Annotated in this window: 53 protein-coding genes (2 of these 53 only partly in view); 33 read left to right on the top strand and 20 right to left on the bottom strand. The window is 61.0% G+C overall.

The annotated features are described in order from the left end of the window. Together LVD10_RS01490 and LVD10_RS01485 are read left to right on the top strand one after the other, a co-directional pair. On the top strand, positions 1–45 hold the end of the coding sequence (locus LVD10_RS01490) for a DUF547 domain-containing protein (protein WP_237061499.1). It extends 750 nt beyond the left edge of the window; only the last 45 of its 795 coding nucleotides appear in the window; the start codon falls outside the window, past its left edge; the stop codon is at positions 43–45. Between the two features lie 48 nt (positions 46–93). Then, positions 94–2430, top strand: a complete 2337-nt coding sequence (locus LVD10_RS01485) for a TonB-dependent receptor (RefSeq protein ID WP_237061498.1) — start codon at positions 94–96, stop codon at positions 2428–2430. A gap of 4 nt (positions 2431–2434) precedes the next feature. Here LVD10_RS01485 and LVD10_RS01480 read toward each other — a convergent pair whose 3' ends face one another. From LVD10_RS01480 to LVD10_RS01470, 3 genes are all read right to left on the bottom strand, one after another. Continuing rightward, complete coding sequence (locus tag LVD10_RS01480; RefSeq protein ID WP_237061497.1) at positions 2435–2932, bottom strand: nucleoside deaminase; 498 nt, start codon at positions 2930–2932, stop codon at positions 2435–2437. Between the two features lie 156 nt (positions 2933–3088). Next, positions 3089–3685 carry an FMN-dependent NADH-azoreductase gene (locus LVD10_RS01475; protein ID WP_237061496.1) on the bottom strand — a complete coding sequence of 199 codons (597 nt, stop codon included), beginning with the start codon at positions 3683–3685 and terminating at the stop codon, positions 3089–3091. Positions 3686–3829: 144 nt separating this feature from the next. Further along, the gene (locus LVD10_RS01470) at positions 3830–4681 is read right to left on the bottom strand and encodes a mechanosensitive ion channel family protein (protein WP_232942549.1); all 852 of its coding nucleotides are present in this window, start codon (positions 4679–4681) and stop codon (positions 3830–3832) included. Between the two features lie 258 nt (positions 4682–4939). Here LVD10_RS01470 and LVD10_RS01465 point away from each other — a divergent pair, with 258 nt between their 5' ends. The 6 genes from LVD10_RS01465 (at position 4940) to LVD10_RS01440 (ending at position 11635) form a co-directional block, all read left to right on the top strand. After that, on the top strand, positions 4940–5857 hold the full coding sequence (locus LVD10_RS01465; RefSeq protein ID WP_237061495.1) for a pirin family protein: 918 nt from the start codon (positions 4940–4942) through the stop codon (positions 5855–5857). A 175-nt stretch (positions 5858–6032) separates the two neighbouring features. After that, positions 6033–6773 (top strand): ZIP family metal transporter, encoded by a 741-nt coding sequence (locus LVD10_RS01460; protein WP_232942546.1) that lies wholly within the window; start codon positions 6033–6035, stop codon positions 6771–6773. Between the two features lie 85 nt (positions 6774–6858). Next, positions 6859–7356, top strand: coding sequence for a hypothetical protein (locus LVD10_RS01455; protein ID WP_232942544.1), 498 nt, complete (start codon positions 6859–6861; stop codon positions 7354–7356). Between the two features lie 95 nt (positions 7357–7451). Beyond that, positions 7452–8456 (top strand): glutaminase A, encoded by a 1005-nt coding sequence (gene glsA / locus LVD10_RS01450; protein WP_232942542.1) that lies wholly within the window; start codon positions 7452–7454, stop codon positions 8454–8456. Positions 8457–8510: 54 nt separating this feature from the next. Further along, positions 8511–10151, top strand: a complete 1641-nt coding sequence (locus LVD10_RS01445) for an acetolactate synthase large subunit (RefSeq protein WP_237061493.1) — start codon at positions 8511–8513, stop codon at positions 10149–10151. 50 nt (positions 10152–10201) lie between these two features. Then, positions 10202–11635, top strand: a complete 1434-nt coding sequence (locus LVD10_RS01440; RefSeq protein ID WP_237061491.1) for an aldehyde dehydrogenase family protein — start codon at positions 10202–10204, stop codon at positions 11633–11635. A 38-nt stretch (positions 11636–11673) separates the two neighbouring features. Here the strand turns inward: LVD10_RS01440 and fghA are convergent, their stop codons facing one another. Both fghA and LVD10_RS01430 read right to left on the bottom strand, forming a co-directional pair. Further along, a complete protein-coding gene (fghA, locus tag LVD10_RS01435; protein WP_237061489.1) occupies positions 11674–12546 on the bottom strand; it encodes an S-formylglutathione hydrolase in 873 nt (290 codons plus the stop codon). Between the two features lie 13 nt (positions 12547–12559). Beyond that, the gene (locus LVD10_RS01430) at positions 12560–13687 is read right to left on the bottom strand and encodes an S-(hydroxymethyl)glutathione dehydrogenase/class III alcohol dehydrogenase (protein WP_237061487.1); all 1128 of its coding nucleotides are present in this window, start codon (positions 13685–13687) and stop codon (positions 12560–12562) included. 144 nt (positions 13688–13831) lie between these two features. Here LVD10_RS01430 and LVD10_RS01425 point away from each other — a divergent pair, with 144 nt between their 5' ends. Beyond that, entirely contained in the window at positions 13832–14701 is an 870-nt protein-coding gene (locus LVD10_RS01425; protein WP_232942533.1) for a LysR family transcriptional regulator, read from the top strand. Positions 14702–14744: 43 nt separating this feature from the next. On the opposite strand, the gene LVD10_RS01420 is transcribed toward LVD10_RS01425, so the two are convergent. Continuing rightward, entirely contained in the window at positions 14745–15758 is a 1014-nt protein-coding gene (locus tag LVD10_RS01420) for a zinc-dependent alcohol dehydrogenase family protein (protein WP_237061485.1), read from the bottom strand. 351 nt (positions 15759–16109) lie between these two features. Further along, positions 16110–16601 (bottom strand): hypothetical protein, encoded by a 492-nt coding sequence (locus LVD10_RS01415; RefSeq protein WP_237061481.1) that lies wholly within the window; start codon positions 16599–16601, stop codon positions 16110–16112. Positions 16602–16835: 234 nt separating this feature from the next. On the opposite strand from LVD10_RS01415, the gene atpD reads away from it, so the two are divergent. The 8 genes from atpD to LVD10_RS01375 are packed head-to-tail and all read left to right on the top strand — an operon-like array spanning position 16836 to position 23046. Next, on the top strand, positions 16836–18242 hold the full coding sequence (gene atpD, locus LVD10_RS01410) for a F0F1 ATP synthase subunit beta (RefSeq protein WP_369413270.1): 1407 nt from the start codon (positions 16836–16838) through the stop codon (positions 18240–18242). Continuing rightward, on the top strand, positions 18239–18649 hold the full coding sequence (locus LVD10_RS01405) for a F0F1 ATP synthase subunit delta/epsilon (protein WP_237061480.1): 411 nt from the start codon (positions 18239–18241) through the stop codon (positions 18647–18649). Before atpD ends, LVD10_RS01405 begins: the two co-directional genes overlap by 4 nt. 6 nt (positions 18650–18655) lie before the next feature. Beyond that, positions 18656–18934: an AtpZ/AtpI family protein gene (locus tag LVD10_RS01400; RefSeq protein ID WP_232942523.1), complete on the top strand. Its 279-nt coding sequence runs from the start codon at positions 18656–18658 to the stop codon at positions 18932–18934. Further along, the gene (locus tag LVD10_RS01395) at positions 18935–19633 is read left to right on the top strand and encodes a F0F1 ATP synthase subunit A (RefSeq protein ID WP_232942521.1); all 699 of its coding nucleotides are present in this window, start codon (positions 18935–18937) and stop codon (positions 19631–19633) included. After that, complete coding sequence (locus tag LVD10_RS01390) at positions 19626–19901, top strand: ATP synthase subunit C-like protein (RefSeq protein ID WP_232942519.1); 276 nt, start codon at positions 19626–19628, stop codon at positions 19899–19901. Before LVD10_RS01395 ends, LVD10_RS01390 begins: the two co-directional genes overlap by 8 nt. 15 nt (positions 19902–19916) lie before the next feature. Then, on the top strand, positions 19917–20666 hold the full coding sequence (locus LVD10_RS01385; protein WP_237061479.1) for a F0F1 ATP synthase subunit delta: 750 nt from the start codon (positions 19917–19919) through the stop codon (positions 20664–20666). Further along, positions 20663–22138: a F0F1 ATP synthase subunit alpha gene (locus LVD10_RS01380; RefSeq protein ID WP_237061477.1), complete on the top strand. Its 1476-nt coding sequence runs from the start codon at positions 20663–20665 to the stop codon at positions 22136–22138. Before LVD10_RS01385 ends, LVD10_RS01380 begins: the two co-directional genes overlap by 4 nt. Next, positions 22135–23046 carry a F0F1 ATP synthase subunit gamma gene (locus tag LVD10_RS01375; protein WP_237061476.1) on the top strand — a complete coding sequence of 304 codons (912 nt, stop codon included), beginning with the start codon at positions 22135–22137 and terminating at the stop codon, positions 23044–23046. Before LVD10_RS01380 ends, LVD10_RS01375 begins: the two co-directional genes overlap by 4 nt. Before the next feature lie 73 nt (positions 23047–23119). Here the strand turns inward: LVD10_RS01375 and LVD10_RS01370 are convergent, their stop codons facing one another. Next, positions 23120–24238, bottom strand: a complete 1119-nt coding sequence (locus LVD10_RS01370) for a glutaredoxin family protein (protein ID WP_237061475.1) — start codon at positions 24236–24238, stop codon at positions 23120–23122. A 261-nt stretch (positions 24239–24499) separates the two neighbouring features. Between LVD10_RS01370 and LVD10_RS01365 the strand changes: the two genes are divergently transcribed. Further along, positions 24500–27166 (top strand): cation-translocating P-type ATPase, encoded by a 2667-nt coding sequence (locus LVD10_RS01365; protein WP_237061474.1) that lies wholly within the window; start codon positions 24500–24502, stop codon positions 27164–27166. Between the two features lie 233 nt (positions 27167–27399). Here the strand turns inward: LVD10_RS01365 and ppsA are convergent, their stop codons facing one another. Both ppsA and LVD10_RS01355 read right to left on the bottom strand, forming a co-directional pair. Beyond that, complete coding sequence (gene ppsA / locus LVD10_RS01360; RefSeq protein ID WP_237061473.1) at positions 27400–29820, bottom strand: phosphoenolpyruvate synthase; 2421 nt, start codon at positions 29818–29820, stop codon at positions 27400–27402. A gap of 137 nt (positions 29821–29957) precedes the next feature. Next, entirely contained in the window at positions 29958–30509 is a 552-nt protein-coding gene (locus tag LVD10_RS01355; RefSeq protein WP_232942506.1) for a GNAT family N-acetyltransferase, read from the bottom strand. 133 nt (positions 30510–30642) lie between these two features. Between LVD10_RS01355 and LVD10_RS01350 the strand changes: the two genes are divergently transcribed. The 14 genes from LVD10_RS01350 (at position 30643) to LVD10_RS01285 (ending at position 42377) form a co-directional block, all read left to right on the top strand. Beyond that, positions 30643–31779, top strand: coding sequence for a 4Fe-4S dicluster domain-containing protein (locus tag LVD10_RS01350; protein ID WP_237061472.1), 1137 nt, complete (start codon positions 30643–30645; stop codon positions 31777–31779). Beyond that, on the top strand, positions 31779–32261 hold the full coding sequence (locus LVD10_RS01345; RefSeq protein WP_232942502.1) for a cyclic nucleotide-binding domain-containing protein: 483 nt from the start codon (positions 31779–31781) through the stop codon (positions 32259–32261). The genes LVD10_RS01350 and LVD10_RS01345 overlap by 1 nt, the downstream gene beginning before the upstream one ends. After that, positions 32258–33064 carry an FAD/NAD(P)-binding protein gene (locus tag LVD10_RS01340; RefSeq protein WP_237061470.1) on the top strand — a complete coding sequence of 269 codons (807 nt, stop codon included), beginning with the start codon at positions 32258–32260 and terminating at the stop codon, positions 33062–33064. Before LVD10_RS01345 ends, LVD10_RS01340 begins: the two co-directional genes overlap by 4 nt. A gap of 40 nt (positions 33065–33104) precedes the next feature. After that, a complete protein-coding gene (locus LVD10_RS01335; protein WP_237061469.1) occupies positions 33105–33929 on the top strand; it encodes an NADH-quinone oxidoreductase subunit B family protein in 825 nt (274 codons plus the stop codon). Then, complete coding sequence (locus LVD10_RS01330; RefSeq protein WP_237061468.1) at positions 33916–35247, top strand: Ni/Fe hydrogenase subunit alpha; 1332 nt, start codon at positions 33916–33918, stop codon at positions 35245–35247. The genes LVD10_RS01335 and LVD10_RS01330 overlap by 14 nt, the downstream gene beginning before the upstream one ends. Further along, entirely contained in the window at positions 35244–35726 is a 483-nt protein-coding gene (locus LVD10_RS01325; RefSeq protein ID WP_237061467.1) for a hydrogenase maturation protease, read from the top strand. The genes LVD10_RS01330 and LVD10_RS01325 overlap by 4 nt, the downstream gene beginning before the upstream one ends. After that, entirely contained in the window at positions 35726–35998 is a 273-nt protein-coding gene (locus LVD10_RS01320; protein WP_232942493.1) for a hydrogenase/urease maturation nickel metallochaperone HypA, read from the top strand. The genes LVD10_RS01325 and LVD10_RS01320 overlap by 1 nt, the downstream gene beginning before the upstream one ends. Continuing rightward, the gene (gene hypF / locus LVD10_RS01315; RefSeq protein ID WP_237061466.1) at positions 35988–38312 is read left to right on the top strand and encodes a carbamoyltransferase HypF; all 2325 of its coding nucleotides are present in this window, start codon (positions 35988–35990) and stop codon (positions 38310–38312) included. Before LVD10_RS01320 ends, hypF begins: the two co-directional genes overlap by 11 nt. After that, positions 38303–38542 (top strand): HypC/HybG/HupF family hydrogenase formation chaperone, encoded by a 240-nt coding sequence (locus LVD10_RS01310; RefSeq protein WP_232942489.1) that lies wholly within the window; start codon positions 38303–38305, stop codon positions 38540–38542. Before hypF ends, LVD10_RS01310 begins: the two co-directional genes overlap by 10 nt. Continuing rightward, positions 38539–39618 (top strand): hydrogenase formation protein HypD, encoded by a 1080-nt coding sequence (hypD, locus tag LVD10_RS01305; RefSeq protein ID WP_237061465.1) that lies wholly within the window; start codon positions 38539–38541, stop codon positions 39616–39618. Before LVD10_RS01310 ends, hypD begins: the two co-directional genes overlap by 4 nt. A 13-nt stretch (positions 39619–39631) precedes the next feature. Continuing rightward, the gene (gene hypE / locus LVD10_RS01300; protein ID WP_237061464.1) at positions 39632–40669 is read left to right on the top strand and encodes a hydrogenase expression/formation protein HypE; all 1038 of its coding nucleotides are present in this window, start codon (positions 39632–39634) and stop codon (positions 40667–40669) included. A 116-nt stretch (positions 40670–40785) separates the two neighbouring features. Beyond that, the gene (locus tag LVD10_RS01295; RefSeq protein ID WP_232942483.1) at positions 40786–41052 is read left to right on the top strand and encodes a hypothetical protein; all 267 of its coding nucleotides are present in this window, start codon (positions 40786–40788) and stop codon (positions 41050–41052) included. A 143-nt stretch (positions 41053–41195) separates the two neighbouring features. Continuing rightward, positions 41196–41840 (top strand): lysophospholipid acyltransferase family protein, encoded by a 645-nt coding sequence (locus LVD10_RS01290; RefSeq protein WP_237061460.1) that lies wholly within the window; start codon positions 41196–41198, stop codon positions 41838–41840. Positions 41841–42056: 216 nt separating this feature from the next. Further along, entirely contained in the window at positions 42057–42377 is a 321-nt protein-coding gene (locus LVD10_RS01285) for a YidH family protein (protein ID WP_237061458.1), read from the top strand. A gap of 18 nt (positions 42378–42395) precedes the next feature. Here LVD10_RS01285 and LVD10_RS01280 read toward each other — a convergent pair whose 3' ends face one another. The 7 genes from LVD10_RS01280 to LVD10_RS01250 form a co-directional block, all read right to left on the bottom strand. Next, entirely contained in the window at positions 42396–44720 is a 2325-nt protein-coding gene (locus LVD10_RS01280) for an FdhF/YdeP family oxidoreductase (RefSeq protein ID WP_237061456.1), read from the bottom strand. Beyond that, on the bottom strand, positions 44717–45580 hold the full coding sequence (gene fdhD, locus LVD10_RS01275; RefSeq protein ID WP_237061455.1) for a formate dehydrogenase accessory sulfurtransferase FdhD: 864 nt from the start codon (positions 45578–45580) through the stop codon (positions 44717–44719). The genes LVD10_RS01280 and fdhD overlap by 4 nt, the downstream gene beginning before the upstream one ends. Before the next feature lie 248 nt (positions 45581–45828). Then, positions 45829–46824, bottom strand: a complete 996-nt coding sequence (locus LVD10_RS01270; protein ID WP_232942473.1) for a hydrolase — start codon at positions 46822–46824, stop codon at positions 45829–45831. A gap of 49 nt (positions 46825–46873) precedes the next feature. Then, on the bottom strand, positions 46874–47512 hold the full coding sequence (locus LVD10_RS01265; protein ID WP_237061454.1) for a DUF411 domain-containing protein: 639 nt from the start codon (positions 47510–47512) through the stop codon (positions 46874–46876). Beyond that, positions 47484–48452: an L-histidine N(alpha)-methyltransferase gene (gene egtD / locus LVD10_RS01260; RefSeq protein WP_237061453.1), complete on the bottom strand. Its 969-nt coding sequence runs from the start codon at positions 48450–48452 to the stop codon at positions 47484–47486. The genes LVD10_RS01265 and egtD overlap by 29 nt, the downstream gene beginning before the upstream one ends. Beyond that, positions 48449–49756 carry an ergothioneine biosynthesis protein EgtB gene (gene egtB, locus LVD10_RS01255; RefSeq protein WP_237061451.1) on the bottom strand — a complete coding sequence of 436 codons (1308 nt, stop codon included), beginning with the start codon at positions 49754–49756 and terminating at the stop codon, positions 48449–48451. Before egtB ends, egtD begins: the two co-directional genes overlap by 4 nt. A gap of 164 nt (positions 49757–49920) precedes the next feature. Beyond that, positions 49921–52491, bottom strand: coding sequence for a TonB-dependent receptor (locus tag LVD10_RS01250; protein ID WP_232942465.1), 2571 nt, complete (start codon positions 52489–52491; stop codon positions 49921–49923). Positions 52492–52782: 291 nt separating this feature from the next. On the opposite strand from LVD10_RS01250, the gene LVD10_RS01245 reads away from it, so the two are divergent. After that, the gene (locus LVD10_RS01245; protein ID WP_237061448.1) at positions 52783–55137 is read left to right on the top strand and encodes a penicillin acylase family protein; all 2355 of its coding nucleotides are present in this window, start codon (positions 52783–52785) and stop codon (positions 55135–55137) included. 23 nt (positions 55138–55160) lie between these two features. Here the strand turns inward: LVD10_RS01245 and LVD10_RS01240 are convergent, their stop codons facing one another. From LVD10_RS01240 to serS, 3 genes are all read right to left on the bottom strand, one after another. After that, the gene (locus LVD10_RS01240) at positions 55161–55424 is read right to left on the bottom strand and encodes a hypothetical protein (protein ID WP_232942461.1); all 264 of its coding nucleotides are present in this window, start codon (positions 55422–55424) and stop codon (positions 55161–55163) included. 158 nt (positions 55425–55582) lie between these two features. Further along, positions 55583–56962 (bottom strand): siroheme synthase CysG, encoded by a 1380-nt coding sequence (gene cysG, locus LVD10_RS01235; RefSeq protein ID WP_232942459.1) that lies wholly within the window; start codon positions 56960–56962, stop codon positions 55583–55585. Positions 56963–57010: 48 nt separating this feature from the next. Then, positions 57011–57671 carry the 3' portion of a serine--tRNA ligase gene (gene serS / locus LVD10_RS01230; RefSeq protein WP_237061446.1) on the bottom strand. Its footprint extends 617 nt past the window's final position, so 661 of the gene's 1278 nt are visible here — the last part of the coding sequence; its start codon lies beyond the right edge, outside the window; it ends in the stop codon at positions 57011–57013.

Below are 57671 nucleotides of genomic sequence, written 5' to 3'. Positions count from 1 at the left end.
TATCTCGAATACGAGTGGCGCCTGAACGATAACAACCGCCGGTGACACACAAGACAACCAGACAGAATTCTGGATAACCAACAGAGGCCAGGAATGACCGACATTACCTTCCGCAAAAAACCCATCGCGTTCTCCGTGTTGCTGCTTGCCGCCGCCCCGGCCATCGCCCAGGAGGGAGAGCCGGAACTGGTGGAGGTAGTAGGCAGCCAGGATGACCCGGCCCGTGCGGGAATTGCGGACAATACCGTCAGCGATGCCTTCGGTTCCGGCCTTACCAGCGAGGATATCGCGCGCTCGGTCACCCCTATCGACGCGTGGCTGCTGGAGGCGGTGGCGGTGGAAGACCTGCGCGATCTCCAGCGCGTCACGCCGAATACCTACGGCGCAACCGGTTTTGGTGCGCCCAGCCTGCCAACACTGCGGGGCCAGCTGGGTGAGGTCTTTGAAGCCGGCATGCGTCGGCAGGTGGGTAACAACGGCCTGGGAATTCCCCTCTCATTCAATGCCGTAGGCCAAGTGGACGTGGTGCGCGGCACACCCTCTGTGATCCTCGGAAGCACCCAGCGCACCGGTGGTTTCGTCAACCTGCAGCCCAAGCGTCCGGACCTAAATGATTCCGGCGGCACTGTACAGGTTCGCGGCGGCGAATGGGATCGCTACCGCAGCCAGCTGGATTACTCCCAGGTACTGGAGCAGGACCGCTCGGCGGTACGGGCCAGTTATGAGCACCGCGACGAGGGCAGCTTCTACGATTACGCCGGGATGGACAGTGACAACCTGTTCCTCGCTTATCGCCTCAGTCCCGACAGCAGCAGTGAGTGGAATGTATCGCTGGAATACTACGACGTCGAGTGGACCGACAACGCCGGTATCAACCGCCCCACGCAGCAGCTGATCGATGACGGCCTCTACGTCCAGGGACAGGGCGTGCGGCCCGATGGCTCCACTGTTCCCGGCGCCGGCGCAATCGTAAGTCCCGCCGGCCTGGTGGAGATAGACCGCAGTACCGTGCTCACCGATCCACTGGATATCAATGGCGCCGAGACCCTGTTACTGCATTCCGTCTATCAACGTGAACTGGGAGACGGGCTGGCCTTGATTAACCGTACCTATTACGAGCACCTGGAACGGGAGGAGATAGCGCAGAACAGTTTTGTCGAGATTATCGACGGGGCAGATACCCTGGAGAACCGGACAGAACTCCACTTCGGTGATACGGTCGCCGGTATCGGCCTGCGCTACAACGATGTGCTGGGCTACAGCCAGTTCACCACCGAGGCGGACCTGCCCATCGACCTCACCGGGCCACTGGAAAACCGCCGCATCCCGCTGACCGATGCGCAGAAGGCCCGGCTAGTGGAGCTGCGGCCCGGTGTGTTCGTGTCACCCGGCGGCCAGTACGACCTCGACGGAGACGGGGCGGGCGACTTCAACCTGTCCGACACCACCGATTCCAGCAGCCTGCAGACCGGCCTGTTTGTGCAGCATCGCCAGGATCTTACCGAACGGCTCTGGATCACAGTCGGGCTGCGCGGCGACTACTACGATGTGGAGGCGCGGGACCCGCTGGCCCCGGCAGGAGTGCAGCGTGCCAGTGACGATTACAGCGACTGGCTGAAGTCCGGCAGCGCCAGCCTTCACTACCGCCCCCTGGAAGCCTTCACCGGCTATGCCACGCTTGCCTACCAGGAGTCCACGTCCAACAGCCTGGGGGGCGGCAATGTACTGTCTGGTAACAACACCATCAGTCCACTGAACTTTGCCACTGAAAACACGCTGTATGAGGTGGGCCTGAAGTACCAGCCCGATGGGAGCCCATGGTATGCCGATGCGGCATTGTTCGACCAGACCCGCAGCCTGCGCAACCGCGACGGCAGTAACTCGGGGATTCGCACGCAGGGACTCGAGATGCAGCTCTTCTACCGGGGCGAGAAACTCTGGGCCAGTGCCGGCGCCAGCTACCTGGAGGCAAATTTTGACAATTCCGCTGCATTCCAGGACTCGCAGCAGGTGCTGGATGCCTTCGACGATTCACGCCCGGATATTGTGGCGGGAACCGGGCTGGGGGCGCCCAACTTTGCCGGCTTCGCCCCAGCGGATGCCCGCCTGCAGGGCCTGCCGGAATGGACAGCATCCGCAGCTGCGGGCTACCGGTTAAACGAGGCATGGTCTCTCGGCGGCTCCGCGGTATTTTCCGGTAGCTACCCGCTGGATTACCTGCAGACCGTGGAGATACCTGCGCAGTTCACCCTCAACGGCAATATCGAGTACCGCTTTAACCAGCAGAACACTGCCGTGCGGCTGGATATTTTCAACCTGACTGACGAGGAGAACTGGGCTCCGGTATTCGAGGGGGGCTATTTCGGTTCCACGCTGGTATTCCCGGAATTACCCCGGCATATCGATCTGGCGTTAACGCACCGCTTCTGAGGCGTCAGGACCTTTCCTGCAGCGCACTCCAGCTGGTGTAGGGATCCGGGCCGTGGTCGAGCGGGATATGGATCATCCTGAGGGTACGCTGCCCGGCGGGCCGCGCCAGCTCGGCATAAATATCTGCGGTCGAGAGACCGTGGGCCTCGCCGTCTTCCTGGGACAGGGCGTAATAGGCGCGCTTCACCCCGCACAGGTACATGGCCGCCAGGCACATGGGGCAGGGATGTCCACTTGCGTACATCACCGTGCCGTCCAGCCGTGGGGCACCCGCAGCGGTGGTGGCCGCACGGATCGCCTCTAATTCCGCGTGAGCGGTGGGGTCGCTGTTTTCGTGGATGGTATTCACGCCCTCGGCAATCACCCGCCCGTCGTGGACGAGCACAGCGCCAAATGGCCGCCCGCCCGACTCCCTTACATTGGCGTCTGCCAGGGCCACGGCCCGCTCGAGGTATTGCCGGTGGTGCTTTTCTGCTGAGTTGTTGTCGGGATCTAATCGCATGCCGGCTGCCTCCTGCCATTCCCAAAACCTAGTGGAACTGGCGGTGAGTAGTGGGGGCCGGGAATATAGAGCGCGAATCAGTGAGGGGGAGTCGCGGCGGTTGCGAGGTGGGGCCGGCGGTGCCCGATCAGGCCCCGCCGGTCGTCGTTAATGGTATCAGGCCGCGAGTTCAGTAATACGCTCGCGCGCCGCATTCAGAGCCCCATCCCTTGAGTCATCCCCCATGGCCAGGCCCTCGGCGTGGACGAACTCCACGTCCTCAATACCGATAAAGCCCAGGAACTGACGAAGATAGGCTGTCTGCGCGTGATCCTGACCGTAAACGCCACCGCGGGTAATAAACACCACCGCTTTCTTGCCTTTCAGCAGGCCCTCCGGTCCGTTGGCGGTATAGCGGAAGGTGATACCGGCCCGGGCGATATGGTCGAAATAGGCGCTCAGGGTCGAGGGCACGCTGAAGTTGTACATAGGTACGCCCAGCACCAGTATATCGGCCTCCTGCACTTCACCGATCAGCTGGTCCGAATAAGCAGCTACGTCGCTCTGGGCGTCATTGCGCTCTTCGGGTGCGGTGGTGAAAGCGCCGAAGCGCGCCTGGTCCAGGTGGGGCACCGGCTCATCGGCCAGGTTGCGCTCTGTAACGGTAGCGCCGGAGTGCTCCTGCAGCCACTTGTCGGCATAGGCGTCCACCAGCTGGGAAGACTGGCCATCATTGTTGAACAGGCTGGCTTTGATTTTCAGTAAACGGGTCATTGCTTGTACCTCCATCGGAGTGCTGCGTTTGATGGAGGCATTTAAACACTCAGGAATTCGACAGAAAATCGCAAAATTCAGGTAGAAGACACCTACTTTTTAGAATGAACCCCGAGCCTGCCGGTGGCCGCTGGCTTGCAGGGATCAGGCCTCGCCAGACTCCCCGGTCGCCAGCTGGTTCTGGGGCCCGCTGTACCAGAAGTTATAAAGGTCCTCGGTCACATTCTGCTCGATATCGTGCGCCTCTTCCCGGGGGCAGAACAGGGTGATGGTGACAACATCATGGCCGAACTCGTTGGTGGTAAAACTGATCTTGGGGTCCGTCCCCACCAGCTCGACGCCAGTGCGATGCTCAATCATCTGGCAGTAGCGGGCCGCCACCTCGTGGAAGGCCTCGCTGTGCTCGCGGATGCGCTCCAGCAGGAATTCCTTGGCGGCAAAAGGGTTGCCTCCCTTGTTCTCGCGCACGATCGAGAACGAGTGCTCGATATACCGGCGCATAAAATTGAGGTTCTTCACTGGCTTGGTGAAAAACACATTGTTGGGGATATACAGGGTGATACCCGTATAGCCACTGCCCAGCCCGTGGGGATCGATCTCCAGCAAGGTCGTGCTCAGCCAGTCGCTGTCGATGACCTCACCAAACTGGTCACCAACCTTGACCCAGTCGCCCACCTGGAACGATCGCATGCTGGCCTGGTAAATCTTGCCCACCAGGCTCTGCACCACCTCCCGCAGGGCGATGACGATCGCCACGGAGAAGGCGGCGATGGACAGGGCAAATTCCCGCAACTCCGATACCCAGACCGCAACCAGCCCGAGGACGATCAGGAGATTACTGAGATTATGGACAGTGTTGATGCGGCGACGGCGATCCTGTTTTGCCCAGCGTTTCTGGCGGGCAAATACAAAACCCAGCAGGAACCGCAGCATCAGGATTGCGACAATAACGAGTATTGACAGCAATAATTTGTTTTCTAGCAGTTGCTGTAGCATTGATACCCCATCTTCACTACAGGTTGGTCATCTCTGGTGAGCGGGCATATTAATGCTTTGCATGCCACAAGGACAGACGATGACTCTAAAAAGGATAGACTCTGGCTTTCAGGGACTATCGATCCTTTCGAACCTTGAGTTCGATAGATTGCGAAGCAGATGCGGCTCCGTCCCCGCATAATGCATATGTCCCGGGCAGCCGGGGAACGGAATCAAATAACCAGGATTCATCGACAGCAGCAGAGCAGGGGAACAACCGTGAGCAATCTGACCAGGACCGCGGAGCAGGAGTGCGATTTCGTTGTGGGTTGCGGCGCCATCGCCGAAATTATCGAGCCAAAATCGCGGGAGCTCGGTGGTTTTTCCGTACGGCGCGCACTGCCCAGCCGCGAACAGCAAATGGTGGGGCCGTGGATTTTCTTTGACCATATGGGCCCGGCTGACTTTGCTGCGGGGCAGGGAATCAATGTCAGGCCGCACCCGCATATCGGTATCTGTACCGTCACCTACCTGTTCGAGGGGGAGATCCTGCACCGGGATTCCCTGGGCAGCCTGCAACCGATCAGGCCCGGGGACATCAACCTGATGGTCGCCGGCAGTGGCATTGTCCACTCGGAGCGGGAGCGCGACGAAGTGCGCAGCCTGTCCCACCGCCTGCACGGGCTGCAACTCTGGCTGGCCCTGCCCAAGGGACAGGAGGAGATTGCCCCCGAGTTCCATCATTACCCGTCACAGAAGATCCCCGCCATTACCGTGGACGAGGTGCCGGTCCGCGTGATCATGGGCAGCGCCTATGGTGTCGAATCCCCGGTAAAGACCTATGCGGAAACCCTTTATGTCGAGGCACACCTGCAGGCCGGCCAGCGGATCACCCTGCCGGATGTCGAGGAAAGGGCCGTCTATGTGGCCGCCGGAAAGCTCAATGCGCGCGATATGGAGATACCGGAATTCAGCATGGCGGTCTTCCGCCAGGAGTCCGGCGTGGAACTCGTGGCTGCCGAGGAGAGTCGCATTGCGATTATCGGTGGCGAGCCATTCGACCGGCGCCATATTGTCTGGAACTTTGTATCCAGCAGGGCTGAACGGATCGACCAGGCTGTGAATGACTGGAAACAGGGCAATTTCGCCAGGGTCCCCGGTGATGAGGAAGAGTACATACCCTTCCCGGATAAGTAGCCACCCGGGCGCACGGTACGCCCGCAGCCACCCACGGGGCTGATAGCAATTTAACGAAAGCTGCCCCCGGAATAAGCTGGCGACTCAGGGGGAGGACCTATCCTTGCGGGGGATATGGACCAGGGAACAACCGCTATGGCAAGGCATCCTGCAACCCCGGCGACCCATGAGTGCAATGACTGAACTCCCCTGGATCCTGGGGGGCGGACTGCTGATGAGTGGCATCGCCATGTCCGGTGCCATCAGCCTGCTGATGCGCGAAGCCACCCTGGAGAGGATCCTGTTGCCGCTGGTGTCCCTGGCGGCGGCAACCCTACTGGGTGGGGCCTTCTTCCACATGCTGCCCGAGGGGCTGGCATCTGTTCGACCGCTCAATGCGGGGCTCTGGGTCCTGGTTGGTTTCAGTACGTTCCTCCTGCTTGAACAGTTACTCAGCTGGCACCACTCCCATGGCACCCACTCCAACAGCCGGGAGCCGGTCACCTACCTGATCCTGCTCGGGGACGGGATCCATAACTTTATCGGCGGGCTGGCGGTTGCCAGCACCTTCCTGATTGATGCGCGCGCAGGTATTGCCGCCTGGCTTGCCGCTGCGGCACACGAGGTGCCCCAGGAGCTTGGGGATTTTGGAGTGCTGGTACACGGTGGCTGGTCGCGCCGCCGGGCGCTGGCCTGGAACTTTATCTCCGGCCTGACATTTCCCCTGGGCGCATTACTGGCTTACCTGTTGTCGCGCCACTTTGACCTGGGCACACTGGTCCTGTTCGGGGCTGGCAGCTTTATCTACATCTCCGCCTCGGACCTGATCCCGGAAATCAAGCATCGCGGGGGCGCCGGCGCCGCGGCGGTCCATTTCGGTTTCTTTGCCCTTGGGCTGCTGCTGATGTTCGCCCTGGCACGCTATGTTGCACACTGACCTTTAGCCGGGGGGTCCCGGGCATGGTGTCGGCCCCTTGCTAAACTACGGATAGCACGAACACCCGAACACAACGGTACAGCCGATGGCTCACTCATTGCTTGGACAGTCGCGCGACCCGGTCTGCGGTGCCACGGTGCCGGAGGGGGCTCACAGCTGGCAACACCGGCATATCAAGTATTCTTTCTGCTCCGAGCACTGCCGTTCCCGCTTCCAGCGCTGGCCACACCTGTATGTGGGTGAGGCCACCTTCGGGCTGGCGGAGAAACAGCTCGGTACCGCTGTGTTCAAGGCCCACAGGATCAGGCTGACGAAAAAGCTCAATGCAGAGGCCCGTGACCGGGTGATGGCGTCAGTTCAGTCACTCAAGGGTATCGACGGTCTCTGGATTAAAGGGGAAGAGGTGCTTGTCCGCTATGACCTGATGCAGGTTTCGCTGAGCGATATTGAGGAGGCGATCATCGCCGAGACCGGGAAGCTGCGTAACCATATCCCAGACAGGATAGAGCGCGCGCTGATTCACTACAGTGAGGAGTGCGAGCTGGATAACCTCTCGCACCTGCCCAGCCACTATCGTCCCTGAGTCCTGCTGCGGCTGCGGCTGCGAGACAGGGCGCTCCCTGGTCTAGACTGGTCCGGCAGCCGCATCCCGATTTGCCAGGCACCGGACCCCTCGCCATGCACGAACCCCTACCGCCAGAGGCCCAGGAAAAGACCTCGATTATTTCCACCGGCAGCCTCCCGGCCGCCGGCACGGTAGCGGCCATGCTACACGATGCCTATGAGCTGTACCGGGTTGGCGACGAGGGCAGGGTGGCGGATTACATCCCGGTGCTGGCAGAGGTGCCGCGGGACCTGTTTGGCGCGTGCATCACCAGCGTCGATGGCACCCAGCATGCAGAAGGTGATGCGGATCACTCTTTCACGATTCAGAGCGTGTCCAAACCCTTTGTGTTCGCCCTGGTATGCCAGGCCATAGGCGTGGAGGAGGCCCGCAGGAAGATTGGCGTCAACGCTACCGGCATGCCCTACGATTCCGTGATCGCCCTGGAACTCAGCCCCGATCGCCTTACCAATACCATGGTCAATGCCGGTGCCATTGCCACCACCAGCCTGGCGCCGGGTAAGACCGCGGAGGAAAAATGGCGCTTTGTGCTAGACGGTCTGTCCCGCTTCGCGGGTCGCCGACTGGAAATTAATGAAACTGCCTACAACTCGGAGATGGCGACCAACCAGCGCAATCGCGGCGTCGCTAAATTGCTCGAGGGATATGAGCGGATGTACTGCGACGCCATGGAGGCAACGGATGTCTACACACGACAGTGTTCTATCAATGTCACGACCCGGGACCTGGCAGTAATGAGTGCCACACTGGCCGGCGGCGGTGTGAACCCGCTGTCCGGTGAGCGCGTCGTGGGTACCGCTGTATCCAAGCGGGTGCTGGCGGTATTGGCAACCGCCGGGCTGTATGAACTGACTGGTGATTGGCTCTACGAGACCGGGCTGCCCGGCAAGAGCGGTGTCAGCGGGGGGCTGATTACGGTGATCCCCGGGAAGGGCGGCCTGGCCACCTTTTCCCCGCCCCTGGATGACGCCGGTAACAGTATCAAGGGGCTCCAGGTGACCCGCTACCTCTCCGAGCGCATGGCGCTCAACCTGTTCGCATCCAAGCCGCGACAATGATATATCTGTAAGGCAGAGCGATAAGTAGTCACAAGAGTAACAGGATAGACGTCAATGAAAGCATCCGATTTGTTTGTACGCGCACTGGAAGCCGAGGGCGTTGAATATGTATTCGCCATCCCGGGCGAGGAGAACCTCGATTTACTGGAGTCCCTCCGCGGTTCGAAGATCGAGCTCATTATCACGCGCCATGAGCAGGCTGCGGGCTTTATGGCTGCAACCTATGGCCGGCTGACCGGCAGATCCGCTGTGTGCCTGTCTACACTCGGTCCCGGCGCCACCAACCTGGTGACAGCCGCCGCCTATGCCCAGCTGGGCGCCATGCCCATGGTGATGGTTACCGGACAGAAACCCATCAAGAGCTCCAAGCAGGGTCAATTCCAGATTATCGATATCGTCGACATGATGCAGCCCCTGACCAAGTTCACGCGCACCATCGTCAGTGGTGACAATGTGCCTGCCCATGTGCGGGAGGCTTTCCGCCAGGCGCAGGAGGAGCGCCCCGGCGCGACGCACCTGGAGTTGCCCGAGGATATTGCCCACGAGCATTCCACCATGCCGGTACTGGAGCCCAGCTATACCCGCCGGCCCATTGCCGAAGAAAAAGCGATCCGCCAGGCAGCGGAGGCGATCACCGCCGCGCGCAGACCGCTGTTACTGATTGGTGCGGGGGGCAACCGCAAGTTGACCGCCAAAATGTTGCGGGAGTTCGTCGAAAAACTGGGCATTCCCGCGGTTACCACCCAGATGGGCAAGGGTGTGATCGACGAGTCGGGTCCGCACTTTATCGGTAACACCGCACTTTCCGATCACGATTTTGTGCACCGGGCCATCGACCAGGCCGACCTGATTATCAATGTCGGCCACGATGTGGTGGAGAAACCGCCATTCTTTATGCGCCCCGGCGGTGCCGAGGTGGTGCACATCAACTTCAACTCAGCCCAGGTGGACCCGGTGTATTTCCCGCAGATCGAGGTGGTAGGCGATATCGCCAACAGCCTGTGGCAGCTGAAAGAGCGACTGGAACCCCAGGATCACTGGAGTTTTTCCGACGCACACCGGATTCGTGATGCGCTGCAGAAACATATTCACGATGGTTGTGGCGATGACAGCTTCCCGATCAAGCCGCAACGCCTGGTGAAGGAAATCCGCGATGTCATGCCGGAGGACGGCATCCTTGCCCTTGATAACGGCATGTACAAGATCTGGTTCGCGCGTAACTATCCTGCGCACTCCCCCAATTCCGTATTGCTGGACAACGCCCTGGCCACCATGGGTGCCGGCCTGCCATCGGCCATGGCGGCCAAGCTGGTCTTCCCGGACCGCAAGGTGATGGCCATCTGTGGTGACGGCGGCTTCATGATGAACTCCCAGGAACTGGAGACTGCCGTACGGCTCAAGCAGGACCTGATCATCCTGCTGTTGCGCGACGATGGTTACGGCATGATCAAGTGGAAGCAGAAGCAGATGGACTTCCACGATTTCGGGCTGGATTTCGGCAACCCGGATTTCGTTGCTTACGCGGAGGCCTACGGGGCCAGGGGCCATCGCATCAAGGCCACCGCCGAACTCAAGCCACTGATCCGGAAGTGCTGCCAGGAGGGCGGTGTGCACCTGATCGACGTGCAGGTCGATTACGCGGACAACGATCGCATACTCAACCGCGAAATTCGTGAGCTGTCCGGCAAGCTGTGATTAATGGCCAGCCCGGCTGGGCCACCTGACAATACCAGAAGGAGAGCGGCATGCTCCGGGAATCCTATCCTTATTACCTGGCCAATGAGGCGGTGGCGGCCAACACCGACCTGGAAGTGCTCGATAAATATTCCGGGGATGTGGCCACCCGGGTGGCGCTGGCAGCGACAGAAACCATCGATAGGGCCATCGACTGGGCGGTGAAAGCCGAGAAACCGATGGCCGCAATGGCACCGTACGAGCGCCAGGCGGTACTCAACCACTGTGTCACACGTTTTAAGGAGCGCTATGACGAGCTGGCCGAGGCACTTTGCATCGAGGCCGGCAAACCCATCGGGGATGCCCGCGGCGAGGTTACGCGGCTGATCGACACCTTTCGGGTAGCCGCAGAGGAGTCGGTACGTATCGATGGCGAAGTCATCAACCTGGAAATATCTCCCCGTGCCAGGGGCTATCGCGGTTTTGTCAAGCGTGTACCGGTGGGGGCCTGTTCGTTTATCTCGCCATTTAACTTCCCGTTGAACCTGGCCGCCCACAAGGTGGCGCCGGCGATCGCCGCCGGCTGCCCGTTTGTGCTCAAGCCCGCGAGTCGCACGCCGGTGGGCGCGCTGATTATTGCCGAGGTCCTGGCGGAGACGGACCTGCCAAAGGGAGCCTTCTCGGTGCTGCCCTGTCACCGGGAGGGCGCCGACCTCTTTACCGTGGATGATCGTTTCAAACTGCTCAGTTTTACCGGGTCACCGGCCGTCGGCTGGGACCTCAAAGCCCGTGCTGGACGCAAGAAAGTGGTGCTGGAACTGGGGGGCAACGCGGCCTGTGTAGTGGATGCGGATACCGACCTGGACGACGCGGTGGAGCGCCTGGTTTTCGGTGCCTTTTACCAGTCCGGCCAGAGCTGTATCGGTGTGCAGAGGATATACGGGCACAGCAGTATTTATGCAGAGCTGAAGCGACGGCTGGTCGAACGCACGCGGCAGCTGGTCAAGGGGGACCCGCACGACGAGGAAACCTTTATCGGCCCGATGATTTCCGAAGGGGAAGCCACGCGACTGCACAACTGGATCCGGGAAGGGGTAGAGCAGGGTGGAACACTGCTGTGCGGTGGCGAGCGGGACGGGGCCATGCTGGACCCGACCCTGCTGGAGAATGTGCCCCGGGGCTGCGCAGTGGTAGAGGAAGAAGCCTTTGGCCCAGTGGCTGTCCTCGAGTCTTTCGAAGACTTCGACGACGTGTTGGCGCGGGTCAATGACAGCGCCTTTGGCCTGCAGGCAGGCATATTTACCCGCGACCTCTACCGGGCGCAGAAAGCATGGGACCAGCTCGAGGTGGGTGGCGTGATTATCGGTGATGTCCCCAGCTGGCGGGTCGACAATATGCCCTATGGCGGGGTCAAGGACTCCGGCCTGGGCCGCGAGGGCATTCGCTGGGCGATTGCCGACATGACCGAGGAGCGCCTACTGGCGATTCGTACACCGGCGGGGTAGCACCAGCCAGCCTACCGGCCAGTTGGTGCCAGCGGTTGTCAGCTCCAGCTACCCGGTGCAGGTGCCTGGAGTCCCAGATGCCGTGCATGGAACTGCAGGTGCTCGCCAATAAAACTGGCAATAAAAAAGTAGCTGTGGTCATAACCATCATGGCGCCGTAATTGCAGCGGGTAGTTTCTGACCAGCGCTGCCATCTGCAGTGCTTCCGGCTTCAGTTGTTCTGACAGGAAGTTGTCGGCTTGACCCTGGTCCACCAGTGCCGGTACCTGTGCCTCGTTCGCAAAACTACGCATCAGCAGGCTCGCATCGTAGGCTTCCCAACCCGCGGTGTCCTCTCCCAGGTAAGCCGTAAATGCCTTCCTGCCCCAGGTACTGTCGACCGGGTTGGCAATGGGGCTGAATGCAGACACTGAATGGAACCGCCGGGGGTTGCGCAGCGCCAGCACCAGGGCGCCGTGGCCACCCATGGAGTGGCCGCTGATGGACCGCTTGTCATTTACGGGAAACATTTCTTCGACCAGGGCCGGTAGCTCATCGAGTACGTAGTCGTACATGTGGTAGTGACGGCTCCAGGGATCGCGGCTGGCATTGACATAGAACCCCGCGCCCTGGCCCAGGTCGTAACCCTCGTCGTCGGCTACCGCCTCGCCTCGCGGACTGGTGTCCGGCGCCACCAGCGCCATGCCCAGCCTTGCGGCAATCTGCTGGGCGGCGGCTTTCTGCATGAAATTCTCATCCGTGCAGGTCAGGCCGGATAACCAGTAGAGCACCGGCACCCGCTGGCCATCTGCCGCCTGCGGCGGCAGGTAGATGGCAAAGCGCATATCGCAGTTGAGTACATCGGAGCGGTGGCGGTATTGCTTGTGCCAGCCGCCAAAGCTCTTGTTACTGCTCAGGTTTTCAAAGGTCATGGGAAGGCCCCGGTCAGTGATCGAAATGGATCACGGAGCGAATGCTTTCGCCGCTGTGCATCAGGTGGAAGGCCTCGTTGATGGCCTCCAATCCCATGGTGTGGGTGATAAAATCGTTCAGCTTGAACTCTCCGGCCAGGTAGCGCTCCACGTACTCGGGTAGTTCGGAACGTCCCTTGACCCCGCCGAAAGCGGTGCCTTTCCAGACCCGGCCGGTGACCAGCTGGAACGGACGGGTGGAGATTTCCTGGCCGGCCCCGGCCACACCGATGATGACCGATTCACCCCAGCCCTTGTGGCAGCATTCCAGCGCGGACCGCATCACGTCGACATTGCCAATACACTCGAAGGAATAGTCCACGCCCCCATCGGTCAGCTCGACGATCACTTCCTGGATCGGCTTGTCGTAGTGCTTCGGGTTGATGCAGTCGGTGGCACCCAGCTGGCGGGCCAGGTCGAATTTGCCCTCATTGATGTCGATGGCAATGATACGCCCGGCCCGGGCCATGGTGGCGCCGATCACTGCCGACAGGCCGATACCGCCGAGGCCAAAGATGGCGACGGTCGCTCCCTCCTCGACTTTTGCGGTATTCATTACCGCGCCCATACCGGTGGTGACACCACAGCCCAGCAGGCAGACTTCTTCCAGTGGTGCCGCCTTGTCCACCTTGGCCAGCGATATTTCCGGCAGCACCGTGTACTCGGAGAAGGTTGAGCAACCCATGTAATGGTAAATCGGCTCTCCATCCTTGTAGAAACGGGTGGTGCCGTCCGGCATCAGCCCCTTGCCCTGGGTTTCGCGGATCTTGCCGCACAGGTTGGTCTTGCCGGACAGGCAGAATTTACATTCGCCGCATTCCGGTGTGTACAGAGGGATCACATGGTCGCCTACTGCCAGGCTGGTCACGCCTTCACCCACAGATTCCACAATACCGCCTCCCTCATGGCCGAGAACGGCCGGGAAAATACCTTCCGGGTCGTCACCGGACAGGGTAAAGGCATCGGTGTGGCACACCCCGGAGGCAACCACACGGATGCGGACCTCGCCGGCCTGCGGTGGCATCACATCAATTTCCTCCACCGATAGCGGTTGTCCCGCGCCCCAGGCCACGGCGGCCCTGGCTTTGATGGTCCCGGTCATAAGGCTCTCCTCGGTAATAGGGCGGCGGTATGCCGCGATATGGCGGGCAGTCTAACTGTTTCCATTCGGGCTATAATCGGCGATTTTGGTAAATCATATTTACCAGGTGGTAATAATTGTGGCGAAGTATTGATGGGGCAAGCAATGCGCGAGTGGGAAGGAGTCAGTGAATTTGTCGCAGTGGCCGAGGCCGGCAGCTTTACCGGCGCCGCCCGCAGGCTGGGGATCTCCACCGCCCAGGTCAGTCGGCAGGTCAGCGCCCTCGAGTCCAGGCTGTCGACCAAACTGCTGTATCGCACCACGCGCAAGGTGTCGGTGACAGAGGTGGGGCAGGTGTACTACCAGCATTGCCGCCAGGTTCTCGACGGCCTTGAGGAGGCTGAGCGGGCTGTAAGCGACCTGCAGCAGGTGCCACGGGGCCGGCTCAGGCTGACCGCCCCCGTCACCTACGGCGAGACCACACTGGCGCCACTGGTAAATGATTTTGCCCTCCGCTACCCGGAGCTGGAAGTGGATATGCAGCTGACCAACCAGAAGCTGGACCTGGTGGCGGAGGGCTACGATCTCGCCATCCGCCTGGGCAAGCTGGACGACTCGAGCATGATGGCGCGGCGACTGGGATCCCGCACGTTGTATGTCTGCGCCTCCCCCGCTTACCTGGCCGCCCACGGCGAACCCCACAGCCTGTCGGAGCTGGGGCAACACAACTGCCTGCCGGGGACCCTCGAATACTGGCGCTTCCGGGAGCAGGGGCGATCGAGGGATATCCGGGTGAGTGGCAGTATCCGCTGCAACAGTGGACAGGCTCTGGTAGATGCGGCGCTGAAGGGGATCGGTCTCGTGCAATTGCCGGACTACTACGTCGACGAACACTTGCGTTCAGGCCGCCTCATTTCCCTGCTGGAGCACTACCGGGAGGAGGATGACGGTATCTGGGGCGTCTACCCCCACAACCGTCACCTGTCGCCCAAGGTGAGCATGTTGCTGGACTACCTGGGCGAGTTTATCGGTTAGCCCGGAACATGGCATCGGCTCTGCAGGGGGGGCCGCACCGGCATCACCACTCTACACAGATCTTGCCAAAGTGCGCGCCGCTCTCCTCATAGCGGAAAGCGTCACCCAGCTCCTCGAACGGGAAAGTGCGGTCAATTACCGGGCGGATTCCTGTCTGGTTGAGCGCGGCCACATACTCCTGCTGGTTACGGCGGCTGCCCACGACCAACCCCTGTAGCCGAGCCTGCTTGGCCATCAGCATCGCGGTGGGCACCTCGCCGGATGTGCCGGTCAATACACCGATCAGGGCGATATGCCCGCCGATACGGACTGCCTTGATGGACTGTTCAAGGGTGCCGGGCCCCCCGACCTCTACGATGTGGTCCACACCCCGGCCGTCGGTGAGTTCCAGTACTTTTTTGCCCCAGTTTTCCTCACGCTTGTAGTTGATGGTGTGACCGGCGCCCATGTCGCTGACGCGCTCCAGTTTCTCGTCGGAAGACGAAGTGGCGATAACCCTGGCGCCCATGGCCCTGGCGATTTGCAGGGCGGCAATGGACACGCCCCCGGTTCCCAGTGTCAGTACCGTGTCACCCGCCTTGAGTCCCCCATCGACAACCAGTGCACGCCATGCGGTAAGCCCGGCGGTGGTAATGGTTGCCGCCTCTGTGTGGCTCCACCCGCGGGGTGCATGGGTAAAGGCACTCTGCGGGCGCACCGCGTGACTCGCGGCAAAGCCATCGATGCCATCCCCGGGGGTACCGGCGAAGCTGCCAACGCCCAGCCCTGCAAGCCCATCGGGCCACTGCGGAAAGAAACAGGAGACAACCTGGTCACCGGGACTGAATTCGGTGACGCCCTCGCCGACAGCCTCCACAGTACCTGCGCCGTCGGACATCAGTACCCGGCCGTCTTCCGTGGCAATCTGCCCGGCAGCTACCAGGTAATCGTGGAAATTGAGAGACGTGGCATGCAGTGCGACCCGGATTTCTCCCGGGCCGGGTTCGCCCGGGTCCGGCCTCTCCGTGATTTCGAGCCGGTCGAGCCCGCCGGGTGCCTTTACAACAAATGTCTTCATTTTTTCCTCCTTTCATCGGTGTCGGCCAGGGCCGTATATGCCCGCCACGGGCGGCAAGCAATACGGCCCAGTCGCTACTTTCCCGCAGTAACTCCCTCACCCAGTGCACTGTACCTTGAAGTTCGGGGTTAAGGTGGCGGTCACGCATTTCCCGCCTCACTATATTGAGAAGTTCCTGCGCATACTGGCTGTCGAGATCAAACGCGCGCCGGTCATGGGCACCACATTCGAACAGTCATAGCAAGCCGGAAAGCGCCACATAAAAGGGTGACACCTTTACCAGGCTACACCAGGGTCCGCCGGCGGCTAAGGCCCCGGACTGACCGGCTGGCCTGCCCATCAGCAGGTTAATCAATAACGCCTGGAGCACTCCGGTGCGCCGCTTAGCGCAAAGAGTGACCAGGTGGTAATCCTCCAGGCGCCACCCAGTTTCGCAAGGCTAAAGATATTGCAGAAATCGTCCACTCGGGGCTTTGTTTCGTGGGGACGGCGAAAGGCGACAAGAATCGCGGCAGTTCCATCATCGCCGACCGACAGTGTCTCTATTACATGCCTGGTGAAGGGGTGGGAAGTAACATGAAACTTTTCACGGAAAACATTCAACATCACCGCGCTAATTTCCGGGCTATCACTCAGCCCGGGCATCTCGCCCACGTAAAAAACCGGTGCTCCGGCGAAGTACTCATCAGCTACTCTGGCTGGCGCGAGGCTGCTGTCAGAGAAATCCTCCATAAACTCACTGATAAAGGTCTCCACGGCCTGTTTCTCTTCTGGCTCGGCGCTCACCGCCAGTGGTGTCAATAGCAGGAGCAGTATCTTCCCGATCGAACTAACGGTTTTCATGGTAACGGCCCATTCGGATTGCTCCGGAGAAGCTTGACAGAATTATCAATTGAAGGGCCTGAAAGCTGCGCATTTGGCTGCCAATATACCGGGATGTGCAGCTATGCTGGGGGCAAGGCTTACGGGCAGACAGGCGCCCGGTGCTGCAATGATTTGCCTTCCCTGTCGATAAGTCGCTCGCGCACCCCTGGTGTTTCTATCCTGTGGGGAGCAGATTCGGCGAGTAGGAGAACTGTGGATCAGTTAAGTCCTGATGAGTGCAGCGTCACCCCGGCAGCCCAAATCGGTGTCATTACCGAGGTACACGGCCCGGTGGTGGTGATCCGTTGCCAGCGGCTCCCGCCTTTGCGCAGGGCATTGAAGGCTTTTGTCGATGGTGAGACTTACCTGTTTGAAGTCCACCAGCACCTGGACCAGCATCACGCGCGGGCCATTACCCTGCACCGCACCGGCGGGCTGTGCCGGGGCAGGCCGGTTTACGATACCGGCGCGCCATTGCACGTCCCGGTTTCCATCGATTGCCTTGGACGCCTGTTGAATATTTTTGGTGAACCGCTCGACGGCGCGCCTGCGCTTGAAACGGATGAATATCGGAATATTCATACGCCACCGACTGCCCTGTGGGATGCGGTCGATACCGGTGACATCCTCCAGACCGGTATCAAGGTGATCGATCTTTTGTGCCCCTTCGTGCGCGGCGGCAAGACAGGGCTGTTCGGCGGTGCTGGTGTAGGCAAGACCGTGCTGGTGATGGAGTTCATGCACGCCGTGGCCGCTCTCCATAGCGGCGTCTCTGTATTCGCTGGTGTGGGAGAGCGGATTCGCGAGGGGCACGAGCTATGGCACGAGATGCGCGAGGCGGGGGTTATGGACCAGACCCTGATGTGCTTTGGCCAGATGGACGAGTCGCCGGGGGTGCGCTTTCGCATCGGCCTGTCGGCGCTTACCTACGCCGAGTACCTGCGCGATTCCGTGGCCAGGGAAGTACTGTTCGTAATGGACAATATCTTCCGCTTCGTACAGGCCGGCAGTGAGATTTCCAGCCTGCTTGGCCGGATGCCGGCCACGGTCGGCTACCAGCCCACCCTGATCAGTGAGGTGGCCGAGCTCCAGGAGCGCATACTCTCCACCCGCTCAGGGGCGATTACCGCGGTAGAGGCAGTCTATGTGCCCGCCGACGATATGACCGACCCGGCGGTGGACGCGATCCTGGGCCACCTGGACTCTGCGGTTGTGCTATCCCGGGCGCAGGCGGGGAAGGGGATCTACCCGGCTGTGGAGCCGCTGCAGTCCGCCAGCCGCGCGATGGACCGCCAGACTGTCGGCGACCACCATTATGCAGTGGCCGAGGGAGTGCGCGAACAACTGGCACGCTACCGGGAGCTGGAGGACATTATCGCCATGTTGGGTATCGAGGAGCTGTCCCGGCAGGATCGACGGATTGTGCTGCGTGCCCGCAAACTGCAACGCTACCTGACCCAACCCTTTAACGTCATCGCCTCCCACACGGGTATCGCAGGCGTCTCTGTCCCCCTGGAGGAAACCCTTGCGGACTGCGAGGCCTTCCTGCGTGGCGACTATGATGAGCTGGGGGAAGACGACTGCTACATGCGCGGCAGCATGCGGGACCGGGCAAAATGAACAGCTTTACCCTGGAACTGCTTTCCGCCACCGAGCTGCGGAAGGTCGAGGGTGTCATTTCTTTCGTCGGTGAGGATGCATCCGGCAGCTTCGGTATCCTCGCCGGCCATATGCGCTGCATAACTTCCCTGGTGTTCGGCCTGAGCCGCTTTCGCTGTATCGACGGGGAATGGCACTACCTGGCACTGCCCGGCGGGCTGCTCTATTTTCTCGACAACCGGCTGCAGGTCTGCACCCGGCACTTTATGGTCGACAGGGATTACGAACGGATCTCCGGATTGCTGCAGGAGCAGTTACTGGTTGAAGAGCGGGCGCTGCAGGATATGAAAGAGAGTCTCCGGCGCCTTGAGGAATCGTTGCTCAAGCGTCTCTGGGAGTCGGGCCATCGGCAGATCCTGCAGGAGTAGACCACAATGAGGGAAGACAACGACAGGGCCCTGAAGAACAGGGTCGAGCGCCAGGCGCGGAGAATGCGAAGGGCAGAGCGGGAACGGCCCACCCTTTTCGCACAGACCATTTATATTGGCACCCTGGGTCTGGTGCTTGTCTTGCCGGTCGTCGGCGGTGCCTACCTGGGGCTCTGGCTGGACAGCCTGGCGGGGGGCTACTCCACCCGTTGGACCCTGAGCCTTATTTTTGTCGGGCTGGTGGTAGGCGCCACCAATGTCTACCTGCTGATCAGGGAAAAGTGAATGCGCGACGGCGAGCTCTTTCCCACCGTATTCTTCAATCTGGGACCGGTCCAGGTCACTGGCACCGTGGTGACCACATGGGCAGTAATGCTGGGGCTCTGGTTGATGGCCTGGTTGATTTCGGGACGCCTGCGGGAACGACCCGGCCCTGCACAGGCTGTGGCCGAGGGCGTCGTCGGGGCCATAGAGGGTGCCATCCGCGCAGTGGCGCCGGACCATGTCAGGCTGCTGTTGCCGTTTATTGCCACCCTGTGGATCTTCCTGGTGGTGGCCAATCTCTGCGGCCTGCTGCCCGGGGTCCATTCACCGACGCGGGACCTGTCGGCCACCGCAGCCCTGGCGATACTGGTATTCCTCTCAGTGCACTGGTTCGGTATCCGCAGCCAGGGTTTGAGACCCTACCTGCGCCATTACCTGACCCCCAGCCCCTTGCTGTTGCCGTTCCACCTGATCAGCGAGGTCACCCGCACGGTTGCACTGGCAGTTCGCCTGTTCGGGAACATCATGAGCCTGGAAATGGCGGCACTGCTGATACTGCTGGTAGCGGGATTCCTGGCCCCGGTTCCTATACTGATGCTGCATATTGTCGAAGCCCTGGTACAGGCCTATATCTTTGGCATGCTGGCGCTGATCTATATTGCCGGTGGGCTTCAGTCCCAACAACTCAGGCAACAGCCGCAAGGAGAGCGCGATGAATGACATATCCTGGTTTGCGCTGCTTTCAACCATCGCAGCCATGCTGGGCATCGCGATTGGCGTGCTGCTTCCCGCATTTGCCATGGGGCGGGCCATCAGCAGCGCGCTGGATGCCCTGGCTCGACAGCCGGAAGCAGAACGTTCGATCATGCGTACCCTGTTTATCGGTCTGGCTATGATTGAATCCCTGGCAATCTATGTGCTGGTGATTGCGCTGATCATCCTGTTCCGCAATCCACTGCTGGAATACCTGCTCGAGTCGGCGTCGTAGCAGGAGGGGTAAGCCGTGGAGCTCAGCTGGTCGACCTTCCTGCTGGAAATCATTAACTTCCTGGTACTTGTGTGGATCCTCAAGCGGTTTTTCTACAAGCCGCTGCAATCCGTTATTGCCCGACGGCAAGAAAGCATCGAGGAAAGCCTGGCCACGGCTGAACAGACCCGTGCGGAGGCCGCCAGCCTACAGCGGCAATACGAGCAGCGGCTGTCCCAGTGGGCAATTGAGAGCGAGCAGATGCGGGAGGATCTCGAGGCCGAGATGCGCACGGAGCGCACAAAGCGGCAGGCGGAGCTCGAGGAGTCATTGCAACAGCGGCGCCAGCAGGCAGAGGTTGCCGACGAGCGCCAGCGGAGGGAGCTACAGCGGCAGCTGGAGCAGGCAGCCCTGCGCCAGGGCGGCCAGTTCGCGGCACGGCTACTGCAGCAGGGCGCAGGGCCGGAGCTCGAGCAGCGCTTGCTGGAGCTTCTGCTGCGCTCCCTGGATGAGCTCCCGGATGAACAGCGCGCGCCGTTGCGGGAGCAGCTTGCGGAGCGGGGCGAACTGGCTGAGGTCACCAGCGCCTTCCCGCTGGAGGAGGACCAGCGAAGGGACATTGAGGAGGTACTGGGCGAGGTCCTGCAACCTGGTATCCGCTGCCACTTTGTCGAGGACCCGAAGTTGCTAGCCGGCCTGCGCATTACTGTCGGCCCGTGGCAGCTGGGGGCCAGTGTCCGGGACGAGCTGCAGGCATTTACCGAACTGCCACAGGCGGGATCGTGAACGACAGGCTATTGCCGGACCGGGCACGCTGGCTGGAGGGCTATCGGCCACAGCTGCGCATCCACGAGCAGGGACGGGTGGTTTCAGTCGGTGACGGCATCGCCTGGGTCGCCGGCCTGCCAACCGCGGCTATGGATGACCTACTTGAATTCGCCGATGGCAGCCGGGGCCTTGTGTTCGACCTCTCGGGCAACCTGCTGGGCGCTGTGCTGCTAATAGAGACCGAGCAACTGACTGCCGGCACAACCGCACACCGGTATCCGCGGCCACTGGGATTGCCGGTGGGGGATGCACTGCTGGGCAGGGTCGTGGACCCGCTGGGTAATCCGCTCGATGGCAAGGGGACAGTGGATAGCCAGGGCTGGCGACGTATGGAAATGGCGTCTCCACCGATTACGCAGCGGGACTTCGTGCATCGGCCGATGTATACCGGCAACAAGGTGCTGGACACGCTTATCCCCATCGGTTGCGGTCAGCGACAGTTGCTGATCGGAGACGAGGGCCTGGGGCGCAGCGCGCTCGCCCTGGACGCGGTGATCAACCAGCGCAACTCGGGCGTGCGCTGTGTTTATGTGCTGATCGGCCAGAAGCGCTCGGCAGTGGTGAACACCATCCGCCTGCTACGGGACTATTTCGCCATGGACTACACCACCGTGGTGGTAGCGGAAGCCAGCGCACTACCAGGGCTGCAGCACCTGGCGCCTTTTGCCGGCTGCAGCATAGCCGAGTACTGGATGCGACGGGGCCACCACACCCTGGTGGTATACGACGATCTCTCTACTCACGCAAAAACCTATCGGGAACTGTCCCTGTTGTTGCGGCGCCCGCCGGGTCGCGAGGCCTATCCAGGCGATATTTTTTCCGTCCACGCGCGCCTGCTGGAGCGTGCTACCTGCCTGGGCCCGGATGAGGGTGGCGGCAGCATGACCGCGCTGCCAATTGTGGAGACCAAGCAGGGCGAGATTGCCGCATATATCCCCACCAACCTGATTTCCATCACCGATGGCCAGGTCTACCTGAACCGTGAACTGTTCACTGCGGGGTTCCGGCCCGCCATCGATATCCCCATGTCGGTATCCCGGATAGGCGGCCGTGCGCAGCACCCGGCGGTCAAGCGGGAAGGAGGGCGTATGAAGCTCGATTACCTGCAGTTTCTCGAGCTGGAAATGTTTACCCGCTTTGGTGCCCGGCTGGAAGCGGGAATGGAAAAGGCTATCCGGCGTGGCCGGGTGCTGCGGGAAGTTCTCAAGCAGGAGCGCCTTGCGCCCCTGTCGATCGAGTACCAGCTGGCGTGGATGGTTGCGTTTAACGATGGCCTGCTCGATAACCTGGACCCACAGCAGGTGCGGCAGTTCCTGGCACAGTTGCAGGCGAGGATGGAAACCAGTGAATTAGTCCTGGACGACCCGCGGCGACACTGGACCTGCCTAACCCGGGAGGTGTTCTCCACTGTTGAGGGTGCAGCAACATGAGCCGCCAGCAGGAGCTGGCCCGGCACGAAAGGCAACTGGGCGAAACCCGTGAGATTGTCGGCGCAATGAAAGCGATGGCCTTTATGGAGGTTCGCCGGCTGGCGCAGAGCCTCGACAGCCAGCGCCGGGTAGTCGAGACGATGAACACTGCGGCAGCAGACCTGCTCAGCTATTTTCCCGATGCCCTGCCATCGCCGGTGGGGGAGCTGCGCCACGTCTACCTGCTGATCGGCTCCGAACGTGGCTTCTGCGGAAGCTTTAATGAGAGCCTGGTAGAGAGGCTGGAGGAGTGCCTCGCGCGGGAACCTGTCCGCAGCGATGCCTGGCCCGGTATTATCGGTTGGGGGCGCCGGCTATGCGCAAGGCTGGAGGGCCATCCCCGGTTTGTCGCGGCGCTGGACGGTGCAGCGCTGGCGGATGAGGTCAACTCGCGGCTGCAGCAACTGCTGGTGCGGCTGGCTGAGCTGCAGGGTGCAAGCGCCACGGCACTTACAGTGCTCTACCGGGACCCACAGCGGAAGGCGGTGGTGGAGGATGAGCTTTTGCCGCCGTTCCAGGGGCTGCGAAATCGCGTGCAGCGTTATCCTTGCCCACCGCAACTCAACCTGTCCCCGGCAACCCTTGTGCGTGAACTGGCGGAGGAATACCTTCTGCAGTCGTTGCAGAAAATCATTTACCTGTCACTGATGGCTGAGAACCAGCAACGCATGCAGCACCTGGAAGGTGCCAGTCATTACCTGGATGAGAAACTGGATTTGCTGCATCGCAAAGCCAGCCAGCTTCGGCAGGAGGAAATCACCGAGGAGATCGAAGTGATCCTGCTGAATGCAGACAGCGCCAGTATGCCTCGCGATCAGGAATCCCTGCAGGGGGATAACGAGAGAGACAAGGGGGATGCCAACCGGTAATCACCGCTTCGTGCGATGCAAGGCTGGATTCTCAGCGGGGTCCGGTTACCGCAACGATGGCCAGGCCAGCAAGCTATACGAGCAATTGCGGGAACAGCACCAGGATCACGCCCAGGACCAGCATCACCAGCCCGCTGGTAAATTTCAGCCAGCGCCCGGCCCTGTCTGTCAGCCTCCGGCTGCCCAGGGCGATAACCGCGATGCTTACCATCAACAGGTCGTCGGCGATGTAGGCAAGGATATAAAGCCCCAGGTAGGCGTAATACGCGCCGGCCCCCAGCTCCTGCCGGGACAGTACCGCTGTATAGATTGCCGGGAGCCCGGCCGTGCACAGCAGCTCGATAAAATTCACCAGGATCGCGAGCAGCGCAACGCCAACCAGTGACGCTGCCAGGCTATCGGCCCGCAGTACCCGCCTCAGCCGCTCATAGAGCCCCGGTTTGGCGGATTCCGGGATCGACAGCGTGTAGTCGCGCCCGCATTGGTCCCCGCTGCGGAAAAAGTCCCGGAGGTTGAGGGCACCGATCGCCAGCGCCACGCCTCCGAGCAACCAGCGCAACAGTGCGGAAACCCCCACCAGCAGGAACAGGTTCAGCCAGGCTGCCATAAACATGTAGTAAACAGCCCCGCTGACCAGTACGAAGGTACCCGCAATCAATGCCATGCGACGACGATCCTGCAACCTGACCAGTATCGATAGCAGTACCAGTAACACCCACATGGCACAGGGGTTGAAGCCGTCGACCAGTCCCAGGGCGATTGTGAACAGCGGCAGGCCAAGGTCGGCGACATCCAGTCCACCGGGGCCTGCCGCTTCAGTCTTTCCCGGCGTTGCAGCGCCTCCTTTCACCAGTTCCGTGAGTTGCGGCCCGGTAACCCCGGGGCTGGCAAAACCCACCAGTACCCGGTCCTCGGTCACGAAAGTGGGCACGCCCGGTGGCCAGGCGCCGGCGCGGCGTGAGTGCCGGGCAAGGTCCTCAGCAGCTCGCGGGTCACTGTCCAGTGAGCGGTAGACAATGCGCAGCCCGGGGTGCTCGTGGGCGAACTGTGGCAGGTATTCCTTGGCTGCGGCACAATGGGGACATCCATCCCGCACGAATACTTCCAGCACCTGTTCCGCTTTCGCCTGATCCGCCACTGCCGCACCGGCCAGTGACAGCAAAACCAGCATGGTCCGGACAGGAACCGACAATCGTACTCGCCAGCCTGGGGCGGGCAAGACTGGCCAGCACATCCGAAGTGTTTGCAGAAAACTCATTGGCAACCGCTGTATTGGCATGTCACTGTTCAGTAAAGACGTAATGGCAGTGGCAGGCTTCCGGCCGTGAGTGCAACCGTATAGCTAGCCCGGAATGCAGCTGGATTCCCCGGTTGGCACTGCCGGAGAACGCCCCGCCGATCTGGCCGGGGCTGCTAATGTTTGTTTATCCAGTTCCCCCAATCCCGAGTTGCAATGCCTGACAGCAACCCCCAGCGCCAGTGGCAATCCCTGTCGCCCCGGGAAGTGACCGCGTTACTCGACAGTAGCGATGCGGGCCTGACCACGGCAGAGGCCAGCCGGCGGCTCTCAACATATGGCCCCAACGCGCTGCCAACGCCACGCCTGCCAGGGTTCCCGCGGCTCTTCCTGCGCCAGTTCGCCAGCCCACTGATCTATGTGCTGCTGGCGGCGATGGCGGTATCCCTGGGTGTCGGCAAACTGGCGGATGCCACGTTTATCGGGTTGATTCTGCTGCTCAATGCGGTAATCGGGGCCCTGCAGGAGTACCACGCCCATCGCAGTGCGCAGGCCCTGCGCAAACTGATGGTGAACCGGGTACAGGTAGTGCGGGACGGCGAAACCATCGAGATTCCTGGAGAGGAGCTGGTACCGGGAGACCTGGTGCTGCTGGGTTCAGGGGATCGGGTACCGGCCGACCTGTACCTGCTAGAGGCAAAAGGCCTGGAAGTGGATGAGTCCGTCCTTACCGGTGAGTCATTGCCGGTGGGCAAGGACAGTGACCTACTCTGTGCACCGGACGCACCGCTGGCGGAAAGGTTTAACCAGTGTTTCGCTGGCAGCCTGGTTGCCTCGGGCCGTGGCAGGGGGGTGGTCACCGGTACCGGCCTCGCGACCGAGGTTGGCAAGCTGAGCCTGAGCCTGGAATCTGCGGAGGAGGCGAAGCCACCGCTGTTCCAGCGTATCGAGCGCTTCAGCAAAAAACTCACCATCGCGTTACTGGTCAGCGTGGCGCTGCTGGCTGCGATCGAACTCGCCCGGGATACCCCGCCACTATTGATATTCATGACGGCGGTAGCCCTGGCAGTTTCTGCCATTCCCGAGGGCCTGCCGATGGCGCTGACGGTGGTGCTTTCCATTGGCACACGTCGTATGGTCAGGCGGCATGTCATTGTCCGCAAACTGGTAGCCGTGGAGAGCCTGGGCTCCTGCACCGTTATTGCCGCTGATAAAACCGGCACCCTGACAGAGAACCGGCTCACGGCCAGCGAGGTGGCCCTGCTGGACGACCGCAATTACCACATCGGCACAAATCATCCCAGCGACGAGGTGATTGATCGACTGTGTCGCGTCGCCGCGCTCTGCAACGAGGCGGAGGTACACAGGACAGATGATGGCCAGTGGCAGGGCAGCGGCGACGCTGTGGACCAGGCACTACTGGTCATGGCCTGTAAATGTGGTATCGAGCGCGGTCATTTACTGGCTCGATATCCGCTTTGCTCCCAGATCCACTACGAACCCGCTCTGGGTTATGCCGCGACCCTGCACAATGACGGCGAACGGGGACTTAGCTGCGTGAAGGGCGCGCTGGAAAAACTGTTGCCCATGTGCAGCAGCATGGCCACTGCAGCGGGCGATGTCCCCCTGGACAATAGTCGCGCTCTGGACGCGATGAAGAGCCTGGCCGAGCGCGGGGCGCGGGTCCTTGCGCTGGCCGAGGGCAAACTGCCCGCAAGCGACCGTGTTTTCCCCGAACAACTGCATAACCTTTGCCTGCTGGGATTGGTCGGCATGGTGGATCCACTGCGCCCGGAAGCGGCACAGGCGGTGTCGGACTGCCGTGCCGCCGGCATCCATGTGTGCATGCTCACCGGCGACCATCCGCACACTGCCCTGAGCATTGCCCGGGAACTGAAACTTGCGGACCGTGAAGACGGGGCTGTGACCGGTATGGAGCTGGCACGGGCGGAGGCCCAGGGCAGCACGGCTGTCGACCAGCTGACATCCGGTACCCGTGTTTACGCGCGGGTTTCGCCGGAGCAGAAGCTGACCATTGTACAATCGCTGCAGCGCCAGGGTGAGTTTGTCGCGGTAACCGGAGACGGGGTCAACGATGCCCCGGCGCTGCATAGCGCCCATGTCGGTGTGGCCATGGGAGAAAGGGGAACCGAGGTGGCGAAGGAATCCGCTGACCTGCTGCTGACCGACGACAATTTCGCCTCGGTGGTGGCCGGGGTAGAGGAGGGGCGCATCGCCTACCGGAATATCCGTAAGGTCGTGTTCTTCCTGATTTCCACTGGCGCCGCTGAAATTGTCCTGTTCGTATTGAGCACCGCCTTCGCAATGCCGTTACCGCTGACGCCGGTTCAGCTGTTATGGCTCAACCTGGTTACCAACAGTGTGCAGAGCGTGGGCCTGGCACTGGAGCCGGGAGAGGGTGATGAGATGCAGCGCCCGCCGCGCCCGCCCAGGGAGTCGCTGTTCGATCCGCTGATGCTACGCCGGGTGATTACCTCCGGCCTGGTGATGGGCGGTGTCGCCTTCAGTTGCTTTTACTGGCTCCTGCAGCAGGGCTGGCAGGTAGAGCAGGCGCGTAACAGTGTGCTGCTGCTGATGGTGCTGTTTGAGAATGTGCAGGTGTTCAACAGCCGCTCGGAAGTCCGCTCCATCTTCCACCAGCCGTTTTTCTCCAACCCGGTGCTGCTACTGGGGACACTGGCGGCCCAGGGTCTGCATATCCTGTCGATGTACTCGCCTCTGATGCAGGGTGTGCTGGGCGTTTCGCCAGTGAGCCTGGCACACTGGACAGGCCTGTTGTCGTTGGCGATGCTGCAGTTACTGGCGATGGAGCTGCTGTTGCGCATTTCGAACTGGCGCGAGAGTAATACAGCTGCCGGATAGCGCGGTGAACCGCCACGTTTGGGAAATCTTCTGGGACATAGTTTTCGCGGCCATGGGCCGCTCCTACGAAATCCGTGAGTGTGCTTCACCCCTTGTAGGAGCGGCCCGCGGACGCGATCGGGGCTCGATAACCCGGAGGTAATCGCGGCTGGCAGTCGCTCCTACAAAATCGGTGAGTGCGCATCCCCACCCGCAGGAGCGGCCGCTGGCCGCGACGCGACCGCCGGCTGCACCTATCCCGATTTTTTCTTTTCCTCGATGGCCGCCACCCTCTCGATGGTGCGCAACAATGCATCCGGGCTCAGGCTGATGGAATCGATCCCCAGTTCCACCAGGTACTCGGCCACTTCCGGGTAGTTCGACGGCGCCTCGCCGCAGATACCGGCCGGAATACCGTTGCGTTGTGCGCCCTCAATAGCGAGCCGCAGCATTTCCAATACGCCAGGATCCCGCTCGTCGAAATCAAAGGCGACAATGTCTGAATCCCGGTCTACACCGAGCACCAGCTGCGTCAGGTCATTGGAGCCGATGGAGATACCGTCGAACAGCTGGCTGAATGCGTCTATCTGCACCACGTTATTGGGGATCTCGCACATGACGTAGACCTCCAGGCCGTTCCTCCCCTGTTCCAACCCGTGGTCAGCCATCGCCTGCAACACCTGCTCGCCCTCGGGAATGCGTCGGCAAAAGGGAATCATCACCTTGATATTATCCAGGCCCATTGCTTCCCGTGCCCGTTTCAGGGCGGCACACTCCAGCGCAAAGCCATCGGCATAGGCCTCGTGGGCATACCGGGCGGCCCCCCGGAACCCCAGCATCGGGTTCTCTTCATGGGGCTCGAAGCCGGCTCCACCCACCAACCGCGCGTACTCATTGGTCTTGAAATCCGAAGTACGCACAATCACTGGCCGGGGGTAGAAAGTAGCGGCAATGGTGCCGATTCCCTCGGACAGTTTTTCGATGAAAAATGCCCCACCACTTTCGTGACCGGCCGTCAGTTGCTGGAGCTTTTGCCTGTCCTTTTCATCGTCGACCCTTTCTGGGTGGGCCAGCGCCATCGGGTGGGCCATGATATGTTCATTGACGATAAACTCCATACGCGCCAGGCCGACACCATCGCAGGGCAGGGCGCTCAGCCGAAATGCCTGGTCCGGGCTGGCCAGGTTGATCATCATCCTGGTCTCTGGCCGGGGAATATGGTCCAGCTCGATCGTGGTTACCTCGAACGGTATCTCCCCGTCGTAGACCCTGCCCACGTCACCCTGGGCGCAGGACAGGGTGACGATCTGGCCCGCCTGCAGGTTGCGGCCTTCGTCGCCAATGCCGACCACCGCCGGGATACCAAATTCCCGCGCAACAATGGCCGCATGACAGGTCCTGCCACCACGCTCGGTAACCAGTGCCGCCGCGCGCCGCATGGCCGGGCCCCAGTCGGGACTGGTGCTTTCGGCGAACAGTACCTCGCCATCCCCGAAGCCTGCCAGCTGGTCCACGCTGTCCACCCTGCGCAGGGTGCCACTGGCAATACCGGTACCGATAGCCCGCCCGCTGGCGCGCAGGGATTCGCTGTCTGGCTTTTCCCTGAAATGGTAACGCTTAAGCTGGTTACGCGGCTTCTGTGAGGCAACGGTTTCCGGCCGCGCCTGGAGGAGGTACAGCTGCCCGTCATCGCCGTCCTTTGCCCACTCCATATCCATGGGGCAGTCCACGCCCCGTACGCTGCTGTAATGCTTCTCGGTGCGAATCGCGTAATCCGCCAGGGTCAGTACATCGTCGTCATCCAGGCTGTAAATTTCGCGACGGGCCCCGGGGGTATCGATGTTATGCAGCTCCTGGCTGTTCAGGTCTTCATCGCAGACCAGTGTCTGCTGCTTGGCGCCCAGCTGGCGGCGCAAGACACAACGATAGCCCTGCTCGTAAGTTGGCTTGTGCACGTAGAACTCATCCGGGTCCACGGCCCCCTGGACGATATTTTCGCCCAGCCCATATGCCGAATTGATAAAGACTACGTCGCGGAAACCGCTGTCCGTGTCCAGGCTGAACATAACGCCACTGGCGGCCAGGTCCGCCCGGACCATTTTCATCACCGCGATGGTGAGTGCCACCTTGAAATGATCGAACCCGTTGCGCTCCCGGTAACTGATTGCACGCTCGGTAAATAACGACGCAAAACAGCGACGACAGGCCTCCAGTAGCCCTTCGGAGTCACCAATATTGAGGAAGCTGTCGTGCTGGCCGGCAAAGCTGGCGTCGGGCAGGTCCTCTGCGGTGGCGGAGCTGCGCACGGCAACCCTGAGCTGCGGGCCATACTGTTCGCACAGTTCGACATAGGCATCGGTGATTTCCCGGGCCAGGTCGTCCGGTAATCCTGATTCATACACGGCGTTACGGGCTTCCGCGGCAATCTGGCCCTGCTTATCACCTCCGGCATTGCCCACATCACGCAGCAGTTCGTGCAAAGTATCCCGGGTATTGCCCTGGTCCAGTACTGCGCGGTAGGCATTGGCGGTGATGGCAAACCCGTTGGGGACACGAATGCCCTGGGGCGCCAGGGCCCGGTACATTTCACCGAGAGAGGCGGTCTTTCCGCCAACTTCCGCGATATCGCCCAGTGAGATGCACTCAAACCAACGGATGTAATGACTGTGCGGCATGATACGGGTCCTCGGGCGAGACGGCTGGGTAAACAGGGTGCGTTGAGGAAACCGGCGGGTGCAGTAGTATCAGCTGATGGAGAGGGGGGGGGGGGGGAGGGAGCGCCCCGGCGCGGCCCCCCGCCATGCCTGCCTGGTTACGATTCTGCGGTGAGATCAAGCCGGTAAATGAGCTGGGTGTGATCCTCGGGATCCGTATGGCATTCCCAACCCATGGCTTTGGCTACTTTCTGCAACCGTGTGTTTTCCGCCGAGTCAATCGAGTAGAGGTGCCCGACGCCCCTGGCCCGTGCCGACTCGATCAGTCGATTCAACAGCAGGGTGCCCAGGCCCTGCATCTGCCAGTCGTCCGCAACCACGACGGCACACTCAGCAGCTGCGCCACCCGCTTCCAGCGCGTAGCGGGAGACACCGATTTCCTTTTCTGCCCCGTTTTCGCTGATGATGGCGATAAATGCCTCGCGCTGGTTGTGATCGACATCTGTCAGCCTTTCCAGCATCTGCTGGCTCGGTTTTCCGACACCGCCCAGGAACCGGAAATGACGGGACTCCGCCGACAGGTTGGTGATAAATTCCCGCTCCAGGTCAATATCGCCCCGGTTTATTGGGCGTATTGTCACCACCTGGCCATTCCGGAGCTTTTCCGTCACAGTTCGCGATAGTGCCTCTTGGTGCTGCTCCTCGGACATTGTCACCTGCCTCCTCTCAAGCTGGCCTGCCGGTTCCTACAATCAGCCTAAATAATAGATCTGCGTTGGTACTTAGGGCCAACCGCACAGATTTATTTACGCGCACCAGGGGGAATAACGGTCACGGCAGCACATGATGCAGGACTTTATATTGCAGGCAGGTGACCTGGACCTCCTGGTCCAGGCGATCCGAAAGGAAGGCTTCCAGGTGATGGGACCTGTGCTGCGTGACAAGGCAATTACCTACGACACCGTTGCGTCCGCCGCAGACCTGCCTCAGGGCTGGACCGATAGGCAGGAAAAGGGCTGTTACCGCCTGGAGCGCCGTGACGATGACGCCTATTTCGGCTATGCGGTCGGGCCGCATTCATGGAAAAAATTCCTGCAGTTGCCGCGCCGACAGGTATGGAAGGCGCGCAAGGACACCGATGACATCCAGGTAACGGAAATTACTGAAGAGCCACCCCGAATGGCTTTTCTCGGCGTACGCAGCTGTGAGCTTCATGCCATCGCCATACAGGACCGGGTATTTGTCGACGACCAGCACTCCAATGAAAATTACGCCCACAGGCGCAGCAATCTGTTTATTGTCGCGGTGAACTGCACTTCCGCAGCCGCCACCTGCTTCTGCACCTCGATGAATACTGGACCGAAGGTGACCCTCGCCACTGACCTGGCGATGACCGAAGTAATCGATGGTGATGAGCATTATTTCCTGATTGGCAGCGATTCATACCGCGGCAGCCAGGTCCTGCGCCAGTTACCGGTGACGCCTTCTGGGAAACGGCACGAGGAGGCTGCGGCCCGGGGCGTTCAGAATGCCGTGCGCCAGATGGAAGAGGGGCCCCGCCGGTTTGACAGCTCCGACCTGAAGGAACTGCTCTACCGCAACTACGAGAGTGCATCGTGGGACCAGGTCGCCGAGCGCTGCCTGAGTTGCGCCAATTGCACCATGGCCTGCCCGACGTGCTTCTGCTCCACGGTGGAGGACACCACCGACCTGAGTGGCGACCATGCCGAACGCTGGGAGCGCTGGGATTCCTGTTTTACCGCTGACTTCAGCTATGTCACCGGTGGCCCCGTACGAGCCGATACGCGATCTCGCTACCGGCAGTGGATGACCCACAAACTGGCCACCTGGCACGACCAGTTCGGTTCTTCCGGCTGTGTGGGTTGCGGGCGCTGTATTACCTGGTGCCCGGTGGGTATCGACCTTACCGAGGAAGTGCGGAACATCCGTGAACTCGAGAAACCCGGCCCGGAGCAATAATGCAGAAGATCCCCGACATGCTCCGTGAACACCCTTTCTTCCGCGACCTGGCCCCGGCAGACCTGGAGTTCATCGCTGGCTGCGGAGAGAACGCTATATACGCTGCCGGGGACTACCTGGCACAGGAGAACGAGCCGGCGGACTACTTCTTCCTGATTCGCAAGGGCAGGGTCGCAGTGGAAACCTACCGTCCGGATCGTGGGCCAATCTGTCTGCAGACCCTCCATGACGGCGACGTCTTTGGCTGGTCCTGGCTGTTCCCCCCCTACCAGTGGACCTTCGACGGCCGCGCGATGGATCAGGTACACGCGATACGCCTCAACGGCAAGTGCCTGCGGGAAAAATGTGAGGCAGAGCCACGATTGGGGTTCCAGCTGATGCAGCGCTTTGCCCGGATCGCCACCGAGCGGCTACAGGCTGCGCGAATCCAGCTGCTGGATGTTTACGCCCAACCGTCTCCGCTGGTTGGGGATCGCCAGTGATTCCGCAGATGTACCGTATCGAGCATCGCCAGGAGGAATATCCCGGCACTTTCACGCTGCACCTGTCCCCCGAGCAGGACGATTCGGATGCCTTTCGTCCCGGGCAGTTCAACATGCTCTATGCCTTCGGTGCCGGCGAAGTCCCCATCTCGATGAGTGGCCCTGAATCGCGGGACGGGAGCCTGGTTCATACCATCCGCACACAGGGCCAGGTAACGGCCGCGCTGGAACGATTGCGGCGTGGGGACCAGGTGGGTGTTCGGGGCCCCTTCGGGAATGGCTGGCCGCTGGAAATAGCGGCCGGCAGTGACCTGGTGATTATCGCCGGTGGGCTGGGCCTGGCCCCCTTGCGACCGGTGATCTACAGCGTGTTGCGCAGCGGTATCCAGACCAGTCGCGTAAGGCTTTTCTATGGTGCGCGACGCCCGGCAGAGCGTCTCTTCCAGTCGGAACTGGAGCGGTGGATGCAAGCGCTGGAACTGGTGCAATCGGTCGATCACGCCGTCGACGAGTGGCAGGGGCATATCGGCGTTATTACCGACCCCCTGCAGGCAGCCGAGTTCGACGCGGCCAGGACGGTCGCCTTCGTCTGCGGCCCGGAGATCATGATGCGCTTCTGCATCCGGACCCTGCGCCAGGCGGGGGTACCGAAATCAGCTATCTTCCTTTCCATGGAGCGCAATATGAAGTGCGCAACGGGACACTGTGGACACTGCCAGTGGGGTCCGAATTTTGTCTGCAAGGACGGCCCGGTGTTCTGCTACGGGGATATCCGGCAGTGGTTCAACATCAGGGCCCTGTAATGATTCAGGTGACTGAGGGGCAGGAGCCTACTCGCAGGCGATGAGCCATATGCAAGAGCCCACCAAACCCAGACTGGCGGTATGGAAATTCGCTTCCTGCGACGGTTGCCAGCTCAGCCTGCTTGACTGTGAAGATGAACTTTTGCAGCTGGCGGACACAATCGATATTGCCTATTTCATGGAGGCCAGCAGCCGGCAGGTGGCGGGCCCCTATGATCTTTCCCTGGTGGAAGGATCCATCACCACCACAGAGGATGCGCACCGCATTCGTGAGGTACGCGCCCAGTCCCGCGCCCTGGTAACGATCGGCGCCTGCGCGACCGCCGGCGGAATCCAGGCACTGCGCAATTTTGCTGATGTAGAGGAATTTACCGCTGTCGTGTACGCCCACCCGCAATACATCGCCACCCTGGCAACCTCGACTCCCATCAGTGCCCACGTGCCGGTGGATTTCGAGTTACAGGGCTGCCCGATCAACAAGCGCCAACTGCTGGAGGTCATCAGCGCCTTCCTGCACCGACGCCCACCCCAGGTGCCGCCGCACTCGGTGTGTGTGGAGTGCAAGATCCGGGGCAATGTCTGTGTCTGGGTAGCCCACGGAACGCCCTGTATGGGCCCGGTAACACACGCCGGGTGCGGGGCCATTTGCCCCACCTATAACCGCGGCTGTTACAGCTGCTATGGCCCCAAGGAAAACCCCAATACGGAGTCCCTGTGCCACTGGTGGCGGGAAGAGCTCGGCGCTGAACGTGTCACGATCATTGAGAACCTGCGCAACTTCAATGCGGCCGCGCCGGCTTTCGAGCGGGAAAGCCGCCGCCAGGCCAGCACCGGCAACCAGGAGCAGGCCGATGGCCAGGACTAAAACCATCAAGGTGGATTACCTGGCCCGGGTCGAGGGCGAAGGGGCGCTGTATATCCGTTATGACGATGGCGGTGTGCACGACGTCAAACTCAAAATCTTCGAACCGCCGCGCTTCTTTGAGGGATTCTTGCGCGGCAGGGACTACCTTGAGGCCCCGGATATTACCGCGCGCATCTGTGGTATCTGCCCGGTGGCCTACCAGATGAGTTCTTTACATGCGATGGAGGACGCGCTTGGCCTGGCCCCCACACCGGAACTGCGGGCACTGCGCCGGCTGATCTATTGCGGTGAGTGGATTGAGAGCCACAGCCTGCATATCTATATGCTGCACGCGCCGGACTTCCTCGGCTATGAGAGCGCTGTGGCGATGGCAAAGGACCACCCGCAAATCGTGCAGGATGGGCTGGCGATCAAAAAGGCCGGCAATGCACTGGTGAGCCTGTTGGGTGGCCGGGAAATTCACCCGATCAATGTGCGCGTCGGCGGGTTTTACCGGGTGCCGGTGAGGGCCGAGTTGGAACCATTGCGACAGCAGTTACTGCGGGCGCGGGATCTGGCAGTGGAGGGGGTTCGATGGGCTGCGTCATTATCATTCCCGAAGTTCGAACGGGCCGCGGCCGATCAATACGAGTTTGTCGCTCTCTCGCATCCGAACGAATACCCGATGAATGAAGGCCGTATCGTCTCCACCCGCGGCCTGGACATCCCGGTACAGGCCTATGATGCGCATTTCCGGGAAGAACACATCGAGTACTCCAATGCACTGCACAGTACGCTGGTGGAGCGGGGAGCCTATTTTGTCGGCCCCATGGCCCGCTATAACCTCAATTACGACCGCCTGTCGGCTCTGGTACAGGAGACGGCAGAGGACGTCGGCTTCCCACCATTCTGCGCCAACCCATTCAAGAGCATTGTGGTCCGTAGCCTGGAGGTGCTCTACGCGTTTGACGAGGCCCTGCGGATTATCGACAACTACCAGCAGCCACAGCAGGCTTACCTGGAAACGAAGCCGCGGGAGTCCCATGGGTGCGCGGCAACGGAAGCGCCGCGGGGGCTGCTCTACCACAGCTACGGGATCGACGATAAAGGCAAGATCACTGACGCCAGGATTGTCGCGCCCACCTCCCAGAACCAGAAGACCATCGAGGATGACCTGCGCCATATGCTGCCGCAGTACCTGCACTTGCCTGAGGACCGGCTGCAGGCCCAGTGTGAGCAGGCGATTCGCAATTACGATCCCTGCATCTCCTGCTCGACCCATTTCCTCCAATTGCACCTGGAACACGCGGGAGGCAACTCCGGGGGAAACGACGGGTGACACGGGACACGGTAAAGGGGTGGGCGATCATCAGCCTGGGCAACCGCTTTCGCGGTGACGACAGTGTGGGCCCGTACCTGTTACACCGGTTGCGCGACAGGCTCGGCAGTATTGCCGAGTATATTGAAAACAGCGGTGATATGACGCGGCTGCTGGACGACTGGAAGGCTCGCCCGGTTGTGCTCGTGGACGCTATGGTGGTCTCCGGCACGGCACCGGGTGAAATCATTCGTCTGGACGGACTGGATGAAACCCTGCCCGCAGGCCTGAGTAATACTTCAAGCCATGGCTTTACGCTGGCCGAAGCCCTGGAGCTCGCCAGGCTGCTCGATTCACTGCCGTTGACGCTGAGGATCTTTGCCATCTGCGGCAAGGACTTTTCCACCAGCGCGACCATGACGCCCGCGGTGGAAGCCGCAGCAGCGCAGGTCGAACAGGAAATTCTGGAATTTTTGAAAGTTCAGGCAGGAGGCCCCTGATGCACGAACAGTCTCTGATCAAGGACCTGGTAGGAAAGATCCGGTTGCTGGCCGGTCGCGAGAGGGGCAGGCTGGTTGCCGCCAGGCTTCGCCTCGGTGCGCTGGCACATATCTCGGCGGATCACCTGCGTGAACACTTTGAGCGTGAGACTGCGGGCACGCCCCTGGAAGGCCTGCGACTGTATATCGATGAACTGTCCGATATACACCATTCTGAGGCCCAGCAGATCGTACTGGACAGCCTGGAGTTCGAGGGCACCGATGCAGAATAATTCGGTAGAGCGCCTGCGTATCGAGATCGGCGGGGTGGTCCAGGGGGTCGGCTTTCGCCCGTTTGTGCACCGCCTGGCGCACGGAAGTGGGCTGCATGGCTGGATCGCCAATGACGCCCGGGGCGTGTGCTTGGAAGTGCAGGGCAAGAGCGCAAAAATACGGGATTTTGTGCAGGGACTGCAACAGCACAAACCCAAACACAGCCGCATCGACCGGCTGGTGAGCACACCCGTTCCCCTGCGGGATGATATCGGTTTCTGTATCCGTGAGAGTGACAGCGGTGCCGCACCGTCCGCGACTGTAATGCCCGACCTGGCGCCCTGTGATGACTGCCTGGCCGAGCTGTTCGACCCGGCGAACCGCCGTTACCGTTACCCCTTCATCAACTGCACGGCCTGCGGCCCGCGCTTCAGCATCCTGGAGCGCCTGCCTTACGATCGCGGCAACACCGCAATGAAAAGCTTCGCCCTGTGCGAACATTGCCACCGTGAATATACGGATCCCCGGGACCGGCGATTCCATGCGGAACCCAATGCCTGCGCCGAATGCGGCCCTCAGCTTGAACTTGTGGATCAGCGGGGCCGCTCTATCGCGCTCATGGGGCAGGCCCTGCAACTGGCAGCAGCCGCAATCGATAGCGGCCAGGTTGTCGCCCTCAAAGGCGTTGGCGGTTTCCAGCTTCTGGTCGATGCCAGTAACGAGAACGCTGTAAGGCGGCTGCGACAGCGCAAGCAGCGTCCGCACAAGCCTTTCGCGGTTTTGTACCCGGACCTCTCCACTGTGCGCAGGGACTGCCATGTCTCGAGGCAGGAGGAATCGTTGCTCTGTTCCCGGGAGAGACCGATTGTCCTGCTGACTGCAAAAGGTCAGGCTGACATGCATATCGCTGCAAGTATCGCCCCGCAGAATCCCTTACTGGGAGTCATGCTCCCGGCATCTCCCCTGCACAGCCTGCTGATGCAGATACTGCAACGCCCGGTGGTTGCCACCAGTGGCAACCTGGCGGGGGAGCCCATCTGCACCGACAATGCCCAGGCACTTGAGCGGTTGGGCGGGATCGCCGACCAGTTCCTGTTGCATGACCGCCCCATTGTGCGCGCACTGGATGACTCGGTACAGCGGATCATCGATGGCCAACCGGTGATGCTGCGCCGGGCGCGTGGCTATGCACCACTGCCATTACAGTTACCTGGGCAGGCCAGCAGTACTGACCGGGTCGCTGTAGGCGCGGACCTGAAAAACTGCGTGGCTATTGCCAGGGGGAATACCGTGCAGCTGAGCCAGCATATCGGTGACCTCGACAGCCCGATGGCAATGGAAGCCTTCAGGGGAGCAATCGAAGACCTAATGCGTTTCTACCAGCTGGATCGATGCGTGTTGCTCAACGACCTGCATCCCGGGTATGCGTCACACCGCTGGGCGGGATCCAGTGAGCTGGAAAATACCGGTATCCAACACCACCGGGCCCATTTCTTCTCCTGCATGGCAGAACATGCCCACTATGGGCCCGCCCTGGGTATCTGCTGGGATGGCACCGGCTATGATGGCGACGGCGCCATACGTGGAGGAGAGTTCCTGCGCTGGGATGGCAGCACTACGGTTACCCCGTTTGCCAGCCTGCGGGAATTCTCTCTCCCGGGAGGCGAGCGTGCTGTGCGGGAGCCGCGCCGAACTGGCGCCAGCGTGCTGTTCGAAGCCCTGGGCGACGGGGCGGAGACCCAACAATACCTGAGCAGGCAATTCAGCAGCAGCGAAATCAGGATTCTCAAATGCATGCTCGAACGGGAACTCAACAGCCCCCGCTGTAGCAGCGTCGGTCGCCTGTTTGATGCGGTGGCGTCACTGCTGGGTCTTGCCTCTGAAGTCACATTTGAGGGGCAGGCGGCGATGGCGGTGGAGCATGCCGCACTGGAATCAGATGATTCATCCAGTTACCCATTCGGTCTGCAGCAGCGTGGCGGTCTCTGGCTTGTCGACTGGGCGCCGGTTATTACCGCGTTGCTGGAAGCAGGAGCTGCAGGGACCGAAGTTGCGGACAGGGCTGCCGCGTTTCACAACACCCTGGCCCGGATGATACTGGCCATCGCGCAAAAAGCCGGGGAGGACAATATCTTCCTGTCCGGCGGGGTTTTCCAGAACCGGCGACTGGTTGAGACCACTGCGAAATTGTTGCGGCAGGCCGGGTTCCGTGTCCACTGCCACGGCAGTGTGCCTCCGAACGACGGTGGTATCGCGCTGGGGCAGGTTTACTATGCCTGCTGTATGGCATCCCCTGGGACGCATAAAGGGGAGGGCAATACCCTGTGTGTTTAGGTATCCCCGGACGCGTGGAGGCGTTTCTCAACACCGAGCCCCTGGAGCGCAGTGCCAGGGTCAGTTTTGGCGGCATCTCCAGGGAGGTGAACCTGGCGTATGTCCCGGAAGCCGACGTAGGTGACTATGTGATTGTTCATGTGGGGTTTGCCATCAGCCGGGTCAACGAGGATGAGGCCCGGAGGATATTCCGTTACCTGGAGGAGATTGGGGAGTTGGGTGAACCATGAAATACCTGGATGAGTATCGCCAGCGGGACAGTATCGAAAAGGTCGCGGCAGAAATTGCCCGGCTCAACACCAGGCCCTGGACCATTATGGAAGTCTGTGGCGGCCAGACCCATGCCATTGTCAAATACGGGCTACAGCAGTTCCTGCCTGCTGCAGTGGAACTGGTCCATGGACCGGGTTGCCCGGTATGCGTGACGCCGCTGGAAGCCATCGACCGCGCGATCGCCATTGCCTCCAGGCCGGAGGTTATTTTCTGCTCCTTCGGCGATATGCTGCGGGTGCCCGGGAGCGATCGTGACCTGCTGTCGGTCAAGGCCGCAGGTGGGGATATCCGTATCGTCTATTCGCCCCTGCAGGCGGTCACGTTGGCAGAAGAGAACCCGGACAGGGAAGTGGTCTTCTTCGCCATAGGCTTCGAGACTACTGCCCCCGCCAATGCCATGGCGGTATTCCTGGCCCGGGAGAAGGGCCTGCGGAATTTCTCCCTGCTCGTCTCCCACTTCCTGGTGCCACCGGCGATCGAATCCATCTGCTCTGCGAAAAACTGTCGCGTGCAGGGTTTCCTGGCGGCCGGGCATGTGTGTGCGGTAATGGGCTACGAGCAGTACCCGCCACTGGCAAGGAAATACCAGATCCCCATTGTGGTCACCGGCTTCGAACCGCTGGATATCCTCGAGGGTGTGATGCTCTGCCTGCGGCAGCTAGAGGAGGGCAGTTGCCGGGTGGAAAACCAGTATGCCCGCGCAGTAGAACGCCATGGCAACCTGCCCGCACAGGAAATGGTCAGGCAGGTATTCGAAGTCGTCGACCAGAACTGGCGCGGGGTTGGCACAGTCGCTGCCAGTGGGCTGCGCCTGCGGCAGGACTTCGCCCTGTTCGATGCCGGGCGCAGGTTCTGCACCGATATTATTGCCCGGGCGGATACCAGTGGCTGCATCAGTGGGGAGATCATGCAGGGGCATAAAAAACCCGGTGATTGCCCACATTTTGGTAACAGCTGCCGACCGGAAAAGCCCCTCGGCGCGCCCATGGTTTCATCCGAGGGCGCCTGTGCCGCCTACTACGGCTACCGCTGACAGGAACCTGCCAATGAACATTGACTGCCCACTACCTGCAGATACCGGCGAAATCGTGCGCCTGGGCCACGGCAGTGGGGGAGAACTCAGCCAGAGGTTGCTACGGGATTGTGTCTTCCCGCATTTCAATAATTCCTGGATTGCCCAGGGGCACGACAGCGCTACGCTACCACCGGCAACCGGGCAGGTGGTATTCACCACCGACTCATTTGTGGTTACTCCACTGTTTTTCCCCGGTGGCGATATCGGCAGGCTCGCGGTATACGGCACCGTAAACGACCTGGCCATGAGTGGTGCCAGGCCGCTGTACCTGAGTTGCAGCCTGATCCTGGAAGAGGGGCTGCCCCTGGATACCCTGACCAGGGTGATGTCCTCGATGGGCGCGGCGGCCACGCGCTGTGGCGTGCAGCTGGTGACCGGGGACACCAAAGTGGTGGAGCGGGGCAAGGGTGATGGTATCTATATCAATACCGCCGGCATTGGCGTACTGCACGAATCGCTCACGATAGAGCCCGGCCAGATCCGGCCCGGTGACGTGATTCTGCTGTCCGGGGATATCGGTCGCCATGGCATGGCGGTAATGGCCCGTCGCGAGGGACTGGAGTTTGATTCCCCGCTGCAAAGTGACTGCGCACCCCTGCACCGCCCCGTGCAAAATCTGCTGGACGCAGGCATCAGCATCCACTGCCTGCGTGACCTGACCCGCGGCGGCCTGGCTACGGCACTGGTGGAGCTTGCGGAAACCGCCGGCAGGGAATTCCTGGTGCGGGAGGCCGACATTCCCACCTGTGATGCCGTGCGGGGCGCCTGCGAAATGCTGGGCCTGGACCCGTTTTATGTGGCCAATGAGGGGCGCTTTATTGCTTTTGTGCCCGCGGACCAGGTTGAATCGGCACTGGCCGTGCTGGAATCAGATCCAGTCACAGTGGGGAGCCGGGCCATCGGAACAGTTACTGGTGGAGATCGCCAGCAGGTTATCCTGCAGAACGCATTGGGCTGTGAGCGGCTGTTGCACCGGTTGCCCGGCGAGCAGCTGCCGCGGATCTGTTGAAGGATTCCATGGCCAAGGCAGTGAGGCGCGGCACATAAATATTTATGTAAATCGTTCGCACGGGCTCACCATAAATAGTTATGTATAATGCACATAAAACTTTATGTGAGCTCAATATGGCGTCAATCATCATCGACGGCAGGAATGCGGACACAAAGCGGGTATCTATCAGCCTGGACCAGTTCTTATGGCAGCTTGTCTGCGCAGATTTCGGCACAGAGGCTGAGGCACGCACCTGGGTCCGCGAATACATGTCAACACTTCATACCAGCAAGGGCCTTACTGCGATTGTTCGCGACCACTGCCTGCACCGCATCGCAAAGCCGTCGCTGCTGCGTCGCGTTCAGGGTCTGGAGGGCCAGATGGATATTGACGACATCTGAGGATGTGCGAATCGTGACTGCAGGCTAACTTGAAGGGACTCACGCCCAGGAGCAAAGCACCAACTAACGTCCGCTAATGTGAGCCAGGAGGGGCAATTCAGGTGTGGGGTGATCGCCGCAAAGGAGCTCATCAGAGATCAGGCATGTGGGCACGTATTCTGGGATTGATTGGCGCAGGGATTCTGCGGCTGCAATGCACAACATGGCGCGTTGAAATCGAGGGGCTGGACCGCCTGGATGATGTGCGTTACAGGGGCAAGCGGCTTTTAGTTGTGTTCTGGCATGGCCAGTATCTGCCGCTGTTCACCCTGTTACGCGGGAGAAAGGCTTGTGTTTTTGCGAGCCATTCGTTTCGGGGAGCAATTATCTGTGAGATATGCCGTCACTTTGGCTATACATGTATCCAGTTACCAGCCCGGTATAACGAAGCAAATTTGCTTGATCTCATGCGGGCCGAGCTAGTTACGCAATCTGCTGCCGCGCTTGCCGTGGATGGACCGCTCGGGCCTTATCATGTGGTAAAAAGGGGGGCGATTGAGCTTGCCTCATCACTGGGTTTTCTCCTTGTTCCCGTGTCCACTGCAAGCCGTCGCAAACACGTCATGAATCGGCGATGGGACCGTATGGAACTGCCGGGGATGTTCACGCGGGTGGCACTTGTTGCCGGTGAACCGCTACGAATTCCGTCCGACATTGATCACAAAGATATTCCATTCTGGGAAGATAAAGTCCACCAGGCGCTAGAAGCCGTGGATAAGAAGGCGAGTGAGCTGGTGAGCAGAGATTGAACGTTCGCGGTAAGTCACGTGGCTTACCGTTGCTGGGCTCGAAGGAACCGCCTGGTTTAGCTGGCCATACAGGACAAGCACTGGCTGTCGGCTCCCCCAACTATAGTTCGCATAATATAGATTATGTTAAATTAGGTATTCACATAACACACCTGCCACCAACAATGGGAGCTACAATTGCACCCCTGTTCCCTGAATCTGGTGCTGGCAACCGTTATGGCAAGCAGGTTCCCCGATCACGCCGCCAATGAGCGCACCTTTCTCGCCTGGGTGCGAACCGCCGTGGCTGTCGTCGGCTTTGGGCTTACCGCGGGCCGGCTGGGCCAGCAACCGGTGTCACCGTGGTCCGAGGTTGCCATGCTCGCAAGTAGCGGCCTGGTGATCCTGCTGGCATACCTGCGAATGCGCGTACACCGCAAGCAAATCGATAACCAGGCCGAGCCCGATGATAAGGTCAGTAAATTTGACCTCTTGCTGGTGATCCTGATCGCCGACCTGTTTGTCCTGATGGCCGTCTTTACCGCGCACCTGGCGTGACCAGGGCTCGCCCGGGGATCAGAGGATACGCTCTGTTGCTGCGCTTTCCTCCAGGCAGACGCCGACCAGCTTCGATGCCGGTGTGAAACTGCCGATACCGTAGTTCTCCAGTGGCACCAGCGGGTTGGTCTCGGGGTAATAGGCGGCGGCCTGCCCCGGGGGTATGTCATAGGCAACCAGGGTAAATCCCTCCACTCTCCGATCGACGTCATCATCCCACAGGGAGACGATGTCCACTCGCTGTCCCTCGCTGAAACCCAGCCGGCTGATATCCTCCCGATTGGCGAACAGTACCTGGCGGCTACCGGTGATACCCCGGTAGCGGTCGTTTGGGCTGTATACAGTGGTGTTGAACTGGTCGTGGGAGCGCATGGTTTGCAGTAGCAGGTCTGGCCGGCGCTCGCCCTTGTCGCACATCTCACTTCGCACCAGCGAATCCAGTAGCGGGTTGGATTTGAAGTTGGCCTGGCCGGAAGCGGTTTTCCAGTGTCGTTTGGCCGCCGCGTTTTGCAGGTAAAAGCCGCCGGGCTGCCCGATCCTGCGGTTAAAGTCATCAAACCCGGGAATGACGCTCTCGATCAGGTCCCTGATCCGGCTGTAGTCTTCCACCAGATGCAGCCAGTCGACAATCTCACTACCTACAGTGGCATTGGCGATGCCCGCAACTATGGCACATTCCGAGCGGATCCGGGACGACAATGGCCGCAGCTGCCCATAGGATGCGTGCACCATGCTGAACGTGTCTTCCACCGTTACCGCCTGGGGACCCGCAGCCTGCTCGTCGATATCCGTGCGCCCCAGGCACGGCAGGATCAGGGCCTCGCGACCGGTAACCAGGTGGCTGCGGTTGAGCTTGGTACTGATCTGGACCGTTAAATCACACGATCGCAGCGCCTCGTGCGTACGCTGGCTGTCCGGGGTCGCCTGGGCAAAGTTGCCCCCCAGACCGATAAACACCTTGATCCGGCCCTCGATCATGGCGCCGATGCCCTGCACCACGTTCACACCCGGTTCCCGTGGGCAGCTAAAACCAAAGCGCTTTTCCAGGGAATCGAGAAAATCCGCAGCGGGCCTCTCGTTGATGCCCATAGTCCGGTCACCCTGGACATTGCTGTGCCCGCGAATCGGGCTGGCACCGCAGCCGGGCCGGCCTATCTGGCCGCGCAGGAGAAGCAGGTTGGTGAGCTCCTGTATCGTCGCCACACCGTGATAATGCTGGGTAATCCCCATGCCCCAGCAGAAAATCACGCGTTTACCGCGAGCATAAATATCGGCGATCTGTTCCAGCTCTTCTTTTTTAAGCCCACTCTGCTGCAGGATATGCTCCCAGGGAGTCTCCGTTACCAGTTCCCGGTATTCGCCGAAGCCATTGCAGTGCTCACGGATAAATTCAAGGTCCAGGGGGCCGGCGCCACCATCGTTGTCCGCCCTCTCCTGTCGCTCGAACAAAATCTTGGCCACGCCGCGTGCCACTGCCATATCACCGCCGAGTGCGGGGCGAAAATATGCGCTGCTGGTTGGTGTCGCTCCGTCTGTCAGCATTTCAACCGGGTTCTGGGGCGCCTGGAACCGTTGCAGGCCCGCTTCCCGAAGCGGGTTGATTGCCACTACCTGTGCTCCCCGCTTGACCGCCCTGCTGACCGGGTCCAGCATGCGCGGCGCATTGGAGCCCGGATTCTGGCCGAAAATAAACAGGGTATCCGCCTGTTCGAGGTCTTCGTAGGTGCAGGTCCCCTTCCCCACCCCGATACTTTCTTTCAGGGCATAGCCGCTTGCCTCGTGACACATATTGGAGCAGTCCGGGAGGTTGTTGGTACCGAAAACCCGCGCGAACAGCTGGTAGAGAAAAGCCACTTCATTGCTGGCGCGCCCGGACGTGTAAAAGGCGGCTTCGTCCGCCGACGCAAGCGCATTCAGGTGCCGGCCAACCAGCTCGAACGCTGCATCCCAGGAAATCGGACGGTAATGGTCACCCTCGCTGTCAAAGTACATCGGTTCGGTCAGCCGGCCCTGGAACTCAAGCCAGTAGTCCGTGTGTCGCAACAGGTCAGTGATGCTGTTTTCCCGGAAAAATGCGGCATCAACCCTGCGACTGGTCGCCTCCCAGTTTGTGGCCTTGGCGCCGTTCTCGCAGAAGCGGATCCGGCCCTCATCAGGGGCCTCACCCCAGGCACAGCTCGGGCAGTCAAATCCACCGTGGTGATTGATACGCAGTAGCAACAGCAGGTTTTTCAGGGCCTGCTGGCTGGCCCGGGTCGTATGGGCCACGCTGCGCAGGGCGCCCCACCCCGCCGCGGGCCTGCGATAGGGGTGAAACCGAAAGGGCTCTATCGGGGGCTTCATAGGCGTTCCTCATCCGACTCCGGTGCCGGGCTATAGATCCGCCCTTCGCCCCGGGCGGTCTGGTGTAACAGGTTGAGGCCACAGTCCCGGGCCCAGCGCACGCTGAAATCACTTGGTGCAGACAGGCTCACCAGGGTGCCGACCCCCGCCCTTACCGCTTTCTGCACCAGCTCCAGGCCACAGCGGCTGGTAACCGCAACGAATCCCTGCTCGAGTGCGATTCCCTGGCGAAAGCAGGCACCCAGCAGTTTATCCAGCGCATTGTGGCGACCGATATCTTCCCGGCAAAGTAACGTTTGTCCGTGCGAGCTCACATACAGTGCGGCATGCATGGCCCCGCTGTGGTGACGATGTTTTTGTACCTGCTGAAAGCGTTCCCGCACCGAGCGGAGGTGGGCCTGTGGTGGGAGGGGCCGATTGGGGCCAATCGAGTTCGCCGGGTGGCGTAACAGGGCCTGCTGAAGCGCCTCGGTTCCGCAGAGCCCGCAGCTGCCGCTGCCTGCCAGGTTTCTCCGCATGGCTTTAAGGCCGTGCAGTGCCCGCTGGACCAGGGTGATCTCCAGGCAGGCGCTATGCTGCTGGTAGTCGACACTGATATCGATAATTTGATCCGGAGAATCGATAACCCGGCTACTGATACTGAACCCAACGGCAAAATCCGCCAGGTTGTCCGGGGTCGCCATCATTACGGCGTGATTCAGGCCGTTATAGCTGATGGCAATTGCGGCTTCCTGTGCCAGCCCCTGGCGGTGGGCCTGAGAACGGTCGGCCCCGGAATCCCCGCCTTCCGGTAAGCAGTAAGTATCAGTGCCAGCCTCCCGACTCCCGGGGATTGCATCCACGGATTGGCATTCGGGCATATTCGCGCTCCTCCGGCTGAAAGATTGGCCGCCAGCCAACCTGGGTCAGCCGCAGCAACCGGACTTTAACGGTGACATCCCTTAATCCGCCTGAAGGTGGCTCCTGTCCGGGGACCTGATTATATGCCTGAAGGCCGGGGTCGCTTGACGGACAACCCGCCAAAAAAGGCCATGCAGATGGCCCTGCATAAAGGGCCTGCGCAGCTGGGGGCATAACAGGATCAGGTAAGCCAGCTATTTTGGTTGCGCTATGCCGGGGTCGCGGTGAGAGAGCGGGCTATTTGCTGTAAAAAATCGGGGATACGGATTTCCAGCCAGTACTCCGGCCGCCACAGGCTGCCGCTGACAAAGCCCACGTGCCCACCCCGTCGAGAGATCTCCAGTTCTACCGAGGGGCTGCATTCATCCGGTTCCGGTACTGCCGTCGGGCAGATGAAGGGGTCATCCAGTGCGTGAATTATCAGGGTCGGCCTTGCTATCTGCCTGAGCAGCGGCTTGCTGGACGCCCGGGTGTAGTAATCCTCGACATCCAGGTAGCCGTGCAAGGGCGCCGTGAACTTGTCATCGAAAACGCGGAAGTTGCGGAACAGCTCGGCATCATTCACGTCCGGTAGCTGGCGGGCAAGCTCAACATCGGCGCTCTTGCGGCGCAGGCTCTGGCGCAGGCTGTCCAGCAGGTGGCGCTGGTAGACCCGGGAAAGGCCGCTGTTGATCCTGCGGCTGCAGGCATGCAGGTCCAGCGGAGCCGAAACCGACACTGCCGCCACCAGGGGGCTGCTGTCGCTGTCCTCCCCCAGCCATTTCAATAATACATTCCCGCCCAGCGAATAGCCTACGGCCATCAATGGTGTATTCGGCAGTTCCCTGCGCAGGACACCGGCCAGCCAGCGCGGATCATCACTGTCGCCACTGTGATAGGCCCGCGGGAGCTTGTTGGGGATGCCCCCGCAGCCACGAAAATGCATTACCGCAACCTGGAAGCCGCGCTTTTGCAATGCCTGCATGATGCCCTGGGCATAGGGAGAGTTGACCGAGCCTTCCAGTCCGTGGAGGACCAGCACCAGAGGCCTGGCAGGATCATCGTGGAGTTCCTCCGGCATATGCAGCGCGATGACATCCCCATCCGGGGTATGGAGCCAACGGCTGTGTGTCCGGACCCAGGGCTTCGGGCGATGGAATCGGGGAAATACGGTCTGGAGGTGACAATTGCCCAGGCCGGTGGCCGGGCGGAACTTCTCTGTCATGCAAGTCAATCCGGTTCGGGGAGGCGCTACCTTACCAGAAACAAGGGGGTCAGGAACCGCCCTGTGGGGAGCCGGCATCTGCACTTACCTCTCCAGCGCGCTCGGCGGTCATCGCGGCGTCACCTTCCGGGCCAGCCTCCGGTTGCTCGACCCGTGCGTAAAACCGGTAATCGCCATCACGCATCACCAGGTAAACGGTATAGGGGGAAAATTTATCACCGTCGTACATTCCGGGGCTCCCCTCCGGCATCCCGGGCACGGTCAACCCAATACTACCCTCCGGGGGATTGGCGAGGAATTTCCGGATCAGCCGGGCCGGCACATGACCCTCGAACACATACTCCCCATTGAACACTCCGGTGTGGCATCCCTGCATACCAGTGGGGATGCGCCACTTGCCCTTCAACTCGCTGAGTTCATCGTTGCTGGCGTTCACCACCGGTGTCTGCATGCCATTGCCCTGCAGGTGCTCCATCCACCTTTTGCAGCAAAAACAGAAGCGATGCTTGTAGACCGTGATGACCGGTTGTTGTACTGCTGCCTGTTGCTGCTCAGCAGTTCGCCCCGGTTCAGTCGCACTATCATCGGCACGGGTGGGATTGACTATGGCAAGGCACAACACTGCCACCACCAGGGCAAGCGGGGAAACAACCGATGATTCAGCGGATTTCCGCATAATGAATGGCATACAGGCCTCCCCCATCGGTCCACTGGTGTACCAGTGTAAAGCCGGCTTCACGGAGCATTTCAGCAAACCCCTCCAGGGTATATTTGTGGCTGTTTTCCGTGTGAATGGTTTCGCCCTCGGCAAAATCAAAACACTCGCCTGCTATATGCACCCGCTGGGGCTTGAGGCTCACCAGGTGCATCTCTACCCGCTGCTTGAGCGCGTGGTAGAAAGAGCGGTGGGCAAAGGCGTCCAGGTCAAAATCCCCACCCAGCTCACTGTTAATACGTGTCAGCAGGTTCTTGTTGAAGTTCGCGGTAACATGTTGGCTGTCGTTGTAAGCCCGCTCCAGTACGACCGAGTCCTTGACCAGGTCGGTGCCAATCAGGATGCCGTCCCCGGTAGAGAGATGGGCCGCAAAATCCGCCAGCAGCTGGCGCGCGGCCTCAGGGTCAAAGTTGCCAATGGTGGACCCCGGGAAAAAGATTACCCGCCGGCCACCAGGGGATTGTCTCGATACGCCCTGCCAGGCCTCCGGTGCGGTAAAGTCACCAACATGCGCCTCCACTTTCAGGTCAGGCAATTGCCTGCGAATGCGAGTTCGTGCAGCGAGCAGGATTTCCGGCGAGATGTCCATGGGGATGTATGCCCGCGGTTCTTCCAGCGCCTGCAACAGTGGTTCCACTTTCTCGCAGTTACCGGCGCCCGGCTCGATAATCACGCTGTCGGGCCCGATCAGCTTCGCCATATGTGGCAGGTGGTCACGGAAAATCCCGGCTTCGGTGCGGGTCAGGTAGTAATCACTGAGCTCGCAGATCTGCTCAAAGATGCGCGACCCCTCTTCGTCATAGAGGTATTTGCAGGGGAGCGTTTTCTGCTCCTTGCGCAGGCCGGCAATGACATCGCGGCGGAAAAATTCTGTTTCACTGACTTCATTCGCTGGCGATAAGGCCATATTCATACTGGGTCTCCTGCCAGCCTGACACCGGTAAACTGCCATCCCTGGTGCGGGTAAAAGAAGTTACGGTAGGTCATACGGATATGATCTGCCGGAGTAATACAGGAGCCACCTCGCAATACTTTCTGGTTACACATGAACTTGCCGTTGTATTCACCTACCGCATCATCACTGGCGCGGAAGCCCGGATATGGCAGGTAGGCGCTGGAGGTCCACTCCCACAGGTCGCCGAGGAACTGGTGCTGGCCCGCGCTTGCGCAAAGTGGGCGGAACTGGCGCTTCTCCAGCAGGTTGGCAGAAGCCAGCTGGTCGGGCTGGCGGATCTGGCAGGCAGCGGCTTCCCACTCCGCTTCTGTCGGCAGTCGTTTGCCGGCCCAGGTAGCGAACGCGTCAGCCTCGTAAAAGTTCAGGTGGCAGGCGGGTTCACCATCGACCAGCGGCTGTAACCCACCGAGGGTAAACTGCATCCAGCGCCCCTCCCTCTGCTGCCAGTAAAGCGGCTTCTCCCAACGCTCCTGCTGCAGCAATGACCAGCCATCGGAGAGCCAGAGCCTCGGGTTCCGGTAGCCACCATCCTCAATAAATTCGATAAACTCGCGGTTGCTTACCAGCCGCGATGCGATATGGAAATCCTCCACCAGCTGCTGGTGTGCCGGGCTCTCATTATCGAAATAAAAATGGTCCCCCTCGGCACCAATGGCATAGGCCCCGCCGGGAATTTCCAGCCACCGGAGTGCCGGCGCATCGGCGCCCTCCTCTTCTTCCGGGTCGCAGGAGAGATCTGCATAGGCTGGCTGCAGGGGGTTAATGGAGAAGGCATGCTTGATATCGGTGAGCAGCAGTTCCTGGTGCTGCTGTTCATGGTTCAGGCCCAGGGCAACCAGTGCCTGCAGAGCCTCAGAAGCCGGATAGTCGGACAGGAGCTCCTGCATGGCCAGGTCCACGGACTGGCGATAGGCAAAGATACTGTCTATGTCCGGCCGGGACAGCAGTCCACGCCGGGGGCGACTGAAAGGCGTACCCAGGCTGTTGTAATAAGAATTGAACAGCTCGTGATAGTGGCTGTTGAACACCCGGTAGCCAGGCAGCGCGTTGCGCAGGATGAAGGTTTCAAAAAACCAGGTGGTATGGGCCAGGTGCCATTTGCTGGGACTGGCGTCGGGCATGGACTGCAGCTGCATATCCTCTGCCGAGAGTGGATCGGCCAGTGCCTCTGTCTCGGCCCGCACTCGCTGGTACCGGGAGATGAGTTCAGCCTGGGCTTCGTCAGATACCTCTCGCGCCAGTAACGTCATGCGATGGATCACTGCTGCTGCTTTTCATTGATCATACGCAGTTTTGGCGTGATTCCGATAGATTTGCCAGTGCGGCGGGATTTTTTGGCGCTTATTTCTTTGTATTGATTGCCTCGCCAGAAAAAGAAAAGGCCGGCGAATGCCGGCCTTTTCCTACTGCTTTGAAAGCACGCTGATCAGAAGCGAACGGTCACGTCCGCACCGAACATGCGCGGCTGGAAGCGCCAGCCGGTTTCGGAGCCGATAGCACTACCCGGGCCACCGAAGGAGCCCACCACTTCCTCGTCGGTAAGGTTCTGGACCCACGCGGATACGCTGTAGGTATCGCTGGCACTGTGGAATGCCACACGGGCATTCAGCAGGTTGTAGTCCGGAACCACCAGGGACGGATCAGAAATGGTACCGACACGCTCGTCAGTCCAGTTGTAGTCACCACGCAGGACGACATCAGCACCGGAGTTCATGCCGATGGTGTATTCCGCCATCAGGTTGAACTTGTTTTCCGGGGTGCCGACGCGCGGCTGGCCGGTACGGTCATCCTCGGCAGTTTCACCGGCAGCCTCGATCACCTGGTAACGGGTGTACTCGGTCTGCAGGTTGGAGTAGTTACCGCCGATCAGCAGGTTGTCAGTGGCTGCGAACAGCACCTCCACCTCTGCGCCCTGGCCTTCAGCGTCTGCGTTACGCAGGTTGTAGCTGGGGATCGGGAAGCCGATCAGGCTCAGCTCCTGCAGGTTTTCGTACTCGTAAGCGAACAGGGACGCATTCAGCTGCATGCGGTTGTCCAGCAGGTTGGACTTCATGCCCACTTCGAAGTTGGTAACGTTCTCCTGGTCAAAGGAGTTTTCGATATTCTCACCGTAGTTGAGGCTGTTGAAGCCGCCCGCCTTGAAGCCGTTCGCCAGCGAGGCGTAGGTCATGACGTTGTCGTTCCAGGTGTAATCCAGCACCACGCGACCGGACAGGTCAGACCAGCTGTCGGACGGCGACTCGGAGATCATCGGCTGGCCACCGCTGAAGAACGCGATACCGAACGGCAGGCCGTACAGTTCGTTCTGGTACTGGGTGTCGATGCTGAAGTCTTTCTCGTCCTGTGTATAACGCAGGCCGAAAGTCAGGTCCATACGATCGGTCAGGGACCAGGTGGCATCACCATAGATGGCCGCAGAACGGTAATCACCGGTGTTCAGCACGTTCTCACGCCAGTTGGCATCGGTGCCCTGTACGAACGCATTCGCTCCCTGGAACAGGCAGCCCTGCAGCAGGGCCGGGTCGCTCAGCGCCGGGGCGCAGGAGAAGGTGCTCAGGAACTGGCCCCAGGCTTCCGGGGATTGCTGCGCCCGGGCAACCAGGGACGGCAGCAGGTTCTGGCCGAAGAAGCTGGCGATCAGGGCGCCGTCGAGGCCGTAGCCGCGAATCATCTCGCGTGCTCCAGGAACAACTTCGCGAACCTGCTCGTCGGTCATCTGGGAGATGGCCATCAGCTGCGGGGTCAGCTCATCGATAACCGGCTGCTGCATTTCGGGGGGCAGCGCACCGGCCAGGCCCAGCAGGTCCATCGGGCTCTCACGCAGCGCAGTGTAGAGGGCGAAAGACTCGAAGGTGCTCGGGGTGAAGAACGCCTCGGTATTGTGCTCGAGCTTCTCCTGGGAGTAGGAGGCACCCAGGGTCCACTTCAGGGTGTCGCTCTCGCCGTTGAGGCGGAATTCCTGGGAGAAGTACTCCTGGTCATCGTAGTTGGCGGAACCGAAGAAGAAGTCCGGGTTGTTCGCGCCGTCCTCATCCTGGCGAATATAGGCCTCGAAAGTGCGATACGCCGTGATGGAGGTCAGGGTAACGTTATCGAAGTCATGGGTAACCTGCAGGGAGGTACCGTACAGGTCGCGCTCTTCCAGGTTATTGAAGTCCAGCGCTACGTCGCCAAAGACATCGCCGCCGCCAACTGAAATAGCGTCGTTGGTAGAGACGCGGGTGGCACCGTTCTGGTCCAGGCGGCTGTATTCACCACGCCACAGGATTTCAGTGTCGTCGGTGGGCAGCAGTGATACGGACGCACGCAGGGTCTTGGTGTCCTGGCCGCCCCAGTCAGCGCCGTCGAGGGCGTTGGGGTAGTAGCCGTCACGCTTGTCGCTGGAAGCTGTCAGGCGCACCGCCGCGCGGTCGTTGATGGCGCGATTGATGATCACATCCGAGGACAGGCGGCCGTAGTTGCCGGCGGTCATGGAGACCTGGGTCTGGTCCTCGTTGAACGGGCGCTTGGTGATGATATGGATGGCACCACCGGTGGCGTTGCGGCCAAACAGGGTACCCTGCGGGCCTTTCAATACCTCTACCCGCTCGATATCAGCCAGCGGCACCTCGGCGCCGGCGCCACGGCCGGTGTAGACACCGTCGACATACACCGCCACGGCCGGGTCAGAACCAACGGTGAAGTCGGAAGTCTGGATGCCGCGGATGTTGTAGGTCGGCTGCAGGGCTGTGTCGTTATTCATTTCGACACCGGGCGTGGACTTACCCAGGTCGGTCAGGCTCTGTGCACCCATCTTCTCGATGTTGTCGCCGGTGAAGGCGGAAATCGCAATGGGGACATCCTGGAGGTTCTCCGAGCGCTTCTGCGCGGTTACCACTACTTCCTCGATCTCGGCCGCATAGGCAGAGCCGCTGATGGCGGTGGCAAAGGCAACAGCCTGGGAGAGAATGGACAGACGGAAGTTCCGGTTGCTACCGGTCTGATCGGCGTCGTGCATCATCGCGTCCTCGCGTTTGTTGTTATAGAAAAGCGTGATGTTCAGTTACGTTTTTGTTATTGGGCGCCATATTACGTGCCAAAAAACAAATGTGAAAGCCTGTTATGACTTTTTTCTAGTGACCAGTCAGTTCTGCAGGCGGTAACCAGTTAGTGGCGGACTCTAATGGCACTCTATTCCACAGAAAAGGCATATTTGTGACTCGTCGATGTCCTCCGGTAACTATTTTGGTGCACGAGTGGCTGATAATATCTCCGGATAACACAACCCTAAGCTCCACTGGATGTACGCATGTCCCTCAATGCCCCGCTTCGCTTCCTGACCCGCACTGCCCTCTTGCTGGCAGCCCTGATAGCCATCGGCCTGCTGGGGGCGTGGCTATGGTTGCGCCAGAGCCTGCCACTACTGGAGGGAAGCCTGGAAACCGGCCAGCTGGATCATCCGGTAACCGTGCGGCGTGACGCCCAGGGAATTCCCCTCATCGAATCCACCAGCCGCGACAGCATCGCCTTCGCCCTGGGCTTCCTGCACGGCCAGGAGCGTTTCTTCCAGATGGACCTGCTGCGCCGCAACTCGGCTGGCGAACTGTCGGAGCTGGTAGGCGATGCAGCGCTGGGGCATGACCGTGAAGTGCGCGTGCACCAGTTCCGCAAACGGGCACAGCGCAATGTCGAGGCCCTGCCGGAGGACCAGCGTGCTGTGCTGGCCCAGTACGTGCGCGGGGTCAACCTGGGGCTGGAGGAACTGGGCAGCAAGCCCTGGGAATATGTACTGCTCAACCAGGAGCCCCGCCCCTGGACCGCAGCTGACAGCATGCTGAGCGTCTTCAGCATGTACCTGAGCCTGCAGAGCCCGATCGGCAAGTTCGAGCAACGGGACACCGCCCTGGCCGACCTGCTGCCGGACGACCTCTACGGTTTCTTCTTCCCGGAGGGCGGCAGCTGGGACGCGCCCCTGATCGGCGAGGCCCGCGGCCCGGTGCGCCTGCCGCAAACCAATATCGCCGCCCTGCTGGAAGAGGCCGATTCCATTGCCTACCAACCCATGGAGAGCGACGACCAGGTATACGGCAGCAACAACTGGGTTGTCGGCGGTGCGCTCACAGCGCACGGCGGTGCCATGCTGGCAGATGACATGCACCTGGGGCTCGACGTGCCCAATATCTGGTACCGGGCGGCCTGGAGCATTCCCGGCACCGATCGCAAGATGCGGGCGGCCACCCTGCCCGGCGGCCCCATTGCCGTCGTCGGCACCAATGGCCGCGTGGCCTGGGGCTTTACCAATACCATGGGCGACTGGGGCGACCTGATTCCGCTGGAGCTGAATGAAGCAGGCGACCGCTACCGGACCCCCGACGGCTGGGCTGAGTTTACCGTCGAGCCCGAGCAGATCGCCGTCAGGGATGGGGAGCCGGAAACCCTGGAGGTGCGCAAGACCATCTGGGGCCCGGTAGTGGGCGAGGACCACCGTGGCCAGCCCCTGGCCTACCGCTGGGTGGCCCATGACACCCGCGGTGGGAACCTGAACCTGCTGCTGATGGAAACGGTGGAAACTGCCAGCGAGGCGCTCGACCTGGGCCCCCGGCTGGGCATCCCCCACCAGAACCTGGTGGTCGGTGACAGCCAGGGGAATATCGGCTGGACGGTAGGCGGTGCCATTCCCCGGCGTGTGGGGCTGGATGGCAGCCGCTCCGTTTCCTGGGCCGACGGTACCGCATACTGGGACGGCTACCTGGGTGCTGAGGAGCAACCCCGCGTCTACAACCCGCCCTCTCACCGCATCTGGACTGCCAACAGCCGTGTCATGGACGGCCCGCAACTGGCAGTGATGGGCGACCACGGCTATGCCCTGGGCGCCCGCCAGCGCCAGATCCGCGATGCGCTGTTTGCCCGGGACTCCTTCAGCGAGCAGGACCTGCTCGACCTGCAACTGGATGACCGCGCACTGTTCCTGGAACGCTGGCAACAACAGCTGCTGGTCCTGCTAGACGGTGAGGATGAGTACGCCGACGTGCGGGCCGAAGTGGAAAACTGGGGCGCCCGGGCCAGCGCCGATTCCGTAGGCTATCGAGTCGTACGTAACTTCCGCCTCAAGTTCCTGGAGTTCACCACCGCGCCGGTACTGACCTACATGCGCCGCTTCCAGGAAGATTTCTCCTTCGGGCCGCGCAAGCGTCAGCTGGAATATGCCGCCTGGGAAATGAACCACTCTGAGCCAGCGCATTTGCTCAACCCGGACTTCGCGTCATGGCGCGAACTGAAGCTGGCCGCCCTGGACGCGGTGCTGGAGAGAATGGCCCGGGACGGGCTTCCGCTGCAGGAGCAGACCTGGGGCGTGCAGAATACCGCCCGCATCTGGCACCCGCTTGGCCGCGCAGTGGCGCCGGTAAACTGGCTGACCGCGATGCCGGCGGATCGGCTGTCCGGCGACACCCACCTGCCCCGCGCACAGTCCCCGACCACCGGTGCCTCCCAGCGCATGGTAGTGTCACCGGGATCAGCGGAGAGCGCCATTTTCCATATGGCGACCGGGCAGAGCGCCCACCCACTTTCGCCTTTCTTCGCTAACGGCCACCGTGACTGGGTCGAGGGGAACCCCTCACCGCTGATGGAAGGCAAGACCCGCTACACCCTGACACTCCAGTAGCTGTTGTGGCCCGGGCCTGCGTCTCAGGCAGTTTCGTCGAGGATGGCGAAAGACAGGAAAGAAGTCAGCAAGCCCAGCGCCGCCACAAAGGGCAACAATGGGAAACAGAGCATCAACAGGGATGCGGCAATCCAGAGATTCTTAACCCAGCCCCGCTTTACCCGGTAAGCCCGGGTATAGCGCCGGGTATGGCTGTCATTTGGGTCCGGCAGGGAAATCTCTTCTTCCGCCGGCGTAAAGCAGTGCACTAAAAGCGTGCAATAAAATCGGATCAGCGCGACAACCATGCTAGACACCACTGGGAAAATCTATCTGCAGTATAGATAGCCGTGACGTCTCGGGTGGCTTGTGGCCACCGTTCAAAGTGGTTGCAGCTGTCAGTCAGTGGAAGGGTCCGGACGGTCAGGCGGGCACGTCGGCAAAAAACCGGGCAGTGAAGTCGTCGTCAGCGAAACCACTGCAGCTTTTCATGCAGGCTGACAACACCACCGACAATCGTCAGAGCGGGCGCCTGGACTTCACGCTCACGGGCCAGGTCCGGCAGTGTCTGCAGGTTGCCGACCACGACCCGCTGCTCCGGCGTGGTGCCCTTCTCTACCAGTGCCGCTGGTGTTTCCGCCGGCAGCCCATGGGCCGCAAGCTGCGCGCAGATGGTGTCCAGGCCGGTAAGCCCCATATAGAACACCAGCGTCTGGCCCGGGGAGGCAAGCTCCTTCCAGGGCAGGACCAGCTCCCCCTCCTTGAGGTGCCCGGTAATAAACCGTACCGACTGGGCATGGTCACGGTGGGTCAGCGGGATACCCGCATAGCTGGCACAGCCTGAAGCCGCCGTGATACCGGGTACCACCTGGAACGGAATCCTAGCATCCGCCAGCCGGTCAATCTCCTCACCACCGCGGCCGAAAATAAAGGGGTCACCCCCTTTCAGGCGCAGGACTTTCTTGCCCTCCCGGGCCAGGTCCACCAGCAGCTGGTTGATATTGTCCTGGGGAACCGAGTGAAACTCTTTTTTCTTGCCGACGTAAACCCGTTCGGCATCGCGGCGCACCAACTCCAGCACTTCCTTCGATACCAGCCGGTCATACAGCACGACATCCGCCTGCTGCATCAGCCGCAGCGCGCGGAAAGTCAGCAGGTCAGGGTCACCGGGCCCGCCGCCCACCAGGTAGACCTCGCCGGTGGGCTCGGGGCTTCCGGCCCACTTTTCCAGCACCTCGAGCAGCTGCGCCTCGCCCTCTTCCGGCTTGCCGGACTCCACCTTGCTGGCAACCGGGCCGGTAAAAACCCACTGCCAGAAATCCTTTCGCTGGGGCTCCGGCAACGCCTCCTTTACCCGGTCCCGGGTCCGCGCGGCCATTTCCGCCATGGAGGCCACCGCCGGTGAGAGCAGTGCCTCCAGTTGCGCGCGAATGCTCCGCGCCAGAACCGGGGCCGCGCCACCGCTGCTGATGCCAATCGACAGCGGACCGCGCTCCACCAGGGCGGGCACCGTAAAAGTGCAAAGCTCGGGGGAGTCGACCACATTGACCGGCAGGCGCAGGGCCCGGGCATCGGCGGACACGATCGCATTGACCGATTCCTCCGAGGTCGCGGCAATTACCAGCTCGCCAAGGTCGAGAAATTCTGTGCGATACGGCTCGGGGTAATACTGGCCACCGCTCTCGCGCACCAGCTCACGCAACTCGTCGGTAATGTCCGGTGCGACCACTACCAGGCGGGCGCCCGCCTTGCGGAGCAGGCGTGCCTTGCGGGTGGCGACGGGCCCGCCACCCACCAGCAGGCAGGGGCGGTCGATCAGGTCAAATGCGAGGGGGATATAGCGCACTGGTTGTTATCCGTTATTTCAATGCGGCCCACGCCCTGGTGCAGGGCATCAGCCAATACTTTCGATACCGCCCATATAGCTGCGCAGTGCCTCGGGAACTTCGATGGTGCCGTCTTCACGCTGGTAATTTTCCAGTACCGCGATCAGGGTACGACCGACTGCGAGCCCGGAACCGTTCAGGGTATGCAGCAGCTCCGGCTTGCCGGTCTCCGGGTTGCGCCAGCGGGCCTTCATCCGGCGCGCCTGGAAATCCCCGACCAGTGAGCAGGAGGAGATCTCGCGGTACTTGTCCTGCGACGGAATCCACACCTCGATATCGTAGGTCTTGCGTGCGGCGAAACCGATGTCGCCGCCACAGAGGATGACTGTGCGGTAAGGCAGGCCGAGCTTCTGCAGGATGGTTTCCGCGTGGCCGGTAAGGTCCTCCAGGGCCTGCTCCGACTGGTCGGGGCGGGCGAACCAGACCAGTTCAACTTTTTCAAATTGATGCTGGCGAATCATGCCGCGCGTATCGCGGCCGTGGGACCCCGCCTCGGAACGGAAGCAGGTGGTGTGTGCCACATACTTGTGCGGAAGGGATTCCCCCTCCTCGACAATCTCATCGCGGTACAGGTTGGTCAGGGGCACCTCGGCGGTCGGGATCAGGTAGAAATCCCGCTCGTCTTCCAGCTTGAACAGGTCCTCGGCAAACTTGGGCAGCTGTGAGGTC

The organism is Microbulbifer zhoushanensis (assembly GCF_021729055.1).
Taxonomy (GTDB): domain Bacteria; phylum Pseudomonadota; class Gammaproteobacteria; order Pseudomonadales; family Cellvibrionaceae; genus Microbulbifer; species Microbulbifer zhoushanensis.
Note: the sequence above shows the minus strand (reverse complement) of the source record. Positions and strands in the feature narration are given on the sequence as shown.

What these genes read in the sequence shown, in the direction of transcription:
- LVD10_RS01485 (WP_237061498.1), top strand. Translation starts at nt 94, where the DNA reads ATGACCGACATTACCTTCCGCAAAAAACCCATCGCGTTCTCCGTGTTG.
- LVD10_RS01480 (WP_237061497.1), bottom strand. Translation starts at nt 2,932, where the DNA reads ATGCGATTAGATCCCGACAACAACTCAGCAGAAAAGCACCACCGGCAA.
- LVD10_RS01475 (WP_237061496.1), bottom strand. Translation starts at nt 3,685, where the DNA reads ATGACCCGTTTACTGAAAATCAAAGCCAGCCTGTTCAACAATGATGGC.
- LVD10_RS01470 (WP_232942549.1), bottom strand. Translation starts at nt 4,681, where the DNA reads ATGCTACAGCAACTGCTAGAAAACAAATTATTGCTGTCAATACTCGTT.
- LVD10_RS01460 (WP_232942546.1), top strand. Translation starts at nt 6,033, where the DNA reads ATGACTGAACTCCCCTGGATCCTGGGGGGCGGACTGCTGATGAGTGGC.
- LVD10_RS01455 (WP_232942544.1), top strand. Translation starts at nt 6,859, where the DNA reads ATGGCTCACTCATTGCTTGGACAGTCGCGCGACCCGGTCTGCGGTGCC.
- glsA (WP_232942542.1), top strand. Translation starts at nt 7,452, where the DNA reads ATGCACGAACCCCTACCGCCAGAGGCCCAGGAAAAGACCTCGATTATT.
- LVD10_RS01445 (WP_237061493.1), top strand. Translation starts at nt 8,511, where the DNA reads ATGAAAGCATCCGATTTGTTTGTACGCGCACTGGAAGCCGAGGGCGTT.
- LVD10_RS01440 (WP_237061491.1), top strand. Translation starts at nt 10,202, where the DNA reads ATGCTCCGGGAATCCTATCCTTATTACCTGGCCAATGAGGCGGTGGCG.
- fghA (WP_237061489.1), bottom strand. Translation starts at nt 12,546, where the DNA reads ATGACCTTTGAAAACCTGAGCAGTAACAAGAGCTTTGGCGGCTGGCAC.
- LVD10_RS01430 (WP_237061487.1), bottom strand. Translation starts at nt 13,687, where the DNA reads ATGACCGGGACCATCAAAGCCAGGGCCGCCGTGGCCTGGGGCGCGGGA.
- LVD10_RS01425 (WP_232942533.1), top strand. Translation starts at nt 13,832, where the DNA reads ATGCGCGAGTGGGAAGGAGTCAGTGAATTTGTCGCAGTGGCCGAGGCC.
- LVD10_RS01420 (WP_237061485.1), bottom strand. Translation starts at nt 15,758, where the DNA reads ATGAAGACATTTGTTGTAAAGGCACCCGGCGGGCTCGACCGGCTCGAA.
- LVD10_RS01415 (WP_237061481.1), bottom strand. Translation starts at nt 16,601, where the DNA reads ATGAAAACCGTTAGTTCGATCGGGAAGATACTGCTCCTGCTATTGACA.
- LVD10_RS01405 (WP_237061480.1), top strand. Translation starts at nt 18,239, where the DNA reads ATGAACAGCTTTACCCTGGAACTGCTTTCCGCCACCGAGCTGCGGAAG.
- LVD10_RS01400 (WP_232942523.1), top strand. Translation starts at nt 18,656, where the DNA reads ATGAGGGAAGACAACGACAGGGCCCTGAAGAACAGGGTCGAGCGCCAG.
- LVD10_RS01395 (WP_232942521.1), top strand. Translation starts at nt 18,935, where the DNA reads ATGCGCGACGGCGAGCTCTTTCCCACCGTATTCTTCAATCTGGGACCG.
- LVD10_RS01390 (WP_232942519.1), top strand. Translation starts at nt 19,626, where the DNA reads ATGAATGACATATCCTGGTTTGCGCTGCTTTCAACCATCGCAGCCATG.
- LVD10_RS01375 (WP_237061476.1), top strand. Translation starts at nt 22,135, where the DNA reads ATGAGCCGCCAGCAGGAGCTGGCCCGGCACGAAAGGCAACTGGGCGAA.
- LVD10_RS01365 (WP_237061474.1), top strand. Translation starts at nt 24,500, where the DNA reads ATGCCTGACAGCAACCCCCAGCGCCAGTGGCAATCCCTGTCGCCCCGG.
- ppsA (WP_237061473.1), bottom strand. Translation starts at nt 29,820, where the DNA reads ATGCCGCACAGTCATTACATCCGTTGGTTTGAGTGCATCTCACTGGGC.
- LVD10_RS01355 (WP_232942506.1), bottom strand. Translation starts at nt 30,509, where the DNA reads ATGTCCGAGGAGCAGCACCAAGAGGCACTATCGCGAACTGTGACGGAA.
- LVD10_RS01350 (WP_237061472.1), top strand. Translation starts at nt 30,643, where the DNA reads ATGATGCAGGACTTTATATTGCAGGCAGGTGACCTGGACCTCCTGGTC.
- LVD10_RS01345 (WP_232942502.1), top strand. Translation starts at nt 31,779, where the DNA reads ATGCAGAAGATCCCCGACATGCTCCGTGAACACCCTTTCTTCCGCGAC.
- LVD10_RS01335 (WP_237061469.1), top strand. Translation starts at nt 33,105, where the DNA reads ATGAGCCATATGCAAGAGCCCACCAAACCCAGACTGGCGGTATGGAAA.
- LVD10_RS01330 (WP_237061468.1), top strand. Translation starts at nt 33,916, where the DNA reads ATGGCCAGGACTAAAACCATCAAGGTGGATTACCTGGCCCGGGTCGAG.
- LVD10_RS01320 (WP_232942493.1), top strand. Translation starts at nt 35,726, where the DNA reads ATGCACGAACAGTCTCTGATCAAGGACCTGGTAGGAAAGATCCGGTTG.
- hypF (WP_237061466.1), top strand. Translation starts at nt 35,988, where the DNA reads ATGCAGAATAATTCGGTAGAGCGCCTGCGTATCGAGATCGGCGGGGTG.
- hypD (WP_237061465.1), top strand. Translation starts at nt 38,539, where the DNA reads ATGAAATACCTGGATGAGTATCGCCAGCGGGACAGTATCGAAAAGGTC.
- hypE (WP_237061464.1), top strand. Translation starts at nt 39,632, where the DNA reads ATGAACATTGACTGCCCACTACCTGCAGATACCGGCGAAATCGTGCGC.
- LVD10_RS01295 (WP_232942483.1), top strand. Translation starts at nt 40,786, where the DNA reads ATGGCGTCAATCATCATCGACGGCAGGAATGCGGACACAAAGCGGGTA.
- LVD10_RS01290 (WP_237061460.1), top strand. Translation starts at nt 41,196, where the DNA reads ATGTGGGCACGTATTCTGGGATTGATTGGCGCAGGGATTCTGCGGCTG.
- LVD10_RS01285 (WP_237061458.1), top strand. Translation starts at nt 42,057, where the DNA reads ATGGCAAGCAGGTTCCCCGATCACGCCGCCAATGAGCGCACCTTTCTC.
- LVD10_RS01280 (WP_237061456.1), bottom strand. Translation starts at nt 44,720, where the DNA reads ATGAAGCCCCCGATAGAGCCCTTTCGGTTTCACCCCTATCGCAGGCCC.
- fdhD (WP_237061455.1), bottom strand. Translation starts at nt 45,580, where the DNA reads ATGCCCGAATGCCAATCCGTGGATGCAATCCCCGGGAGTCGGGAGGCT.
- LVD10_RS01270 (WP_232942473.1), bottom strand. Translation starts at nt 46,824, where the DNA reads ATGACAGAGAAGTTCCGCCCGGCCACCGGCCTGGGCAATTGTCACCTC.
- LVD10_RS01265 (WP_237061454.1), bottom strand. Translation starts at nt 47,512, where the DNA reads ATGCCATTCATTATGCGGAAATCCGCTGAATCATCGGTTGTTTCCCCG.
- egtD (WP_237061453.1), bottom strand. Translation starts at nt 48,452, where the DNA reads ATGAATATGGCCTTATCGCCAGCGAATGAAGTCAGTGAAACAGAATTT.
- LVD10_RS01250 (WP_232942465.1), bottom strand. Translation starts at nt 52,491, where the DNA reads ATGCACGACGCCGATCAGACCGGTAGCAACCGGAACTTCCGTCTGTCC.
- LVD10_RS01245 (WP_237061448.1), top strand. Translation starts at nt 52,783, where the DNA reads ATGTCCCTCAATGCCCCGCTTCGCTTCCTGACCCGCACTGCCCTCTTG.
- LVD10_RS01240 (WP_232942461.1), bottom strand. Translation starts at nt 55,424, where the DNA reads ATGGTTGTCGCGCTGATCCGATTTTATTGCACGCTTTTAGTGCACTGC.